44 protein-coding genes and 1 pseudogene (1 of these 45 running past the window's edge) are annotated in these 41,128 nt (G+C 40.8%); 33 read left to right on the top strand and 12 right to left on the bottom strand.

The annotated features are described in order from the left end of the window. A protein-coding gene (locus QMA08_RS18500; RefSeq protein ID WP_290175196.1) for an acetyltransferase crosses the window boundary here: on the top strand, positions 1-411 show its end. The gene continues 510 nt to the left of window position 1, outside the view; only the last 411 of its 921 coding nucleotides appear in the window; its start codon lies off the left edge, out of view; its stop codon occupies positions 409-411. Beyond that, on the top strand, positions 408-1,667 hold the full coding sequence (locus QMA08_RS18505; protein WP_039490513.1) for a mechanosensitive ion channel domain-containing protein: 1,260 nt from the start codon (positions 408-410) through the stop codon (positions 1,665-1,667). Before QMA08_RS18500 ends, QMA08_RS18505 begins: the two co-directional genes overlap by 4 nt. Here QMA08_RS18505 and chrA read toward each other — a convergent pair. Beyond that, positions 1,624-2,778: a chromate efflux transporter gene (gene chrA, locus QMA08_RS18510; protein WP_290175207.1), complete on the bottom strand. Its 1,155-nt coding sequence runs from the start codon at positions 2,776-2,778 to the stop codon at positions 1,624-1,626. The two genes, QMA08_RS18505 and chrA, sit on opposite strands and share 44 nt — an antisense overlap. 190 nt (positions 2,779-2,968) lie before the next feature. On the opposite strand from chrA, the gene QMA08_RS18515 reads away from it, so the two are divergent. Beyond that, positions 2,969-3,601 (top strand): OmpA family protein, encoded by a 633-nt coding sequence (locus tag QMA08_RS18515; RefSeq protein WP_002959537.1) that lies wholly within the window; start codon positions 2,969-2,971, stop codon positions 3,599-3,601. On the opposite strand, the gene QMA08_RS18520 is transcribed toward QMA08_RS18515, so the two are convergent. Then, entirely contained in the window at positions 3,602-5,380 is a 1,779-nt protein-coding gene (locus tag QMA08_RS18520) for an ABC transporter transmembrane domain-containing protein (RefSeq protein WP_290175197.1), read from the bottom strand. An 89-nt stretch (positions 5,381-5,469) separates the two neighbouring features. Here QMA08_RS18520 and QMA08_RS18525 point away from each other — a divergent pair, with 89 nt between their 5' ends. The 7 genes from QMA08_RS18525 (at position 5,470) to QMA08_RS18555 (ending at position 15,137) form a co-directional block, all read left to right on the top strand. After that, positions 5,470-5,868, top strand: a complete 399-nt coding sequence (locus QMA08_RS18525) for a DUF3224 domain-containing protein (protein ID WP_290175198.1) — start codon at positions 5,470-5,472, stop codon at positions 5,866-5,868. A 17-nt stretch (positions 5,869-5,885) separates the two neighbouring features. Continuing rightward, positions 5,886-6,068, top strand: coding sequence for a hypothetical protein (locus QMA08_RS18530; protein ID WP_149603326.1), 183 nt, complete (start codon positions 5,886-5,888; stop codon positions 6,066-6,068). Next, the gene (locus tag QMA08_RS18535) at positions 6,069-6,686 is read left to right on the top strand and encodes a LysE family translocator (protein ID WP_024604487.1); all 618 of its coding nucleotides are present in this window, start codon (positions 6,069-6,071) and stop codon (positions 6,684-6,686) included. Positions 6,687-6,852: 166 nt separating this feature from the next. After that, complete coding sequence (locus QMA08_RS18540) at positions 6,853-9,726, top strand: TonB-dependent receptor (RefSeq protein ID WP_290175199.1); 2,874 nt, start codon at positions 6,853-6,855, stop codon at positions 9,724-9,726. Between the two features lie 22 nt (positions 9,727-9,748). Then, on the top strand, positions 9,749-14,050 hold the full coding sequence (locus QMA08_RS18545) for an alpha-1,6-glucosidase domain-containing protein (protein WP_290175200.1): 4,302 nt from the start codon (positions 9,749-9,751) through the stop codon (positions 14,048-14,050). Positions 14,051-14,226: 176 nt separating this feature from the next. After that, on the top strand, positions 14,227-14,772 hold the full coding sequence (locus tag QMA08_RS18550; protein WP_154904064.1) for a PH domain-containing protein: 546 nt from the start codon (positions 14,227-14,229) through the stop codon (positions 14,770-14,772). A gap of 11 nt (positions 14,773-14,783) precedes the next feature. Further along, positions 14,784-15,137, top strand: coding sequence for a DUF1801 domain-containing protein (locus QMA08_RS18555; protein WP_290175208.1), 354 nt, complete (start codon positions 14,784-14,786; stop codon positions 15,135-15,137). A 15-nt stretch (positions 15,138-15,152) separates the two neighbouring features. Here QMA08_RS18555 and QMA08_RS18560 read toward each other — a convergent pair whose 3' ends face one another. Further along, a complete protein-coding gene (locus tag QMA08_RS18560; RefSeq protein ID WP_002959525.1) occupies positions 15,153-15,497 on the bottom strand; it encodes a rhodanese-like domain-containing protein in 345 nt (114 codons plus the stop codon). Between the two features lie 285 nt (positions 15,498-15,782). Here QMA08_RS18560 and QMA08_RS18565 point away from each other — a divergent pair, with 285 nt between their 5' ends. Beyond that, the gene (locus tag QMA08_RS18565) at positions 15,783-16,091 is read left to right on the top strand and encodes a metalloregulator ArsR/SmtB family transcription factor (protein ID WP_010554926.1); all 309 of its coding nucleotides are present in this window, start codon (positions 15,783-15,785) and stop codon (positions 16,089-16,091) included. Here QMA08_RS18565 and QMA08_RS18570 read toward each other — a convergent pair. Beyond that, positions 16,084-16,762: pseudogene (locus QMA08_RS18570) on the bottom strand (nitroreductase family protein). The gene QMA08_RS18565 and the pseudogene QMA08_RS18570 overlap by 8 nt on opposite strands. A 187-nt stretch (positions 16,763-16,949) precedes the next feature. On the opposite strand from QMA08_RS18570, the gene QMA08_RS18575 reads away from it, so the two are divergent. The 4 genes from QMA08_RS18575 to QMA08_RS18590 all read left to right on the top strand — a co-directional run bounded on the left by QMA08_RS18575 (position 16,950) and on the right by QMA08_RS18590 (position 22,240). Beyond that, entirely contained in the window at positions 16,950-17,831 is an 882-nt protein-coding gene (locus QMA08_RS18575) for an ABC transporter ATP-binding protein (RefSeq protein ID WP_290175201.1), read from the top strand. 9 nt (positions 17,832-17,840) lie between these two features. Further along, positions 17,841-21,419 carry a M1 family aminopeptidase gene (locus QMA08_RS18580; RefSeq protein ID WP_290175202.1) on the top strand — a complete coding sequence of 1,193 codons (3,579 nt, stop codon included), beginning with the start codon at positions 17,841-17,843 and terminating at the stop codon, positions 21,417-21,419. Between the two features lie 183 nt (positions 21,420-21,602). Next, positions 21,603-21,914: a Bor family protein gene (locus tag QMA08_RS18585; RefSeq protein ID WP_002959514.1), complete on the top strand. Its 312-nt coding sequence runs from the start codon at positions 21,603-21,605 to the stop codon at positions 21,912-21,914. Further along, a complete protein-coding gene (locus QMA08_RS18590) occupies positions 21,911-22,240 on the top strand; it encodes a hypothetical protein (protein ID WP_290175203.1) in 330 nt (109 codons plus the stop codon). Before QMA08_RS18585 ends, QMA08_RS18590 begins: the two co-directional genes overlap by 4 nt. 13 nt (positions 22,241-22,253) lie before the next feature. Here QMA08_RS18590 and QMA08_RS18595 read toward each other — a convergent pair whose 3' ends face one another. From QMA08_RS18595 to QMA08_RS18630, 8 genes are all read right to left on the bottom strand, one after another. Then, positions 22,254-23,492 (bottom strand): ABC transporter permease, encoded by a 1,239-nt coding sequence (locus QMA08_RS18595; RefSeq protein WP_039490486.1) that lies wholly within the window; start codon positions 23,490-23,492, stop codon positions 22,254-22,256. After that, positions 23,485-24,192, bottom strand: coding sequence for an ABC transporter ATP-binding protein (locus tag QMA08_RS18600; protein WP_024594267.1), 708 nt, complete (start codon positions 24,190-24,192; stop codon positions 23,485-23,487). Before QMA08_RS18600 ends, QMA08_RS18595 begins: the two co-directional genes overlap by 8 nt. Next, positions 24,192-25,358 (bottom strand): efflux RND transporter periplasmic adaptor subunit, encoded by a 1,167-nt coding sequence (locus QMA08_RS18605; RefSeq protein ID WP_290175204.1) that lies wholly within the window; start codon positions 25,356-25,358, stop codon positions 24,192-24,194. The genes QMA08_RS18600 and QMA08_RS18605 overlap by 1 nt, the downstream gene beginning before the upstream one ends. Positions 25,359-25,413: 55 nt before the next feature. Next, positions 25,414-26,127 (bottom strand): YIP1 family protein, encoded by a 714-nt coding sequence (locus QMA08_RS18610; protein WP_290175205.1) that lies wholly within the window; start codon positions 26,125-26,127, stop codon positions 25,414-25,416. 192 nt (positions 26,128-26,319) lie between these two features. Beyond that, positions 26,320-27,006 carry a TorF family putative porin gene (locus tag QMA08_RS18615; protein WP_024591363.1) on the bottom strand — a complete coding sequence of 229 codons (687 nt, stop codon included), beginning with the start codon at positions 27,004-27,006 and terminating at the stop codon, positions 26,320-26,322. 277 nt (positions 27,007-27,283) lie between these two features. Then, positions 27,284-28,447: a hypothetical protein gene (locus QMA08_RS18620; protein WP_024606326.1), complete on the bottom strand. Its 1,164-nt coding sequence runs from the start codon at positions 28,445-28,447 to the stop codon at positions 27,284-27,286. 155 nt (positions 28,448-28,602) lie between these two features. Further along, entirely contained in the window at positions 28,603-28,803 is a 201-nt protein-coding gene (locus tag QMA08_RS18625; RefSeq protein WP_002959505.1) for a helix-turn-helix transcriptional regulator, read from the bottom strand. An 8-nt stretch (positions 28,804-28,811) separates the two neighbouring features. Further along, complete coding sequence (locus QMA08_RS18630) at positions 28,812-29,231, bottom strand: hypothetical protein (RefSeq protein ID WP_002959502.1); 420 nt, start codon at positions 29,229-29,231, stop codon at positions 28,812-28,814. 232 nt (positions 29,232-29,463) lie between these two features. Between QMA08_RS18630 and QMA08_RS18635 the strand changes: the two genes are divergently transcribed. The 18 genes from QMA08_RS18635 to rplQ all read left to right on the top strand — a co-directional run bounded on the left by QMA08_RS18635 (position 29,464) and on the right by rplQ (position 40,183). Next, positions 29,464-31,434 carry an AsmA family protein gene (locus tag QMA08_RS18635; RefSeq protein ID WP_290175206.1) on the top strand — a complete coding sequence of 657 codons (1,971 nt, stop codon included), beginning with the start codon at positions 29,464-29,466 and terminating at the stop codon, positions 31,432-31,434. Positions 31,435-31,706: 272 nt separating this feature from the next. Further along, the gene (gene rplN / locus QMA08_RS18640) at positions 31,707-32,075 is read left to right on the top strand and encodes a 50S ribosomal protein L14 (RefSeq protein ID WP_002959498.1); all 369 of its coding nucleotides are present in this window, start codon (positions 31,707-31,709) and stop codon (positions 32,073-32,075) included. A gap of 10 nt (positions 32,076-32,085) precedes the next feature. Further along, complete coding sequence (rplX, locus tag QMA08_RS18645) at positions 32,086-32,400, top strand: 50S ribosomal protein L24 (protein ID WP_002959496.1); 315 nt, start codon at positions 32,086-32,088, stop codon at positions 32,398-32,400. A 16-nt stretch (positions 32,401-32,416) separates the two neighbouring features. After that, entirely contained in the window at positions 32,417-32,956 is a 540-nt protein-coding gene (rplE, locus tag QMA08_RS18650; RefSeq protein WP_010554915.1) for a 50S ribosomal protein L5, read from the top strand. A gap of 10 nt (positions 32,957-32,966) precedes the next feature. Next, on the top strand, positions 32,967-33,272 hold the full coding sequence (gene rpsN / locus QMA08_RS18655; protein ID WP_006794245.1) for a 30S ribosomal protein S14: 306 nt from the start codon (positions 32,967-32,969) through the stop codon (positions 33,270-33,272). 21 nt (positions 33,273-33,293) lie between these two features. Beyond that, positions 33,294-33,686, top strand: a complete 393-nt coding sequence (gene rpsH / locus QMA08_RS18660) for a 30S ribosomal protein S8 (RefSeq protein ID WP_002959491.1) — start codon at positions 33,294-33,296, stop codon at positions 33,684-33,686. A gap of 13 nt (positions 33,687-33,699) precedes the next feature. Then, the gene (gene rplF / locus QMA08_RS18665) at positions 33,700-34,233 is read left to right on the top strand and encodes a 50S ribosomal protein L6 (protein WP_002959488.1); all 534 of its coding nucleotides are present in this window, start codon (positions 33,700-33,702) and stop codon (positions 34,231-34,233) included. 9 nt (positions 34,234-34,242) lie between these two features. Beyond that, positions 34,243-34,593 carry a 50S ribosomal protein L18 gene (gene rplR / locus QMA08_RS18670; protein ID WP_002959486.1) on the top strand — a complete coding sequence of 117 codons (351 nt, stop codon included), beginning with the start codon at positions 34,243-34,245 and terminating at the stop codon, positions 34,591-34,593. 9 nt (positions 34,594-34,602) lie between these two features. After that, the gene (gene rpsE / locus QMA08_RS18675; protein ID WP_002959485.1) at positions 34,603-35,109 is read left to right on the top strand and encodes a 30S ribosomal protein S5; all 507 of its coding nucleotides are present in this window, start codon (positions 34,603-34,605) and stop codon (positions 35,107-35,109) included. A gap of 2 nt (positions 35,110-35,111) precedes the next feature. Further along, positions 35,112-35,294 carry a 50S ribosomal protein L30 gene (gene rpmD, locus QMA08_RS18680; protein WP_002959482.1) on the top strand — a complete coding sequence of 61 codons (183 nt, stop codon included), beginning with the start codon at positions 35,112-35,114 and terminating at the stop codon, positions 35,292-35,294. A gap of 4 nt (positions 35,295-35,298) precedes the next feature. Beyond that, complete coding sequence (gene rplO / locus QMA08_RS18685) at positions 35,299-35,733, top strand: 50S ribosomal protein L15 (protein WP_002959480.1); 435 nt, start codon at positions 35,299-35,301, stop codon at positions 35,731-35,733. 10 nt (positions 35,734-35,743) lie between these two features. Continuing rightward, entirely contained in the window at positions 35,744-37,072 is a 1,329-nt protein-coding gene (gene secY, locus QMA08_RS18690) for a preprotein translocase subunit SecY (protein WP_002959478.1), read from the top strand. A 22-nt stretch (positions 37,073-37,094) separates the two neighbouring features. Continuing rightward, complete coding sequence (gene rpmJ / locus QMA08_RS18695) at positions 37,095-37,208, top strand: 50S ribosomal protein L36 (RefSeq protein WP_002959476.1); 114 nt, start codon at positions 37,095-37,097, stop codon at positions 37,206-37,208. A 125-nt stretch (positions 37,209-37,333) separates the two neighbouring features. After that, positions 37,334-37,690: a 30S ribosomal protein S13 gene (rpsM, locus tag QMA08_RS18700; protein WP_002959473.1), complete on the top strand. Its 357-nt coding sequence runs from the start codon at positions 37,334-37,336 to the stop codon at positions 37,688-37,690. A gap of 12 nt (positions 37,691-37,702) precedes the next feature. Continuing rightward, a complete protein-coding gene (rpsK, locus tag QMA08_RS18705; RefSeq protein ID WP_002959471.1) occupies positions 37,703-38,089 on the top strand; it encodes a 30S ribosomal protein S11 in 387 nt (128 codons plus the stop codon). Positions 38,090-38,110: 21 nt separating this feature from the next. Further along, the gene (gene rpsD / locus QMA08_RS18710) at positions 38,111-38,731 is read left to right on the top strand and encodes a 30S ribosomal protein S4 (protein WP_002959461.1); all 621 of its coding nucleotides are present in this window, start codon (positions 38,111-38,113) and stop codon (positions 38,729-38,731) included. A 24-nt stretch (positions 38,732-38,755) separates the two neighbouring features. Further along, on the top strand, positions 38,756-39,742 hold the full coding sequence (gene rpoA / locus QMA08_RS18715) for a DNA-directed RNA polymerase subunit alpha (protein WP_002959452.1): 987 nt from the start codon (positions 38,756-38,758) through the stop codon (positions 39,740-39,742). Between the two features lie 39 nt (positions 39,743-39,781). Beyond that, positions 39,782-40,183, top strand: a complete 402-nt coding sequence (gene rplQ, locus QMA08_RS18720) for a 50S ribosomal protein L17 (RefSeq protein WP_002959450.1) — start codon at positions 39,782-39,784, stop codon at positions 40,181-40,183. The last annotated feature ends 945 nt before the right edge of the window (positions 40,184-41,128 follow it).

Genomic DNA, 41,128 nt, shown 5'->3' on the forward strand with positions numbered 1-41,128 from the left:
ATCGTTAATTTTGTTGAAGGCACACGCTTTACGCCAGCTAAGCATAATCTGCAGCAAAGTCCTTTTAAGCACTTATTAAAACCCAAAGCGGGTGGCATTGCTTTTGCGCTTGAAGTGCTAGCCAACCAATTTGATGCCATGCTAAATACAAGTTTAGTGTATAGCGGTAAAACAGATCACGTTTGTCGTAACTTACTCAAAGGCGAGCTAGATTCTATTTATGTTTCAATAGGCGTAACGCCCATTAATGACAATATGCAGGGCAGCTATCAAACCGATGACGTATTTAAAGCTAATTTTCAACATTATGTGAATGAGCTATGGGTTGCGAAAGATCAGCAGCTTGCCGATATTTATGCTCAACAAGATTTACCTGAACCACAAATCAGTAAGGAAATTGAAACACTATGACCAACACCCACCTACAGGAGTTAATCGCTCCTTGGTTTGAAAAAGTACCCGATGCGGATTTTCTTAGTTCTATTACCGCAGTTTCAATAGGGATTTTTTCTTTATTAATTGTTTACTTATTTACTCGTAGGTTAATGTTACCAGGCATTCAAAAAGTGGTAACTAAGCTTTCGCCTCAACGTATTGGTTCGTTGTCGCCTATGCTTAATAAGCTTAATAGACGTATTGCAGGTATGCTTTGCAGCGTATTATTTTTGGCGACCTTTGACAGTGTTTATCCGGTTAATGAGCTGACCGCTGAAATTTTGAAAACGGTTGGCCAAGCTATACTAATTATTCATGTAGGTTTTATTTTTAGCAGTATTGTAAGTATTGCGGGTTCTATTTATAACCAATTGGAGTTTGCACGCGAAGTCCCTATTCAGGGCTTAATTCAGGTTGTTAAGCTAATCACCTTTATTGTGTGTGCTATTTTAATTGTAAGTATTTTCCTTGAGAAGTCACCCACTTATATTCTCTCTGGCTTTGGTGCTATTGCTGCTGTTACGTTATTAGTATTTAAAGACACTATTTTAGGCTTTGTAGCTAGTATTCAAATCGCAGCAAATCGCCTAGTAACCTATGGTGATTGGATTCAAGTAGAAAACTACGGCGCCGATGGCGAAGTAATTGATTTGGGTTTAAACACTGTAAAGGTACGTAACTGGGATAACACCATAACAACTATTCCAACTTATATGCTAGTTGCGGGTTCGTTTAAAAACTGGCGTGGTATGCAAGAGTCGGGCGGTAGACGTATTAAACGTTCACTTAATATAGATATGCACAGTATTTGTTTAGTAAGTGATGAATTTAGAAAGCAAATAGATGCGGCTATTCCGCTTCATGACTATATCCGAGTGACGACATTACCCGCTCAAGTTTCTAATTTAGGGCTGTTTCGTCGTTATGCTGAGGGCTATTTAAAGCAGCACAGTAAAATTAATACGTCGCTTACGTTAATGGTACGAGAGCTACAACCAATGAACCACGGGTTACCGATTGAGTTTTATTGCTTTAGTGAAGACAAACGCTGGATTTCGTACGAGCATCTACAAGCCGAAATAATGGACCATTTACTTGCAGTATTGCCAGTGTTTGGGCTTAGGGCATATCAAAGTGTTAGTGGGCAATTAAGCCCTCCTAACGAGCAACAAACAGATAAGCCAACATTTAGAGTGATGGCAAATAGTGCTGCAAAAGACCCACAGCAATAAATAAAGCTAAGAGCCACCAAATAGGTGGCTTTTTAAATCGCAGCCATGCAAATGTAATTATTACTAACGCAACCTGCCAAAGGCTATGCACAGCCGATGTCCAAATTGGTGAATACAATGCGGCCGCTAAAAAACCGACTACCGCTGCATTAAGCGCCGCTATTGAACTTGCAAAACGTGGCTTACTTGCCAAATTAATCCAACTCTTCTGAAACGCCAGTATAAGTAAAAAACCAGGCATAAATATAAGCAGTGTAGCTATAAGGGCACCCACTAAAGGCTGCTCGGTAGTAAGTTGTGCGCCTAAGTAAGTAGCAATAGTAAACATTGGCCCTGGCACTGCCTGTGCACTCGCGTAAGCACTTAAAAACTGATCATCACTCAATGCTGGTACGCCAGCTTGAAGTACCGGCAGTACTACGTGTCCGCCGCCAAACACCATTGCACCCGCTTGGTAAAAAGGGGTAAACAAAGCAAACTCATGCCCTAGTGGAATAAAGCTAACCCCAAGTAAGAGCGCAAATAACCCCAGTGCAATCCAATTAATATTACTGTTTTTACTGCTAACATCGTCTGCTACTGTGCCAAGTTTTAATAAAGGCCATATAGCACCTACTGTTGCAGCAGTGATTAAAATCGCTATTTGAGTTCCCATCATTGGAAATAACACCAAGGCAAGTGTACTCATTACCGCAAGTAACTTAAGCGCAGCACTTGTACAAAAGCTTTTAGCCATACTAAGTGTTGCATCCGCGACTATAACAACGGCAAATAACTTTAAGCCTGCAATAATTGCAAAGTAAACAGCGTCAAACTGATGGGCACTAACCGCAAGCAGCACCATTATTAAAAACGAAGGCAAGGTAAAGCCTACAAAAGCAGCTATACCACCCAGTACTCCTGCACGCTCAACACCAATAGCAAAACTAACTTGGCTAGAGCCTGGCCCTGGTAATGCTTGGCTTAAACTAATAAGTTGTGCGTAACGGGTGTTAGTTAGCCAATTTAACGAGTCTACAAAGTGGCGCTTAAAATAGCCTAAATGCGCAGCGGGGCCACCAAAACTCATGCACCCTAGTAAAAAAAATTGTCTAAAAATAGCAATTAACATTGCGCCAATATCCTTTGTAAAATTCATTAAATTGTCACAGCGTAGTATGACATTTTTATTAAAACGACACATTAGTTTGAGGTCTGTTTAACAATCAAGCAAGATGCGCTGCTTTTAACACTCTCTTCATAGTTTGTTCATACATGTATTTGCATACTCTTGCTAAATTCTTAATGAATAGGGTATCACCATGACTTTAACTAAATCACTTTTAAGCGTAACCGTAGTAGCTGTATTACTTTCTGGTTGTGAAATGAATAACACCGGCAAAGGTGCGGCTATTGGCGCAGCAGCGGGTGGCGTATTAGGTAAAGCAACAAGTAACCATAAAGATAAGCGTATTTTTATAGGCGCTGCTATCGGCGCACTAGCTGGCGCTGCAGTGGGTAACTACATGGATAAGCAAGAAGAAGCATTTCGTGATGAACTTGCAGGCTCTGGTGTTGAAGTTGTACGTGAAGGCGATAACTTGCGTTTAGTTATGCCATCTAATATTACGTTTGCGACCGACCAATCTTATATTTCGTCTGGCTTTAACGATACCTTAGATGCTATTGCTAAAGTGATGAACAAATACGAAAAAACGTACCTAAGTATTGAAGGCCATACAGATAGCACAGGTAAAGACAGCTACAACATGAACCTATCGCGTGAACGTGCTCAAAGCGTTAAAAACTACTTAGTGAACCAGCAAATCATGGCTGAGCGTGTAAGTACTATGGGTTATGGCGAAACACGTCCAATTGCGACTAACGATAGTGCAAATGGCCGTGCTCAAAATCGCCGTGTAGAAATTCAAATAGTGCCAAACACAGAAGAATAATTAGTCTTTATTAAACTGTAATTCACACAGTTTTTGATACAACGGGTTACTTGCTACTAATTCTTGGTGGGTACCCGTTGCTATAATCTCTCCATTTTCCATGACTACAATCACATCGGCATGTTTAACCGTTGCCAGCCTATGGGCAATAATAAGCGTTGTTCTATTTTGCATTAAATGCTCAAGCGCAGCTTGCACGTGGTGCTCACTTTGAGCATCGAGTGCACTGGTTGCTTCATCTAAAAGCAGTATTTCAGGATCTTTTAAAATAGCGCGTGCCAGTACAATACGCTGCTTTTGCCCACCCGATAACCTCACACCTTGCTCACCTAAAAAACTGTTATAACCTTGCGGTAATTGTTTAATAAATTCATCAGCATGAGCATGTTTGGCAGCGGCATATACTTGCTCGTCACTTGCATTTGGGTTGCCGTAGCGAATGTTATGCATTACATCGGAGCTAAACAAGATAGGGTTTTGCGCGACCATACCCATTTTACCTCTGAGGGTATTAAGCGATAATTCTTTAATGTTTATATCTTTAAATTTAATGGCTCCGCTAGCCGGATCGTAAAAGCGCTGTAGTAATTCAAATAAGGTTGTTTTACCTGCGCCAGAAGGGCCAACAATAGCCACAGTATGGCCTTGAAGTATATTTAAACTTATTTTATTAAGTGCGCTTACGTCTGGGCGAGAAGGGTAATTAAAGCTTATATTCTCAAGCGTAATAGCAGGGCTGTTACTATTTTTTAGTAAGTTACTATCTTGTGGATTTAGTGGGTTTTCTATCTCACTTTTAACAGCAAGTAACTCAAGTAATCTTGCAGCTGCGCCTGCTGCGCGTTGTAGTTCGCCATATACTTCAGCAACGGTTGCCACCGACATTGCCACCATAATAGCGTAAAACACAAAGGCTCCTAGCTCACCGCCAGTCATGGTACCTGCTAATACGTCGCTGCCGCCGACCCACAGCATTGCGCTAATAGCGCTAAAAGTTAAAAATATTACCGCTGCAATTAAAAACGAGCGTTGTTTAATGCGGCTTTTAGCCACATTAAAGGCTTTTTCGGTTTCAAGTGCAAAAGCGTGCTGCTCTTGCTCTTCGTGGCTATAGCTTTGCACAACTTTAATATTTTGAATGATCTCGCCGGCATAGGTGCTTATATCGGCTATGGCATCTTGGCTGGAGCTTGCAAGTTTGCGCACCTTTTTACCAAATACCATCATAGGAACAAGTACCAACGGCACACAAGCAACAACCACTAAAGTAAGTTTTAAATTAGTAAACAACAGCATAGCAAGTCCACCAACCAGCATAAGTACACTGCGAAGCGCCATAGAAAATGATGAACCAATAATTGATTGCAGTAATGTTGTGTCGGTTGTTAAACGCGACATAAGCTCGCCACTGCGGTTTTCTTCAAAGTAGCTTGGGTGCAAAGTAACAATGCGATTAAACACGGCTTTGCGAATATCGTTACTGACTCGCTCGCCAATCCACGACATTAAATAAAAGCGGCTAAACGTGCCTACGGCCAATAAACTAATTAAACCAATAAGCACCAATACAGCTTGTTGTAGCTGATCTTTAGAGCCAGCTATAAAGCCATGATCTATGACAAACTTAACCCCTTGCCCTAATGATAAGTTAACACCAGCGGTTACTAAAAGGGCAGCAAGCGCCGCTACTACCATCCATTTGTAAGGTTTTATAAAAGCAAAAATAGGTAATAAACTACTAAAAGCGGCTTTTTCGTTCTTAGGACTTGTTTTTGACATAGTGGATTCTTTTTAAAGGTTAAGGTATAGATATGGCACTAAGATAATAAAAATCAATACTATTAAATATTAGCCAATAAGGAAACGTTATGACTACTGCAACCATAAGTGGAGAATTTAATGTAAATCTAGCCCCAATTGAAGGTTACGCAAGCGGCCAAAACGGCGTTAATTTAGGGCGTATGTCGATAGATAAAACATTTAAAGGTAGCTTAAATGCCACCAGCCAAGGCGAAATGCTAAGCGCCATGACCCCTACACAAGGCAGTGCCGGTTATGTTGCCATAGAGCAAGTGATAGGTGAGCTTGAAGGTAAGCAGGGCAGTTTTGTACTGCAACACTTTGGCACTATGGATAAAGGCCAAGACAGCCTAATTTTAAATGTAATTCCCGACTCAGGCACTAATGAGCTAGAAGGGTTAACGGGCAGTATGAAAATACGTATTGAGCAAGGGATTCACTACTACGATTTTGAATACACCTTATAAGATACACAAGGATTAAAATGCAAAAAGTAATCGAATTTAGAAAGACCCGTTTTTTGGGTGGGGTAGATATAGTCGCACTGAATGACCGCATACAGGAATTAAACCAAGATGGCTGGAAAGTAATAAACGCAGTGCCATTGACAGGTTTTTATGGCCAAGTGCACGGTTATACATTACTTATTGAAACTGACGAGCTTTAAATGACATTTACAGTATGGTTAAGCCTAGCGGCTATTTGCATGATGGGCGCAATGTCGCCAGGACCAAGTTTAGCGGTGGTTTTAAAGCACTCACTTAACGGCAGTATGAAAAACGGTATGCTTGCCGCGCTCAGTCATGGTACTGGCGTTGGCTTGTATGCTGGTGCATCGTTATTAGGGTTAGGCGCTTTAATGATGCAGTTTCCAACTGTTTATCAAATACTCGTTTACTTAGGTGCGGCCTATTTGGCGTATTTAGGTATAAAAATATTGCTAGCAAAACCCAGCAATAACGAACTTGAAGTACAAAAAAGTGAGGTAAGTGCAGCTAAAGCATTACAAGATGGTTTTGCCATTGCTTTTTTGAACCCCAAGCTCGCTATTTTCTTTTTAGCCTTGTTCTCACAGTTTATTGACCCTCAGCTACTTACTTTAAGTGTGGGCATAATTATGTGTTTAACCGTGTTTGTAATTGATACCGGTTGGTACTTGCTGGTGGCGTTACTGACTGAGGTTTCAAAAAACCGCTTTGGATTTACCAAGCAAAACCCGTGGCTTGATAAAATACTGGGAGTCGTATTTATCGCTCTTGCGATAAAAGTGGTGCTTAGCCTTTAAATAGCGTTCCAAATGTAGATGTATGTACGCGCATACACCTGCAGCCTAACTCTCATGCCCTGCATACGTATTCATCACATTAATTTTACCTTTTAGTTACAATTTGTTGGTTGTGTTTTGAACAACACAGCAACACCTGACAACAATAACTCAAAGGTTCACACACATGGACAAGTTTAAACTAAGTGCACTTATGCTGGCTTTATTTGCCGCAAATAGTGCATTGGCTGCAAACGAAGGCTCAATAAATCAATCACCCAGCACACAAGCTGAAGATTTAGAAATTATTGAAGTGCGAGGCTTTAGTCGCAGTTTAATCCAATCTTTAAATCAAAAGCGTTTTAGCGATACGGTGTCAGAACAAATTTCTGCCGATGATTTAGGGGCATTGCCTGATATTTCAATGGCCGATGCGCTTACACGATTACCAGGCATTTCAGCAGTAAGAACAGGCGGACAAGCGGCACAAATTAATATACGTGGGCTTTCGGGCGGGTTTGTATTTTCAACACTTAATGGCCGCGAGCAAGTATCTACAAGTGGCAGCCGCAGTATTGAGTTTGACCAATATCCGTCAGAATTAATTAGCTCTGCGGCGGTATACAAATCGCCAAAGGCATCGCTTATTGAAGGTGGCGTGGCCGGTACGGTAGAGCTTGAAACCGCCAGCCCACTCAATAACGACCAAACACATAAATTTGTAGCTAATGTGCGCGGTATGTATAACGACCGCGCCTCAGAGGTATCGGATGCCACTGAATTTGGCGATCGAATTAGTTTTTCGTATCAAGGCAAATACCTAGACGACACATTAGGCGTGGCGCTGGGCTATGCGCGTTTGTTTCAGCCAAGTGTAGCAACGCAGTTTATTGGCCTTGCTTACAACGACACAAAAGATGTAGATGGCGCAGCTAACGACACCAATGGCCCTTTAGCTAACCCAGAAAACGAATACATTAGCGAAGGCTTTGAGCTACAGCATTTAGGCGGCGAAGAAACCCGTAATGGTTACTTAGCAGCCATAGAGTGGGCACCGGTAGATAACTTAAAATTAAAAGGTGATGCGTTTTTATCGCGCTTTGATAAAGAGTCGTTTGCTCGCGGCTTGAGGGTTAAATTAGGCGGGCCAACAGCTGCATATGCTAACGCTCAGCTTGATGGTAATGCCGTAATAGGCGCAGCGGTTAACCGTACTTCGCAAAGCTATACCCGCGTTGAAATAGTTAACGACGACAACCAAGACTTTGACGAAGTAGATAGTTTTGGCGTTAATGCCGATTGGCAGGTAACCGATAGATTAAGCGTAAATGCCGATGTGTCGCTTTCTCGCGCAAAAAGTAATTTTAGAAATGGCTTACTGTGGAGCTTAGTAGCAGAAGATACCAATGCAGAAACGCCAGTATTTGATAACAACGTAGCAATTAACTATCAATTAAACGGCTTAAATTTACCTGACGTTGGGTTTAATCAGGCGGCCGCCTTTAGCGATATAGACCGTGTAATGGTCAGCAAATATGGTATTTACCCAGATCAAACAGAAGATGAAGTAACGGCATTTAAGCTCGATTTTAAATACGAGCTAGAAAGCGACATATTTAGCTCAGTAGAGTTTGGTGCGCGCTACTCAGATAGAGAGTACAGCCGAAAACGATCGGTATTTGAGTACGGTAACGACGGGGCGTTTTCAGCAACGCAACCGCCTTTGCGTTTAACCGACGATATGGCCTCTGTGGTTGACTGGCAGGGCGAGTTTAGTTATTTCCCATCGTATTTAGCCATTGATTTAGACAAAGCACTTAACGCATGGTTTCCAGATGGCACGCCAGAGCCTGTTCAAACATGGGGCAACGCTGATGGCGTAGACGACGCGCAAGGTTACACAACTAACTATTCGTGGACAGTGCTACAAAGCGGCTCGGTGTTTGAAGATGTGCTAGCTGCGTACGTTATGGTAAACATTAACACGCAAATTGCCGGGCTCGACCTATCGGGTAATGTGGGTGTGCGCCGCGTTGAAACCGATCAATCCGCAACGGTACTAGAGAACGTAGCAGGCGATGCGCGTTTAGGAGCGCAAAATATTGTTGATGAGAACGGCATTGTAAATAATTTATACGCACCTAATGTATTAGGCACTAAATACACCGACTACTTACCTTCATTAAATTTAAACCTGCAACTTAACGATAATTCACTTGTGCGCTTTGCAGCGGCTAAAGTAATGTCGCGTGCGCCAATTAACCGCTTAGCGGGCGATGCCAGTGCAAACGTAAGCGATGATGGTGTTATTAATGGCTCAAGTACTAATAACCCATTTTTAAAACCCTTTTATGCCGACCAATACGACTTATCTTACGAATATTATTTTGAAGAAGGCAACGGCACTATCGCTGCGGCGTTATTTTATAAAAATATAGACTCGTTTGTTGAAACCTTATCAATCGAAAACTTCGACTTTAAAGGCAATGGCTTTAACGTACCTGATTCTATAGAAGACCCCGTTAGTGGCGAGCAAGTTGCGACAACAAACGGTATTTACACCACGGCAGTTAATAACGGTGAAGGCGGCTATATCAGAGGGCTAGAGCTTGCTTATACGCAAGTGTTTACCTTTTTACCTGAGCCATTTAATGGCTTAGGCGCTAACGCAAGTTACTCATACACCGAAAGTGAAATTGAATCGATCACCAGTTTAGGGGGCGACACATTAGCGCAATCTTTACCTGGGCTATCTAATAACGTGTTTAATGCCACGGTTTTTTACTCAATGGATGATTTTGAAACCCGCCTCAATGTGCGCTACCGCGATGAGTTTGTATCAGAGCAGGTTGCCATTAACGAGCAAGTGGTTAATTTTGATGCTGAAACCGTAGTCGACTTTCAAACCTCTTATCGCTTTAGCGACTCGCTAACAATGCTTTTGCAAGTTAATAACTTAACCGATGAACCAACCCAAAGTTACTTTGGCTCAGAGCAACGAACAGGGACGACTCAGTACTTTGGTCGTCAGTTCTACCTTGGTTTTACATACAGTCATTAATTAGCAAACGGAGCGTTTAAAAATGAAAATTATAACTATGTCTAAATATTTGCTAATAACGTTAGCGTTAATGCTATTAGCAGCGTGTGGTAGAACAGGTGATGTTGAATCTGGTGAACCATTACTTACCTGTAATGTGCCACAAGTCCCTAATGAAGCGGGGTCACAATGTGTCGATCCCGAACCTATATCGTGCCCTGCACCTACAGTACCTGATGAAAATAACGAAAGCTGTGTGGTTGGCGCCGACCCAACCCAGCCAGACCCTGTGGTATTTGCAGGGGAAGGAGAGGCGGTTTTATTTTATAACCGCCTAGCCGATGATAACTATGAAGGCTACCGATTACATTCGTGGAATAACGAAGTATGCGATGCTTATGCACCACCATTTGATACCAGCGATTGGGCTAACGGCCATGAATACGATGGTATTGATCCAAACTACGGTGCGTACTGGATAATTAACCTTAAAGAGGGTTATAACGAATGTGCCAATTTTATTATTCATATTGGTACAGAAGGGTCAGGTAAGGCGTTTGGTGATGTGGATTTAACCATGCCGCTGATGCAAGACGATGAAACCTTTCAGCGTATGAACTTTACCATTCATGGCGAGCCTTCGGTGTTTGAATACCCTATATTAAGTTTAGGCGAACGCGCAGTTGCTATAACAGGTGCTTCAGCGCATTGGATTGATTTAAATACTATTTTGTATAAACCAAGTAACGAGTTTACAAGCCTAATTAAGTTACATTCATCAGCTACGGCTGAGCTTGAAGTGGATATTGATACTGGTTTAAACGGCGATACTGTTACGCTGCAATCAAGCAATTTAACTGATGAGCAAGCGGCAAAAGTACCGCATTTAACCACTTGGAACGCTTACGAAGGAAGTTGGGATACAAACACGGCTAAAGCGCTTATAAAATCGCAGCTTGTTATTGCCGGTTACGATAGTGAAGGTAAGCTGCTAGAAGCAAGCTTTGTGCAAACCGCTAAAGCACTTGATGCCCTTTACACACAAGGCGAAGATGACGCTAACGAAGCTGTACTGGGTGTAAATTATGGCAATAACGCGATTGATGTAACTGTGTGGGCACCCACCGCTAATAACATGATGCTAAACGTGTTTGATGATGCAAAAACACAAGTTCACTCTACGCCAATGACATTAAATACACAGACAGGTATTTGGCAAGCAAGTTTAGATATGCAATACGACCGCCACTACTACCGCTTTAATTTTGATGTTTACCACCCACTGACTCAGCAAATAGAGTCGCTTTGGAGCACAGACCCTTACTCACTAAATGTATCTACCAATGGTTTATACAGCCAGTTGATTAATTTAGCCGATGAAGACACTAAACCCGAAGGGTGGGATACACGCCTTATTCCTACGGTAGAAAATCCAGAAGATGCGATTATTTACGAGGGCCATGTACGTGATTTTAGCGCACGCGATAACAGCGTAACAGAGGCTAACCGTGGTAAGTACCTTGCGTTTACTGAGCTAAATAGTGCTCCTATGCAGCACTTACAAACTTTGGCTCAAAATGGCTTAACGCATTTTCATTTATTACCTATTACTGATATTGGCACCATAGATGAAGACATCAGTAAACGTGTAGATATTAGCGATACGCTAGGAGATTTATGTGAGCAAATTAATGATGAAGCCGATGCGTGTAAAACCCAAGATAAAAGCAGCACCATTATTGATTTAATGGGCGGTTATTTACCAGGCTCAGATGACGCACAAGCACTTGCTAATGCTATGCGCAGCTTAGATAGCTTTAACTGGGGTTACGATCCGCATTACTTTATTGCGCCTGAAGGCTCGTACGCCTCAAGCCCAGAGGGCATTGCCCGCGTTAAAGAAACCCGCGCTATGGTGCAATCACTGCAATCTATTGGTCTGCGCGTAGTGCTTGATGTGGTTTATAACCATACAACATCGTCGGGTATTTGGGACAAGTCGGTATTTGATAAGCTAGTACCGGGTTACTACCATCGCTATAACGAAGTAAGCGGTGAAATAGAGCGCTCAACGTGTTGTGAAAATACAGCTACAGAGCATGTAATGATGGATAAGTTTGTTAGTGATTCATTAGTTATTTTGGCGCGTGAATTTGGCTATGACAGCTTTAGATTTGATGTAATGGGGCACATGCCAAAATCGTCAATTCTTGCAGCACGTGATGCAGTGCAAGCTGTTGATGAAGATAACTACTTTTATGGCGAAGGTTGGGACTTTGGTGAGGTGGCAAATAACCGCTTATTTGTGCAAGCCAAACAAGCCGATATGGCCGGTAGCGAAGTAGGTACCTTTAACGACCGTATTCGTGAAGCCGTTCGCGGTGGTGCATTATTTAGTAATAGCTCAACAGATGGCAATTTAGCAGAGCAAGACACGTTACGTTTGTCGCTTGCGGGTAATTTACAAAACTACATTTTAAAAGACTTTAAAGGTAACTCAGCAAAGGGTAATAGCTTTACTTGGAATACTCAGCCAACGGCGTATGCACTAGACCCTGCCGATAGCATTCATTACGTATCTAAACACGATAACGAAACACTATGGGATCAGCTGCAATATAAACACAGCGCTAACATGAGTATTGAGCAGCGCGTTCGTGCTCATAATATGGCGTTAGCACTCCCTCTTATGAGCCAAGGTATTCCATTTATGCAAATGGGCGCCGACTTGCTACGTTCAAAATCGATGGATCGTAACAGCTACGACTCGGGCGACTGGTTTAACTTTGTTGATTTTACCCAAGATACCAATAACTGGAATATTGGCTTGCCACCCGCACAAGACAACGAAGTGAAATGGCAAGAAATTATGCCTATTTCTGCTAATACCCAAGCGGCTGCACAGCCACAAGATATTACCTTTGCACATGATGTATTTAATGAATTTTTACAAATACGTAGTAGCAGCCCACTATTTAGATTAACCACAGAGCAAGATGTTATTGAGCGAGTGGGTTTTCATAACGTAGGTAAAGCGCAGCAACATGGCTTAATTGTAATGAGCATTGATGATGGCGAAGGGCTAACAGACTTAGACCCTGCATTTGACGCGCTTGTTGTCGTGATTAACGCAACCGAGCAAACCCTTAGCCATACTATTGCCACCGCAGCGGATTTTGAATTACACAATGTATTAAAAAACAGTGTTGATGCAAGTATGGCTAGCGCCAATTTTGCCGCAGGCGATAACGAAGGCACATTTACTGTACCGCCTTACACATTAGCTGTTTTTACTAAAAACCAAGGTGAGAGCCAAGGTGCTGGTTTAAGTGCAAATGCAACCGTAGGGGCACCTGATGTAGTACCTTATGGTAGCACCGCTGTGTTTGTGCGCGGTAGTTTAAACGACTGGGGCACACGCGATGCATTTGAATATATTGGCGATGGTGAATACCGTATAGCAATTGCACTGAGCGCTGGCGATTACGAATTTAAAATTGCCTCTGAAGATTGGTCTACGGTTGATTTTGGTGCGCTTTCTGATGCTGATAAAGATGTAGTTGAAAACCAAAGCGAGCCATTAACGCGCTCAGGTGCAAACATGACATTTAGCGCTGCCATTGATGCAACCTATGTATTTTCGCTTGATGCTTCAAACCCTGAAAATCCAACGCTTACTTTATACAACGAAGAGCCATTTATAGGCACTGCTATTTATGTGCGCGGTACGCTTAATGACTGGGGAGTAACCGATGAGCTAAGTTATAAAGGTAAAGGTATTTACACCTTTACTAAAACACTGAGCGCTGCAAGTTATGAATTTAAAGTAGCGTCAGAAGATTGGAGCACGGTTGATTATGGCTCGGCTGAGGGAGATGCCAGTGTTATGGTTGGCACTGCAGAGCAGTTGTCGGTTGCGGGCGCGAATATGACCATAAACATTGCAGAAGAAGGTGAATACCAGTTTATATTTGACGCCAGTGATTTAAATAACGTATCGCTAAAAGTGCTCAACGCTGAAATGTTTGCACAAACGACAGTGTTTATTCGTGGTAGCTTAAATGACTGGAGTACTGATAACCCGCTGATGTACGAGGGTGATGCAATTTACTCTACATCAATAGAGTTAGAAGCAGGTGACTACGAATTTAAAGTAGCGTCTGAAGATTGGAGTACCGTTGATTACGGTGGAGCAGGCGATACGCCGGTAGTGGCAATTGATGAACTAACACCACTTGAAGCCGTAGGTGCCAATATAGCACTAAATATTACCGAACAAGGTACTTACACGTTTAATGTAATAGGCCCAGATAGAGAAAATGTAAGCATACTTATTAATAAGTAGTAGCAGTTTATTTTCCCAGACCTAAGCCGAGCATAGCCCTGTATGCTCGGCTTTTTTGTATGTACATAAGTGTGTGAAAGTATATTTGAATGCTAATTATAAATGTTTGGACTAAATTGCATTCAATATTAGATTGGCGTACTTTTATAAATCCCCAACCATACAAAAGAAAGCTAATGAGTAACTTAACCTTAAAAAGTGCTAATTTTGATCCTAAAGTAAAACAATACTGGATGGTTACTGCCTCGCTATTTGCAATGTTGGCTCTTGTTACTATACCGCTTATACCTATTATTTTACTTATTGTATGGCTGGTGGGCGGACGAATACTCGCAGCTATGTCAGCTGACTTATTACCACAAAAATTGGTAGTTAAACGTGGCATATTATTTAAAGAAGAAAAATCTATTCCGCTTGAAAAAATAACAGATGTAGGGTTAAGCCAAGGGCCGCTCATGCGAATCTTTGGATTATATCGTTTAAGCTTTGAAACAGCAGGGCAGTCAGGAAATGGTGCTTTAGTGTCTTTGCTTGGTGTAGTTAATGCGAGTGAGTTTAGAGAGGCGATACTTGAGCAAAAAGATGTATTGGCAAACCAAGGTAAAACGTCGCAGCAGGCAACAGAGCAAAGTGAGAAAGAGCTACTGAGAGCACTTACTTATAGTGTTAAAAATATTGAGCAGATGCTACTTGTTTTACTTGATGAAAGGCAGCAAAAGTAGCCTGCTTTAAAATTGTAAAGCTTATAAAATTACGAGAGTTAATTTATACCGTAGCACAAGAGCAAAACTTAGGAGCTGTTGAAGAGTCTTTAAAGTGGGGAGAGCCAAGTTATAACACAATAAATGGCAGCCCCATTCGCGTAGGCTTTAAGGGCTCCTCGTGTTATTTGTTTTTTCATTGCCAATCAAAGCTAGTAAGCACATTTAGAGAGTTGTATTGCCACACTCTCACTTTCGAAGGTAACCGGGCAATTGTATTAAATAGTGAAAAACCATTACCAGAGTACCCACTTAAAGTGTGTATTAAATTAGCACTGACTTATCACAAAGTTAAACGCCTACCTTTACTAGGCGCATCATTATAAGTATTCAGTTGATGTTTAAAACACACTACATATTTGGTTTGCGTCACAGGTAATTACGGTTACGTTTTCATAACCCACACGCGTTAACGCTTCTGCTCCCAACGTTGCGCGTGCACCACTTGCGCAGTGCACGTAAATAGGGCGAGCTGCGTCTTTTTCTATTTCCATCAGCTTCATCTCGAGTAATCCACGCGGAATATTTATAGCGCCAGTAGCTGCTTTTGTAGCGTGCTCTGCAGGTTCTCGTACATCAATAAGTAAACCTTTATTTTGTTCAAGTTCGAGTTTCGCTTGCGCTGCGTCAATACGGCGTTGGTTAGGTGTGATAATTTTTAGTAAGTCAGGGATTGATGTAAGCATTAGTTTGTAAATCCTCTTGTTCTAAAAAAGGTATTAATGTGCACCACTTGGTATAAGTAGGTTGAATTAAGTTAATACCTATAAATAACGTTAAAAACTGAAAGTTACTTTATACAAAGTAACTTAATAGCGGGGATACTGCCACAGCACTTCCGCCGATTAATAAAACGGCATCGTTAATTTTGTGATTGCCTTAATATTAGTAAGGTCTAATGTTAATTATATTAGAACCTACTAATGTAAAAGTCTATACTTAAAAAGGTATCAAAAAGAGAAACAATACAAATGAATATTGAGCAACTAGCTGTTAACGCAGAGCAAGCCGAACAGTTTTTAAAATTAATGGCTAACAAAAATCGCTTAATGATTTTATGTAGTTTATTACAAGGTGAGCAAAGTGTAGGTGAGCTAAATAAAAATGTACCTTTAGCACAGTCAGCGTTATCTCAGCATTTAGCAAGTTTACGCAAGGCAGATATGGTTGCTACTCGCAGAGAAGGGCACACTATTTATTACTCGTTGACCGACCCAAAAGTTGAGTCGATCATTGCTTTACTATATGAGTGGTTTTGCCGACAAGAAAATACTAAATAAACGTAGCTATTTCATCGAGTGATTTTTTATCCAGTGCATGAGCAGGTATTGTTGCATCATCACTTGGGTAGCCTGTAATAAGTAGCATGTATGGACGTTCGTTATCTTTATCGCGATTACATATGTCGGTTAAAAAACTCATTGGCTTTGGAGTATGAGTAAGGGTTGCCAAACCACTGCGGTGCAAAGCTTGAATTAAAAAGCCGGTAGCTAAGCCAACAGACTCATGCACATAATAATTCGTATTTTTATCATCGGTGCTTACGCCGCCCTTTTTTTGACTAAATACAGCTATAAGCCAAGGTGCATGCTCTAAATAAGGTTTATTGGCGTCGGTACCTAACGGTTTTAGCGCATCTAACCATTCTTCACCTGCTCTGCCTTCGTAAAAAGAACGCTCTAATTTTTCTGCGGCTTCTCTTATTTGTTTTTTTTACATCGCTACTGTTTATAGCCACAAAATGCCAAGGCTGATGATTCGCTCCACTTGGTGCTGTGCCAGCTGCTTTTATACATGCTTCAATAATATTTTTTGGTACTGGGCGATCGCTAAAGCTGCGAATGCTATGGCGGCGTTGGCTGGTTTGTAAAAACTCGTTAGCACGATTTAGCATTTCTTCATGTGGATATTCTATAAAGTCATTTAACGGCTGGCTTTGGTGATCTTGCATGGCTTTTCGTTTCTTATAAAAAGTATATGTGGTTTTTATACCGAGTGAATACAGTGCAGGCAAGTGTTATGAGTTTAAATTATGTTTATTTGTTGTTACAAATTTAACTAACAAGTAACTTATGTTCCTGTTTTTCTTGTGATATAAAACATTATAAAAATAATTACTCATATTCAAGGAAGTAAAAATGCTATCAATAACAGGGTTATCTAAAACCTACGATAATGGCGTACATGCACTACAAGGTGTTGATTTATCTATCGGAAAAGGGATGTTTGGATTACTTGGGCCAAATGGCGCAGGTAAATCGTCACTTATGCGTACCATTGCAACACTGCAGTCGGCTGATTCAGGTTCAATTACTTTTGATGGCATTGATGTATTTAAAGACCCACAGGCTTTGCGCCAACGTTTAGGTTACCTACCGCAAGATTTTGGTGTATACCCACGGGTAAGTGCCTACGACTTGCTAGACCATATGGCTGTTTTAAAGGGAATTCATAATAAAGCAGAGCGTAAAGAGTCGGTTGAAGGATTACTTGCGCACACTAATTTATATCAACATCGCTCAAAAGCGGTAAGTGGCTTTTCGGGCGGTATGCGCCAGCGTTTTGGTATTGCACAAGCCTTACTAGGTGACCCCGATTTACTAATAGTTGATGAGCCAACAGCGGGGCTAGATCCTGAAGAGCGTAATCGTTTTCATAACTTATTAGTAAGCTTAGGTGAGCAAAAAGTAGTTATATTATCGACCCACATTGTTGAAGATGTAGCAGAGCTTTGCCCAAACATGGCGGTGTTGGCTGGCGGTAAGATTTTACTAGAAGGTAACCCAATAGCGCTTACCGATAAGCTCCAAGGCCAAATTTGGCGCAAAGCCATGAGCCAAGAAGAGGCGCAAGAACTTGAGCCACAATTACCGGTTATTTCTAAGCGCTTATTTGCAGGGAAAACCATATTACATGTATTAGCCGAGCAAGCCCCACAAGGGTTTGAAGCAAGTAATGCAAATTTAGAAGATGTGTATTTTTCTACTCTGCTTAATCATCGTAATAGCCAAGTAGCATAAGGAGGCGTTATGTTTTTTAATATGCTCGCGTTTGAGCTGCGTTATTTCGCGCGTCAGCCTTCGTTCTATGTCACCTCGTTAATCTTTTTTTTGATGGCGTTTTTTATAAGCTCTAGCAGTAAATTTCCACTTGGTGGGGCGAATGTTCATATGAACTCGCCTTTCTCGATTATGCTTTTAACCGTTACATTTTGTACGTTTGCGATGTTTTTAGTGGTTAACTTTGTTGCCAGCTCTGCTATTCGCAACAGTGAAAGCAAAATGGATGAGCTGGTTTTTAGTAAGCCTGTTAATCCTGTGCCTTATCAAGCAGGGCGTTTTTTTGGTTCTTACTTAGTTGTACTTATTGTGTTTTTAAGCGTGCCATTGGGTGTGTTTTTAGGGTCGCAATTTGGTTTATTAGTTGGCTGGCTCGATGGCGAATTGATTGGTCCTAATAAGCTAATGTACTACGCTGCGCCTTATCTTTATTTAGCAGTGCCAAGTTTACTGGTGCTTTCGGCTATTTTTAATAGTGTAGCGGTCTATTTTAAAACCATGATGTCGGTGTATGTAGCAGCTGTTGTGATTTTTATAGCCTATCAAATTGCCGGCGTTTACTTTGATGATTTAGCATTTAGAAATATTGTTGTTTACGCCGACCCATTTGGCTCTGGTTCGTTAATTGATTTAACACGTTATTGGACTGTAAATGATAAAAACACAGAAGTGCTAACGCTCACAGGTGACCTTTTAGTTAACCGTATATTGTGGGTGGCAATCAGTGTTGCACTGTTTTTTGGCCTTGGAAAGCTAAGCAATCGCATAGTAACTAAAAAACAGAAGAAGCAATTTAAAGTCTCTGCTTTTGTACAAAATAAACAAGCTGCACTTATCAATAGTGCTAAAAATTATAAATCAGCGGGGGTTAGTACTAAATCTCAGCTAATAATGCGCAGTATATTCGAACTTAAACAAGTTATATTTAGTGCTCCTTTTATGATTTTAGCGGGTGTAAGCATTGTAACGCTTATGATCCCTCTGTTTGCGCCTATCGGTGCTTATGGCACTACTAACTGGCCTTTAACTCAGAATATGGTAAATGTTATTAGTGGTATTTCCGGTTTATTTTTGTTTGTTATTATCGCTTTTTATAGTGCTGAGCTTGTGTGGCGAGAGCGACAAAGTGGCATGGGCGATATTGTTGACAGCTTTCCTGTACATAACAGTGTTTTTTGGGTGTCAAAAATACTGGCTTTAATCGCCGCTATTTCTGGGTTGTTCCTCGTGGGCATGATACTCACAATTACAGTTCAGTTATTTAAAGGTCAATTTAATTTAGAGTTAGGACAGTATTTATTTAGGATTGTTTATTTATCGATTTTACCGTTAATTATGCTGACGGTACTCGCCTTCTTTTTACAAATTATTAGCCCGAATAAATATGTAGGAATGGGCTTGTTTATTTTGTATTACATAGTGCAAACAGTAATGGGTTCTTATGGGTTTGAGCACCATATGTATCACTTTTCGCAAAGCAGTAGCGTACCGTATTCTGATATAAATGGTTATGGGCACTTTTTACAAGGCGCGCATTGGTACACATTATATTGGGGTGCGTTAAGTCTTGTTTTAGCGATTGTTGGGTTTGCGTTATGGCATCGTGGTCCTTCACAAACGCTGCGCACACGCTTGTCTATGCTTCGTTATAATATGTCGTTAAAAGGGCAAGCGGTTGCGGTTATTAGTGCATTAGTGTTTGTTGGTGCAGGCTACAATATTTATAACAACACGCGAGTTTTGAATGAGTTTACTACGAGCGATGAGTTTCAAGACAAGCAAATAAGTTATGAGCAGCAGTTTGCACAATACAAAGACTTAGCACTACCTATGGTGACCGATGTTGACTTAACTGTTGATATTTATCCAAAAAAGCGTGCTTTAAGTGCTGTGGCAAAAATTAAATTTACCAATACATCTAAAGAGCCAATTACGCGAGTTTTGATTACCTCACCTCAACACGCTAAAAGTTGGGATGTAGCCATGGCTGGCGGAAAGATAGTTGAAAAATTACCAGCGTTTTATTCAGCATGGTTTGAGTTTGAGCAGCCGCTTATGCCAAACGAAGTAAGAGAAGGGCAACTGTCGGTTACTCGTGATCATACAGCCTTTACCGATAAAGACTCTGATACACAATTAGTTGCCAATGGCACTTTTATTAATAATTGGGAACTCCTTCCTAGCTTTGGTTATAACCGTGGTTTACAGGTAGCTGATAAATTTGAACGTCGTAAGCATGATTTACCAGAACTTGAACGTGCCCATAAGCTAGAGGACAGTCAGTACTATACACAAAGTGATTTAGGTGCAGCTAATGGGTTTATTAACTTTAAGGCGACGGTAACGACCGACGAGTCGCAATTTGCTATTACCCCAGGGTATTTACAAAGTGAAAGTGTAAAAGAGGGGCGCCGTACCTTTGTTTATGAAATGGATGCGCCCATTTTAAACTTTTACGCGGTGCTTTCGGCAGAACTTGAAAGTAAAAAGGTTGAGCATAATGGGGTAAATGTTGAGGTGTACTACCACAAAGATCATGCATGGAATGTTGACCGTATGATTGAGTCAGTTCAAGACTCGATAGATTACTACACGCAAGCCTTTGGCCCGTATCAGCATAGACAGCTTCGTATTATTGAGTTTCCTAAGTATCGCTCGTTTGCGCAAAGTTTTGCCAATACGGTACCTTACTCAGAAAGCATGGGCTTTATTACAGACCTAAGAGATGAGAGTAAAGTTGACTACCCTTACTATGTTACCGCACATGAAGTAGCGCACCAATGGTGGGGGCATCAAGTATCGGCGGCTAATGTAGAGGGGAGCGCGGTTATTTCTGAAACGCTTTCACAGTACAGTGCGCTTATGGTGCTTGAGAAACGCTTTGGCGCAGAGAAGCTACGTAAGTTTTTAAAATATGAGCTTGATAGGTACTTAATAGGGCGTACAGGGGAAGCCTTTGAAGAAATGCCGCTATATAAAACGCAGGGTCAGCTGTATCTTCACTATAATAAAGGATCAGTTGTGATGATGGCGATTTATGATCGTTTAGGTGAAAAACGTTTAAATAATGCACTCAAAGCATTTTTAAATGAATTTCAGTACCAGTCAACGCCATACCCAACTACGCTCGATTTACTTAGCTATTTAAAACAAGACGCAACGCAAGCAGAACAAAGTTTTATTGACGATCAGTTTAAATATATCACTTTGTATGAGCTTGAAATGAAAGAAGTGTCGGTTACTGATGATGTTGATGGCGAAGGTTTTTATACAGTAACACTGAGCGTTGAAGCAACTAAGCAGCATGCCGATGGGCAAGGTGAAGAAACTGAACAGCCGCTCGATGAGCTAATTGATATTGCATTATTTAGCGACGACCCTGAAAACTTACTCGCTGAAGACTTTGTTATTTACTCGAAAAAGCATCAAATAGTGTCTGGTAATAATACTATTGAGCTAAAAGTAAAAGAAAAACCATTATTTGCAGGGGTTGATCCTTACATTAAGCTGGTCGATAAAGACAGTAAAAACAACTTAGCTAAGTTTTAAAGTCTATTTATTTACTAAACACTTAAATTGACTACTTTAAAGGCCGCATTTATGCGGCCTTTATGTGTAATAAACTGTATAAAACTTCATAGCGTTTCTACATATTCCCCACAGCTTTTTACGCTAATATTTTATGTTCTCTTATAAAGTTACCTTACTGGTATTTAGTTTATAAGGAAGAGTATGAAACCATTAATTATAGGGGCGATAGCATTAAGCCTCAGTGCTTGTTCTGCGGTAACCATTCAGCCACAGGCAACAGCAAAAATAACGAGCCAAGCTAATTACGAAGATAGCCGCCCATTTTATTTATGGGGATTAGTGGGTGAGCAGCGGGTAGACGTAAAACAAATATGTTCAAATACACCGGTTATTCAAATGCAGTCACAACAAACGTTTAGTGATGGAGCGCTGAGTTTAATTACGCTTGGAATATACTCGCCCCATACCATTAAAGTGTGGTGCCAAGAGCAAGTACTAGGGGAGACATTATGAGCATCAAGCTATTTGCAGCCGGTTGCACACTGATTATTTTAACGGGGTGTACAAATATTTACTTTGATAACGGTATGCAGAGCAAAGTAAGCAATAAAACGCTAAAAAGCTCACAGTGGCATCATAATTTTGCACTTGCGTTGTACGAGGGATCAGAGCCGTTAGATTTAACAACACATTGCCCACAAGGGGAGTGGCAAAGCGTTCATACGTATAAATCGTTTACTAATGGTTTAGCTGAGGTGGTTGTGAATCAAATTGGTCCAGCTTGGTACCCTAAAACAGTAGAAGTACAATGTAATAAGGTACCATTTAAAGCTAAATAATTATTTAAAATAGTTATTCGTAACGCAGTGCATCTATAGGGTTTAGTCTTGCTGCTTTAATAGCAGGGGCTAAACCAAATATAATCCCAATCATTGATGTAAATCCGAACGATAGTATTACAGCCCATACTGGTATGTATGCATCAGGCATACTTGGGACTAAAAACGAAATAAGCCCTGCGGCGCCATATCCTATAATGAGTCCTATTAAACCACCAAAAAGTGAAAGCACAACGGCTTCAACTAAAAACTGCAGCATAATAAAACCAGGTGTTGCGCCTAGTGCTTTTAATGTACCAATAACGCGTGTGCGTTCAGTTACCGACACTAGCATTATGTTCATAACACCAATACCGCCAACAAGTAAGCTAATGCCAACAATACCAGCAGTAATAGCAGTAGCACTGCTGGTAAATTTATCTATTTGGGCACGAGATTTTTCAGCGGTTTCAAATTCAAAGTCGTTTTCATCTTTCTCTTTTAGTTTATGTAGTTGGCGCAATACACGAGTGATTTTTGCAAGCACTTGTTCTTCGTTAGTACCTTCATTTAACCTAAACATAATTTGCACATTAGTTTGTGTACTTCCGCCTTCTAAAGCACTCATGGTACTAATTGGAATATTAATGTAATCGTCTTGGTCAAAACCAAATAAGCTACCTTGTTTTTCAGCAACGCCAATAATTCTAAACCATTCACCACCTAGCTTTATATATTCACCTACTGGGTTTTCAGGAAGGTTTAGCTTTTCTATGATTGAAGGGCCGATAAATGCGACCCTTCTTCGTTTATCATCGTCCTCAGCACGAATAAAACGACCAAGTTCAGGATAAGTACGATACGCTTTTTGATAGTCTTGCTCGGTACCGATAACACGCGATGAATGGCTTTTATTTCCATACTCAGCTCCCCCCGAAAAGCGCCAGGTAAACATTAGGGCAGTTAGCGTTTCAGCTTCTTTTATACGCGACTTTAAAGCTAAAAAATCGTCGTAGGTAAGCTTGGCATTTTTACCAACCATTTCGAGTTCAATACTAGTGTAAGGTTTTATTGTTGTTACATCTGGCGACATATCAGCAAGTTGATCGTTTATTTGCTTTGTAAAACCTTGCATTACTGCAACGACAGTAACTACGGCAGCAACACCAATAATAATGCCCAAACAGGTCAGTGCGCTGCGCATTGCATTAGCTTTAATAGCTGAAAAAGCGGCTTTAGTGCCTTCCATTATGGCAAGAGCTGATTTAAACATGCTGCTTGATTCCTTCATCTTTAGTTACATCACTTACCACTTTACCGTCCACTAAACGAATCACGCGTTGGCAATGATCGGCAATTTCTTGCTCATGTGTTACTAAAATAATAGTATGACCTTCGTTATGCAGCTCATCAAACAAATCCATAATTTCGCGGGTCGTTTTACTATCAAGATTACCTGTGGGTTCATCTCCTAATAATATATGTGGTTTTGTGACTAAAGCGCGGGCAATGGCAACCCGTTGACGTTGCCCACCAGATAGTTGGCTAGATAAGTGATTAACTTTATCACCGAGGCCTACCCGTTTTAGTGCTTCTAGGGCTTGTTGCTTGCGCTGTTTGCTAGGGATAAAGCGATACACTAAAGGCTGCATTACATTTTCTAGTGCGGTTGCACGTGGTATTAAGTTAAAGCTTTGAAATATAAACCCGACACTTTCATTACGCTGATGAGCAAGCTCTGTCTCGGTCATACTTTTTACTAGTTTATCTTTTAAGTAGTATTCGCCACTGCTGGGTGTATCTAAACAACCTAGTAAGTTCATCAAGGTCGACTTGCCTGAACCAGAAGGTCCTATAATCGCCACGTATTCGTTTTGCATTATATGTACGTTTACATCATCAAGTGCCTTAAATACCTCTGAGCCCATTTTGTATTGTTTATTAATATGCTCTAGCTTGATTACCGCAGACATTAGGCTTCTTCCTTGTCTGCATCTGATTTAAGTTTTACCACATCACCTTCAGTCAGAAGACTTACTGGGCGCGCAGGGCCAATAACTATTTTGTCGCCCTCATTTAAGCCGTCAGTAATGGCTTGCTCTATATCAGATGATATTCCAACAGTTACGGCAATTTTGCTAACTGTGTTGTCACTATTTAGTCGCCATACAAATGTTTTATCGTCCTCTTTTTGGATTGCTTCTATTGGAAGTTTTAAACCGTTTTCGGCAATGCTTGTTGCGATCTCTGCTCTACAACTCATTCCTGCATATAGCTGGCGCTCAGTAGTGTCGAGTAATACTTTTACTTTAAATGATAAACCTTGAGAGCCTGCTTGGTTTTTAGCTGAAGTACCAATATTGATTACTGTGCCGCTAAATGGTTTATTAGGGTATGCGGCAGCATAAATATTCGCTTTTTGGTTAAGCTTAATGCTCGCAATGTCGGTTTCATCCACACGTAGCTCGGCTAAGATAGCGCTAGGATCGGCTACTAGCATTAAATCAGAGCCAATAATATTAGTCGTACCGGCTATAACGGTTTCACCTTCTTTAATATTTACAGATGCAAGCAAGCCGCTCATTGGAGCTCTAAATACACTTTTACTTAAGCGATCTTGCGCAATTTGTAGTGACGCTTGTGCTTGGTTGTACGACTCTATTCGTGATTCAATATCGATTTTAGCTAGATCGCGTGCGCTTTCAATATTCTCGTAGCTCTCTTGATTACCTAAACCGACATCATATAAGTCTTTTTGTCTTTTAAGTTGGCGCTCTAGGTTAGCAAGGCGTGTTTTATTGTGTTTAATTTCAATTTCTGTGGCGCGAAGGATTGCTTTACTACGGGTGACTTCTGATTCAAAAGCAGTTGTATCAAGGCGCATTAACATATCGCCTTGTTTAACTCCTTGGCCTTCTTGAACAAATATTTTATCTACTCGGCCTGTCACTTCAGAGCGTAATTGCACATGTGTATTAAAAACTAAATTACCTGAAGCCATTATTGAGTCAGCAATGTCGCCAAGCTCTACTTGAGCAATATTTACTTCGGCTTGTTTTTTATCGCCAGAAATTTGCTTTGACACAATTAGGGCTATAAATGCGCCTACAGCGAGTGTGATGATTATTGCTTTTTTCATTTTATCTATCCGTGAATTAAGTAATGTGGAGCTAGTATCTACCTCCACTTAAGAGTTAACTTGCTGCAATGATTGCCCAAATACCAAAAATAATAATTGAAGGAAGAGCAGAGAATAGGAGTGCTTTGTTAGTTGAAAAATTATTCCAGCATTTTAAGCCGATCATTCCCAACGCAATGCTCCAAAAGCTAAATAAGTTTATTGATTCTAATAAGCTATAAAAAGGATGGCTAACTTCAAGTCCTATTATTAATTGGTTAATAGATGCGTAGCTAAATACGGCTTGTTGAGATATTTGATCTGTACTTGCACTTAGTACAAGAGCAATTGTGCCTAGGCTTGAAATAACAACTGGCATTATTGTCCAGGTAGCGAATCCATACCAAGCTCCGTAGCTATGTTCTGATTCAGGATCTTGTTTAGCCACAAGCATATAATAAAGTGCCATTAATGCATTCATGATAGCCAGCGCAATTACGCCGCCAAACAAACCAAACCATATTTGGCCTTCTGCATTTTGCTCTATACTTTGGCGAATCATTTTTTGCTCGCCAATCGTCGCATCAATAGTTGATGCTGCTACTTGCTCATTAATCAAAAACTGCATATCAACAGTGGAATAAAAAATATAAATACTCGCCATTGAAACTAAAGACATGACTATAAAAGCAAGCCATGACCAACCTTTGGCGTGTTCAACACCATTGAAAGCTTTACTAGGACTTATATAAATATCGAGTAGGGCGCTAAACGCGTTAGGTGATTTCATTATTATTCCTTTATACCTATTTTATGGCTAGGCAGTTATAAATGCCCAGTGACTAGGTAATAGAATAAAGGAAAATGTATGTATTGTTTTCATTCAATTGTAACGGTTTGTTAACAGATGTAAGGGGTCTTGTTCAAAAACGAGAAAAGGGCCAAAAGGCCCTTCGTGTCGCAGCAAGTAACACATTCTTTCTTATAAATTAAAGTCTACAGAATAAGCAACGTAAGCTTTAATATCTGAGTCATCCATATCTGTATCAGATAAACCAAAAGTGAACCCATCTTTCGAAATTGATACACCATAATCTAAGATATTATCATCGCCAATAAAGTCACCAGAGTAGTGGCCTAAGTGAAGTGCCATTTCAGTGCCGTTACTGCCAACAGCAAAACCGTAGTCAGCTGTCAGGTAAAGTGAATCACCAAAGTCTGTACCATCACCACTTGCAGCTGATGTTGCAAGTACTGAAGCACCAAATGTAAAGCCTTCAACGCTGATGCTACCGTAAATTTCAGAGAAATCTGCGTCAGCTTCAGAAGCGGCATCTGGGTAAGCGTAATAAATATAGCCAACATCGTAGCTAACGCTTTCGTTAATGTCGCCACCAAAGCCTGCATATAAATCAAGCTCATAGGTCATTTCATCTGCCCACGATGCGTTTGAAGCCCAAGTACCTGCATAAAAGCCCGATTCATTGGCGTAATCAATACCGCCTGAAATAGCTGCATCGCCCCCAGTTTGCTCTTGACCACGCCATAAGTAGTTTGATGTTGCCGCTGCATTAGCAGTTACTTCAGCATGTACGGCTGTTGACGTTAAAGATGTTGCGCCCATTAATGCTATAGCACTTATAGCGATGGTTTTTTTTAGTTTTAGCATGTCCATTTCCCGTTATATGATTTTTGCTCGCCAAGGTTTTTATTATGTATTCGGAACCTTTAGGCTGACGGCTTTTTATTGTTTAACTAACGGGATAATTGCACTGTATGTGCCAGCTTCATTATTTTTTATTAAAAATTATTTTTTATATATTAAAAACATGAGCTTGCATTTTATAGATTGAGAAGAGATATGGCATGTAGGAAGATGTTGCGCACACTGCTGGTGCATAAATTAACCTAGCCGCACCATATAAGTACGGCTAAATTAGAAGTTTTTAGCCAAATATAGTGCGCATAAGGCTAATTGTTTCGTTTACACTACGACCTTTTTGAACTTCACTCACAATTGAATCGCGCTTACTGCGAATGTGCTCAGGAATATCGTCAGCAGCAAGTGCGCGGTCTACTAAAATTTCTGCAGACTCTTTACCTCTACGCTGAGTTTTACCTGTCGTAGTTGTAGTTCGTTTAGGCTTACTTAACAGTTTGATGTAGTTAGAGTTATCTGGTGTTTTAGCATCAGCATAGTGAAAGAAACATGGGATTAGTGCTTTAATAGCAACTAATTGTTCTTCTAACTCATTACTAGGTTTAGCCATTTTGTACCATGACATAGCTTGAATACCTTTTACAATATCTTGCCAGTAACGCTCAAAATCACTATTTTTAAGTTTAGAAACACCAAGGGCACCGCATAATGCATCTAACCGATTGTTTGTGATCGGAGTAAATATATCAGGGCGACGCATTGCAAGCAGTCGTGTTGCAGGCGCAAGTGTTGGTTTTTCATTATTGTCGGTGAATATTTTTGAATAAGCAGCAACAAATTGTTGATATTCGTATTGAGTAATGTCACCTTCAAGTGGAATGTTTACTAGTGCATCGTCAAAGGCACCTGGTAAATCGCCAAGCATTTGATGAAAGCTCTTCGCACTTTTTGTTGATGCAAACCATTCAACGTCAAAGTTGTATGTGCTTGGATCAAGTGATGCCATGTGCTTACCGCTAAACGCAAGTAAATCTTCAGGAATCATATCTTTAAGAGATTGTTCACGAATGCTCTTAATGTAGTCTACTAAGCGAAGCTGTTCATCAAGAGCAATAACGTCTTTGTGTTGTTCTACAAATACACTTACTACAGGCCACGGAGCAATACGTAAAGTTTTAACCTGTAAAAAGCTGATAGCTGAAATAAGCTGATCGTGTAGCTTCTTAAGTACTGGTAATTGCTGCGGCTCTAGTAAATCGTAGTTCATACGATCTCTGCTTGCACTTAGCAATTCGTAACACCAAGGTAAAAAATCATCAGGGTGGTTTTCTACTTTCACGGCCATAAGGTTAAGGCTTAATTCTGAAGATTGCTTCAGAATGTTCTGATAGATTTGATTTTCTTGTTCGCCTAGCGTCATTTTTGACGGTGAAATTAGCAGTTTTTTCATGCCTTGTAGAATCTCCGGTTTAGATATATATTTTTTTGCTGGTCTATTTTAGCGCAATTACGCTAATAACAACAGCGCTGTCCTCCATACGTTGTAATTGAAGTAGCTAAATCGGCGTTTTTGCTAATAGAATGAGGCCAACGTTTTAACATGTATCAATCATTTTTATCTAGTACAAAGAGACTTTCAACTGAGGTATTAAAATGCTTTGCTATTTTTAGAGCAATTATTACCGAAGGGGTAAATCGTGCCGTTTCTACTGTACTAATAGTCTTACGTGAAACCGCAATTAGATCAGCCAAGTCTTGTTGAGAAAGGCCTGCTTCTTTGCGGTATTTTGCAATTTTATTTTGCACTTTTGCTCCTAATCTTTGCTTTGCCAAAGAATTGATACGCCGTATATTAAACTCATTACAGCAAGGTAAAATGTAGCCATCATGCTGTGAGATACTTCTAAAGCAAGAGTATCGGAGAGTAAGTACACGCCACCCATACTAAAAAGTAAGCCAAGCACGACATGTTTATAGGCAATAGTGTCGATGGTATTTAAATACTCATCTTTATATGTAAGGTGGTATTTCATTCTCCATGTAAACCCGCCTCTGATCACAAACATAAAGAATGAACCTAAAAAAGCAGCAGTTCCTAAAAACAATAGTGGGGCTGATGTTTGATTAAGCATTGGGTAAACACTAATGATTAATAAAGTGACCCCCATGAATAATGAAAACCATGCATTTTGGCCCATAAATTTTTCTTCACTTTTAATATCGTAATTAGACATAGCTCATTTCCTTTTAAAATTTTTACAATATGTAACCTGTAGGTATCAATGTAACCTTAAGGTTTCATTGGGTCAATATTTATTTGTAACCTAAAGGTATCAAAATGTTTCAGGGGCGATTCAGGATGGGAATGTAATATCTAATAAAAAGCTTTTTTATCAGAACGACAATGATTTTAAGGCTAACACTCGCTATGATAAGAACATTATTTGCACGTTTGAAAGGACGATCATGAAAACCTTACTTAAAATTGTAGGTGTAATACTTTTACTATGTATAGCACTAATTGTTGCCGCACCGTTTTTAATCCCTACTGATACTATTTTTAACAAAGTGTCGCAGCAGGTAGAACAAACAACTGGGCGCACTCTTACCATTAAAGGTGATAAAACACTTAGCGTATTCCCTGCATTAAAGTTAGAACTTAACGACGTGCATTTTGCAAATATGGAATCAGGTTCGCGCGCCGATATGGCGAGTATGAAACAGCTTGCTGTACACATACCTTGGTTTTCATTATTTGGTGGTGAGTTTAAATTAGATAAGTTTGTTATAAACGAACCAAATATCCTATTAGAAACCGACAAAAATGGTAAAGCCAATTGGCAGTTGTTTGATGCAGTTTCAGAGCAACCAAAAGAGCAGAGCCAATCAGGTGAAGCGATAAAGCTTCCAGATAACTTTGATATTGAGTTGGGTGAGGTTGCTATTTATGGCGGCACATTTACTTATCTAGATGGTCAAACAGGTGCCAAACAACAAATTAGCGATTTAGAACTTGCTATTTTACTTCCTTCACTTCGTAAAACATTAGAAGTAAAAGGGGGTATTACTTATATGCAAGAGCGTTTTGATCTTGATATAAAATTAGATACTCCTGCTAAAGCAATTGAAGGTGCTACTTTTAATGTTAAACAAACCTTAGATTCTCGTTTAGTTGATTTAACGTTCGAAGGGAGCATAGCTAAGCAAGGCCAAGATATTAAAGGTCAGTTAGCACTAAGCGGTGAGTCTGTTAAAAGTATTGCGAAATGGCAAGGTGTAGAGCTAGACGCTAAAGACAATGCTTTTAACGGATTTAGTGTAAACGGTAAAATGCACCTACTAGGTGAGAAATTTAATTTAGAAGATTTAGTTGCGACGTTAGACGCATTAGAAATAAAAGGTAAGAGCGAGCTTAACCTAGGTAAGCGTTTAGCAGTAAATGCTGATATTGATTTAGGTATGCTTGACTTAAACCCTTATCTACCTGAAGCAGTGGCAAAACAAGAAGAGCCAGAAGAGCAAGAAGATAAACCTGCAGAGCCAATAGTATGGGATGACACTAAAATTGATTTAAGTGCATTAAATTCACTAGATGCAAATGTAGTGATTCGTTCAAGTGGATTAAAAGCCAATGATATTAAATTAGGCGCAAATCAATTTACTGTTGCTTTAAAAGATAGCGTTGCAAAACTAAGCCTAGATAGCTTTTCTGCTTATGAAGGGTCAGGTAAAGGCGTTATCAATGTAAACGCACAGCAAGTACCTTATAAAATATCAACTAACTTTGACTTAGCTGAAATAGATGCACAGCCTTTATTAACGGATGCGGCAGGTTTTGACAAGCTAATGGGTAAGGGGTCTTTAAATTGGAACCTAAACACAACTGGCCAAAGTCAAAAGTCGTTTATTGGTGCGCTTAATGGAAAGCTTGGATTTGAGTTTGCTGATGGAGCTGTAAAAGGTGCGAATATAGCTGAGATGGTTCGTAAAGGTAAGGAACTCATTTCAGGTAACTTTGGTGCTGCATCTGAAGGGCTTGATACCGGATTTGAAGAATCTGAGCAAACCGATTTTTCAGCATTAACTGGAAGTTTTAACTTTACTAATGGCGTTGGCAAAAATACCGACCTATCACTTATCAGCCCACTTATTAGAATATCAGGTGAAGGCGACGTTGATTTACCGCAAACAACGGTCAACTATCGTTTGGTTACAGGTATAGTTGGATCTATCGAAGGTCAGGGAACTACCGATGACAGCACTGGCTTTAAAATACCACTACGTATAAAAGGGCCTTTCCACGATGTAGGTATAAAGTTAGATGTTGGTGATGCGCTCAAAGATGAAGCTAAGCAGAAGGTCGATGAGGCAAAAGAAAAAGCCAAAGACAAAGCAAAAGATAAAATTAAAGATAAATTAAAAGGTTTATTTGGTTAATTTATTACACTTTAAACAAACAAGGCACATTACAGGTGCCTTGTTTGTTTTGTAACCACCTGTAAAATAGCTACATAGCCGTAATTACTCAGCTTTAATTTCCCAACACTCCAAATTAATTAAAAAATAACCTATCGCTACCCCCTCAATGCTGGTACAATTGCCCGCCCTTAAGAGACAACTCGTTTGTTTTTGAGTGGGATTTAATCGAAATGTCTTGATTTTAAACAAATTTAAGACACGTTGTAATTACTACACCGGAGGTCATTAACATGATCCAAATGCAAACTCAGCTGGAAGTTGCTGATAACAGCGGCGCTCGCAAAGTGCAGTGTATAAAAGTCCTTGGTGGTTCTCACCGTCGCTACGCAGCGATTGGCGACATCATTAAAGTTTCTGTAAAAGAAGCTATTCCTCGCGGTAAAGTGAAGAAAGGTGATGTTAAAAACGCGGTAGTTGTGCGTACCAGAAAAGGTGTTCGCCGTCCAGATGGTTCTCTGATCCGTTTTGACAGCAACGCTGCTGTTATCTTAAATGATAACTTGCAGCCAATTGGTACACGTATTTTCGGCCCTGTGACTCGCGAACTTCGTAATGATAAGTTCATGAAAATCGTTTCACTAGCCCCAGAAGTACTGTAAGGAGCCAATCATGGCAGCAAAAATACGTCGTGATGACGAAGTAATCGTACTAGCAGGTAAAGACAAAGGTAAGCGCGGAAAAGTGCTTTCAGTTGTTACTGAATCTGGTCGAATCTTTGTCGAAGGCATAAACTTGATCAAGAAACACCAAAAGCCGGTTCCACAATTGAACCAAGCTGGCGGCATTGTTGAGAAAGAAGCATCTATGGATGCATCAAACGTTGCGATCTTCAACTCGGAAACGAGTAAAGCTGATCGTGTAGGTTTCAAGATTGAAGATGGTAAGAAATTACGTATCTTTAAATCTACTGGTAAAACTATCTAATAGTTGGAGTAGAATGATGGCGAAACTGCATGAAGTATATAAAGACAAAGTAGTTGCTGAACTTCAAGAGAAGTTTGGTTTCAGCTCTGTCATGCAAGTCCCTCAGATCGAAAAGATCACATTGAATATGGGCGTGGGCGAAGCCCTAGCTGACAAGAAGATTTTAGATAACGCAGTAGCGGATCTAGCAGCAATCTCTGGTCAGAAACCTTTAATCACTAAAGCACGCAAATCTGTTGCTGGCTTTAAAGTGCGTGAAGGCTACCCGATTGGTTGTAAAGTAACCCTACGCGGCGAGCGTATGTGGGACTTTTTTGAGCGTTTGGTATCAATCGCTATCCCACGTATTCGTGACTTCCGTGGCGTAAGTGCAAAGTCTTTTGATGGACGTGGCAACTACAGCATGGGCGTACGTGAACAAATCATCTTCCCAGAAATCGATTACGATAAAGTAGACCGTGTACGCGGTATGGATATTACTATCACTACTTCTGCGAAATCTGATGAGGAAGGCCGTGCGTTGTTAGAAGCGTTTAACTTCCCATTTAAGAAATAAGGGTAGGGTTATGGCAAAGAATTCTATGAAAGCGCGCGAAGCAAAGCGCACAAAACTAGTTGCTCAGTACGCTGAAAAGCGCGCTGCACTAAAAGCTATCATCAGTGATGTTAACACATCTGAAGATGATCGTTGGGACGCGGTACTTAAGCTACAAGCTTTACCACGTGATTCTAGCCCTGCACGTCAACGTAATCGTTGTAACATTACGGGCCGCCCACATGGTTTCCTTCGCAAATTCGGCATGAGCCGTATTAAAGTTCGCGAAGCAGCTATGCGCGGTGAAATTCCTGGCCTTAAAAAGGCTAGCTGGTAATAGAATCATGGGAGTAAGACTATGAGCTTGCAAGATCCTATCGCGGATTTGTTCACACGAATTCGTAACGGTCAATCAGCGAAGAAAGTATCTGTAACGATGCCAACTTCAAAGCTGAAAGTAGCATTAGCTAAAGTACTAAAAGACGAAGGTTATATCGTAGATTTCGCTGTTAACGGCGAAACTAAACCTGAGCTTTCTATCGAGTTGAAGTACTTCGAAGGCAAAGCTGTAATTGAAAATATCCAGCGTGTAAGTCGCCCTGGTTTACGTATCTATAAGAAACGTGACCAATTACCTAAGGTAATGGGTGGTCTTGGTATCGCTATCGTATCAACTTCTAAAGGCCTAATGACAGACCGCGCAGCACGTAGTGCTGGTGTTGGTGGTGAAATCATTGGTTTTGTAGCTTAATCGGAGGGGAACTATGTCTCGCATAGCAAAGGCACCAATTACTGTTCCTGCCGGTGTAGAAGTTACATTAAAAGGCCAGGAAATCACAGTTAAAGGCAAAAACGGTGAACTTACTCGTACAATCAACAACGCTGTTGAAGTACAAGTAAATGACAACGTTATTACTACTTTACCTCGTGATGGCGTAGCTAATGCATGGGCTCAAGCAGGTACTGCTCGCGCTCTAATCAACAACATGGTTGTTGGTACGCATGAAGGTTACGAGAAGAAACTTCAGTTAGTAGGCGTGGGTTACCGTGCTGCAGCGAAGGGTAAAACATTAGATTTAACTCTTGGCTTCTCACACCCAGTTAATTTCGCAGTTCCTGAAGGAATTACGATTGAAACTCCAAGCCAAACAGAAGTTCTAGTTAAGGGCGTAGACAAGCAGTTAGTTGGTCAAACAGCTGCTAACATTCGTGCATACCGTAAACCTGAGCCTTATAAAGGTAAGGGTGTTCGTTATTCAGATGAGAATGTACGCCGTAAAGAGGCTAAGAAGAAGTAAGGTAAGACGATGGATAAAAAAACAGCTCGTCTACGTCGTGCTAAACGCACTCGTAGAAATTATATTGAACAAGGCACAACGCGTCTTGTTATCCACCGCACGCCACGTCACATATACGCTCAAGTTGTAAATGCTGAGGGTAATGTACTGGCTGCTGCTTCTACTGTTGAAAAGGCTATTAGCGAAACAGTTAAAGGCACCGGTAACGTTGAAGCTGCGCAAGCAGTTGGCAAAGCGGTTGCTGAACGTGCGGCTGACAAAGGCATCGAAAAGATTGCTTTTGATCGCAGTGGCTTTAAATATCACGGCCGTGTGAAGGCGCTAGCTGATGCTGCGCGTGAAGCCGGTTTGCAATTCTAGGAGTAGACTATGGCTAACGTAGAAGCAAAGCAACAACAGCCTGATCTAGCTGAAAAGCTAATCGCGGTGAACCGTGTGTCTAAAGTAGTTAAAGGTGGTCGTATCTTTAGCTTTACTGCACTAACTGTAGTTGGTGACGGCGCAGGTAAAGTAGGTTTTGGTTATGGTAAAGCACGTGAAGTTCCAGCTGCTATTCAAAAAGCAATGGAAAAAGCACGTCGCAACATGATCAATGTAGACCTAAATGGCAATACATTACAGCATCCTGTTAAGGGACGTCATGCTGGCTCACTAGTGTTCATGAAACCAGCCTCTGAAGGTACTGGTATCATCGCAGGTGGTGCTATGCGTGCAGTACTAGAAGTGACTGGTGTTCAGAACGTACTTTCTAAATGTTACGGTTCTACTAACCCAATCAACGTAGTACGTGCAACGATTTCGGCTCTTGAGAATATGAATTCTCCACAGTCAATCGCTGCAAAACGTGGCCTTCGCGTAGACGAAATACTGGGGTAACCATGGCAAATCAAACTGTAAAAGTAACACAAGTAAAAAGCTCTATCGGTCGTTTACCGAAACATAAAGCTACATTACGCGGTCTTGGTTTACGTCGTATCAACCACACTGTTGAGTTAGAAGACACAGCATGTGTACGTGGTATGATAAACAAGGTTTCTTACATGGTTAAGGTAGAGGGTTAATTCGATGCATTTGAATACACTTTCACCTGCTGCAGGTTCAAAAACTGCTCCAAAACGTGTTGGTCGTGGTATCGGTTCTGGTCTAGGTAAGACTGGTGGTCGTGGTCACAAAGGTCAAAAATCACGTTCTGGCGGCAAAGTACGCGTTGGTTTTGAAGGCGGTCAAATGCCTATGCAACGTCGTCTACCTAAATTTGGTTTTACTTCTCGCAAATCTTTAGTATCTGCAGAAATAAACCTTTTTGAAATCGCTAAAGTTGAAGGCGATGTGGTAGACCTAAGCGCGTTACAAGCAGCTGGTCTAGTTAAAAAGAACGTTCTTTTCGTTAAAGTTGTTAAATCTGGCGAAGTTTCACGCGCTGTTACCGTTAAAGGCCTTAAAGCCTCTAAAGGTGCTCGCGAAGCTATTGAAGCTGCCGGAGGCAAGGTAGAAGACTAAGGAAGTACTAATGGCTAAACCAGGTCAAGATACAAAAAGTGCACAAGGTGGACTTTCGGAATTGAAGCGCCGATTACTCTTCGTATTGGGTGCTATCATAATTTACCGTCTAGGTTCATTTGTGCCGATCCCTGGGATTGACGCCGCTGTACTTGCCGATTTCTTCGAGCAACAAAAGGGCACCATTGTTGAAATGTTCAACATGTTCAGTGGTGGTGCACTTGAGCGAGCTTCAGTGTTAGCACTGGGTATTATGCCGTATATCTCGGCTTCGATTATTACGCAACTATTAACGCATATGTATCCTCCGTTTATAGAGCTTAAGAAAGAAGGTGAGCAAGGGCGTAAAAAAATTAGCCAGTACACACGCTATGGCACGCTTGTGCTAGCTACTATTCAATCAATCGGTATTGCTACTAGCTTACCGGGCATGATGGAGGGGTTAGTTGTTAACCCTGGTATGGGTTTCTATTTCACCGCTGTGGTGAGTTTAGTTACTGGTACTATGTTCCTTATGTGGTTGGGTGAACAAATAACAGAGCGCGGTATCGGTAACGGTATCTCTGTTCTAATATTTGTTGGTATTGTAGCTAACTTGCCGTCTGCTATTGGTTCGACAGTCGAAATGGCGCGCCAAGGTGATTTGAATGTTTTTGTACTGTTGATGGTTGCGGTAATCGTATTCGCTGTTACTTATCTTGTAGTGTTTTTCGAACGTGGACAACGTCGTATTGTTGTTAACTACGCTAAACGCCAACAAGGTCGTCAAGTATTTGCTGCCCAAAGCACGCATTTACCACTAAAAGTAAATATGGCGGGTGTTATTCCACCAATCTTCGCTAGCAGTATAATTCTGTTCCCTGGTACAATTGCTAGCTGGTTCGGCCAAGGTGAAGGTCCAGTCGCTGATGTATTACAAGCTGTTGCTACTACGTTGACTCCAGGTCAACCGTTGTACTCGCTTGTTTTAGCTGCGGCTATTATCTTCTTCTGCTTTTTCTACACAGCGTTGGTTTTTAACCCACGTGAAACAGCAGATAACCTTAAGAAATCTGGCGCATTTATCCCAGGTATTCGTCCAGGTGAGCAGACATCTAAATACATTGATAAAGTGATGACACGCCTGACATTGGCAGGTGCTTTGTATATAACCTTTATCTGTCTGGTGCCTGAATTCATGACGATGGCGTGGCAAACGCCATTCTACTTCGGCGGTACATCAGTTTTGATTATCGTTGTAGTAATCATGGACTTTATGGCACAAGTACAGACTCACCTGATGTCTCATCAGTATGATTCTGTGCTGAAAAAAGCGAACCTTAAAGGCTACGGTCGATAAGGTCAGTTTACGGAGTTGAGCAATGAAAGTACGTGCTTCCGTTAAGAAAATATGCCGTAACTGTAAAGTTATTAAACGTGCTGGTGTAGTACGCGTAATTTGCAGTGAGCCTAAGCATAAGCAAAGGCAAGGCTAAGTAAACAGTCGTGCAGGCTGAGTTTTCTCGGCCTGTGTTTTTAGTAGTGATTTGGTCTTCGTTTGAGTATCCTTACGGGCTTTTCAAACTTTTGATTACCAAATTCGAATATAGGAGATGTGTTAGTGGCCCGTATTGCTGGCATTAACGTCCCTGATCATAAACATGCAGTTATTGGTTTAACAGCTATTTATGGCATAGGTAAGACTCGCTCTAAGGCTATCTTAGAAGCGACTGGTATCGCCGAAACCACAAAAATCGGTGAACTTTCAGACGAAATTCTTGACGTACTGCGTGATGCAGTTGGCAAGTACACTGTTGAAGGTGATCTTCGTCGTGAAGTTACTTTAAATATCAAGCGCCTAATGGACCTTGGTTGTTATCGTGGCCTACGTCACCGTCGCTCTTTACCACTACGTGGTCAAAGAACTAAGACTAACGCGCGCACCCGTAAGGGTCCTCGTAAGCCTATTAAGCGATAAGGGGATAGTATTATGGCTAAGACACCAATTCGTCGTAAAAAGGTTAAAAAACAAGTTGCTGATGGTATGGCTCATGTTCATGCGTCTTTCAACAACACTATTGTAACGATTACCGACCGTCAAGGTAATGCACTATCATGGGCTACTGCCGGTGGTTCAGGTTTCCGTGGTTCACGTAAATCTACACCATTTGCTGCTCAAGTTGCTGCAGAGCGTGCAGGTACTGCTGCTCAAGAATACGGTTTAAAAAATCTAGAAGTTTTCATTAAAGGTCCAGGTCCAGGTCGTGAATCTGCTGTACGTGCTTTGAATGCTGCTGGTTACCGTATTACCAACATTACTGACGTGACGCCAATACCACATAATGGTTGTCGTCCACCGAAGAAACGTCGCGTTTAACAATAGGTTAGGAGAAATAACATGGCAAGATATTTGGGCCCTAAGCTCAAGCTGAGTCGTCGTGAAGGTACTGACCTGTTCCTTAAGAGCGGCGTAAGAGCTATCGACTCTAAGTGTAAACTTGAGACTGCACCTGGTCAGCACGGCGCTCGTAAAGGTCGCTTATCTGATTACGGTTTACAATTACGTGAAAAGCAAAAAGTACGTCGTATCTACGGTGTATTAGAAAAGCAATTCCGTAACTACTACAAAGAAGCTGCTCGCCTTAAAGGCAACACAGGTGAAAACTTGTTACAGCTTTTAGAGCAACGTTTAGACAATGTTGTATATCGCATGGGTTTTGCTAGCACACGTGCAGAAGCACGTCAGTTAGTAAGCCATAAAGCGATTTTAGTTAATGGTCGTGTTGTGAACATTCCTTCATACGTAATTACTCCAGAAGATACTGTTGTAATCCGTGAGAAGTCTAAGACGCAAGCACGTATCATCGCTGCTCTAGAGTTGGCTGAGCAACGTGAAAAGCCGACTTGGGTTGAAGTTGACGGTAAGAAATTGGAAGGCAGCTTTAAGCGTCTACCTGAGCGTTCAGACCTGTCTGCGGACATTAATGAACAACTAATCGTCGAACTTTACTCTAAGTAAAGTTAAGAGTTAAGAGAGGATAAAATGCAGGGTTCTGTTACAGAATTTCTAAAACCAAGGTTAGTCGACATCGACGCTATCAACCCAACGCGTTCTAAAATAGTTTTAGAACCATTAGAGCGTGGCTTTGGCCATACTCTGGGTAATGCTTTACGCCGTATATTACTTTCATCTATGCCTGGATGTGCAGTAACTGAAGTTGAAATCGACGGTGTATTACATGAGTACAGCGCGAAAGAAGGCGTTCAAGAAGACATCATTGAAATACTATTAAACCTTAAAGGTTTAGCAGTAACGTTAGAAGGCAAAGATGAAGTTTTTCTGACCCTGACTAAATCTGGTGTAGGCCCTGTTACTGCGGCTGATATTCAGCACGATGGCGATGTAACAATTGCTAATCCAGATCACGTTATTTGTAATTTAACTACAAATAACAGCGAGATCAGCATGCGTATTCGTGTTGAACGTGGTCGTGGTTATGTGCCGGCATCTAGTCGTTTATCCTCTGATGACGATGAGCGTCCAATTGGTAGATTGTTGCTTGATGCATCATTTAGCCCAGTTGAACGTATTGCGTACTCGGTTGAATCAGCTCGAGTTGAGCAACGTACAGATTTAGACAAGTTAATCATTGATATGGAAACAAACGGCACTTTAGATCCAGAAGAAGCGATCCGCCGTGCGTCTACTATCTTAGCTGAGCAATTAGATGCATTCGTAGATTTACGTGATGTAACTGAGCCAGAAGAGAAAGAAGAGAAGCCAGAATTCGATCCTATTCTACTTCGTCCAGTTGATGATCTTGAATTAACAGTACGCTCAGCAAATTGTTTGAAAGCCGAGCAAATTCAATATATCGGTGATTTAGTTCAGCGCACTGAAGTTGAGCTTCTTAAAACGCCTAATTTAGGTAAGAAGTCTCTAACTGAAATTAAAGACGTGCTAGCTTCACGTGGACTTTCTCTGGGCATGCGCCTAGAAAATTGGCCACCTGCAAGCTTAGCTGAATAATCTAAATCACTATATTAGTTTAGTTAGAAGGATAGGGTCATGCGCCATCGTAAGAGTGGTCGTCAATTAAACCGTAACAGTAGCCATCGTAAAGCGATGTTTAGCAATATGGCAGGTTCTTTGGTGAAACATGAAATCATCAAAACTACTTTGCCAAAAGCGAAAGAGTTACGTCGTGTAATTGAACCTTTAATCACACTGGCTAAGACTGACAGTGTAGCAAATCGCCGTTTAGCGTTTGCTCGCACGCGTGATAATGAAGTTGTTGGTAAATTATTCAGTGAAATCGGTCCACGTAACGCGGATCGTCCAGGTGGTTACACTCGTATTCTTAAGTGTGGCTTCCGTACTGGTGATAATGCACCAATGGCTTATATTGAACTAGTTGGTCGCCCAGCGACTAGCGAAGCAGTTCAAGAAGACGCACAGTCTGCAGAGTAAGTCTTAAAGAAACCTAAAAGCCGAGCTTATGCTCGGCTTTTTCTTGCCTAAAATTTGTCAAACTATATGAACCAGTAATTACCTTCTATTATGTGCATCGACTCTTAGATTCTTAATCGATAGGTTGTTTTTACAGTTATTTTAATAGCTCTGCCTAGTTACCCTTTACTTAACATCGAACCAAAATAGCCTATCCGGTTTTAGTTAAATAGCATTTTTACTTTATATAGTGATTTACAGTTATTAATAATAGCACTTCGAATTTAAATACCATTAAGCAATCCCTAACGAAGTTTTTATTGATTTGAGCTGATCAGAAGATATAAGGGTCGCTCTCTTATCTATATACCGGTACTAAGAACCTCATAGTAAAGCTAACCATTGGGGCCTTAGTAAGCTCACTTCTCAAATAAAAATATAGCCCAATGAATTTAAATCTCAGCTTTTGACTATTTCAAATGATTTTAGTAACACGACTCTTAACTTATTGGTTGGCTTTTTCAGCATTGATGATCCAAATATGTCTCTACTGATCACTAGTTACCATAACTTTGACTTTAAATAGCTCTATAAACCTCTCAATACAGGTGGTTTAGTTGTGTTTTTGAGCGTTTAGCTCAAATACTCAGCGAACAGCACATTATTTCAAGTTTTCTTCAAAAAAGGGTTGATCTGTTTTTGGATCTCCCTATAATGCGACCCCACTGAGACGGGAAACAGCAACGCATAGCGAGGCACGAACAACTCAGGGTGTTAAGTAAAACTTAGAGTGAATCTTTTTAGAAAGTTTAAATTTAAGTATTGACAAAAAAATAGGAAAGCGTAATATGCGCAGCCCTAGCGAGATAAAGTTCAACTTTATAATCGCAACGTTCTTTAACAATATAAAGCAATCATCTGTGTGGGCACTCGTACAGATTGAGTTCTAACAGCCAAGCTACTTAG

This window comes from Pseudoalteromonas sp. APC 3355, assembly GCF_030407615.1.
GTDB lineage: Bacteria > Pseudomonadota > Gammaproteobacteria > Enterobacterales > Alteromonadaceae > Pseudoalteromonas > Pseudoalteromonas distincta.

What these genes read in the sequence shown, in the direction of transcription:
- QMA08_RS18505 (WP_039490513.1), top strand. Translation starts at nt 408, where the DNA reads ATGACCAACACCCACCTACAGGAGTTAATCGCTCCTTGGTTTGAAAAA.
- chrA (WP_290175207.1), bottom strand. Translation starts at nt 2,778, where the DNA reads ATGTTAATTGCTATTTTTAGACAATTTTTTTTACTAGGGTGCATGAGT.
- QMA08_RS18515 (WP_002959537.1), top strand. Translation starts at nt 2,969, where the DNA reads ATGACTTTAACTAAATCACTTTTAAGCGTAACCGTAGTAGCTGTATTA.
- QMA08_RS18520 (WP_290175197.1), bottom strand. Translation starts at nt 5,380, where the DNA reads ATGTCAAAAACAAGTCCTAAGAACGAAAAAGCCGCTTTTAGTAGTTTA.
- QMA08_RS18525 (WP_290175198.1), top strand. Translation starts at nt 5,470, where the DNA reads ATGACTACTGCAACCATAAGTGGAGAATTTAATGTAAATCTAGCCCCA.
- QMA08_RS18530 (WP_149603326.1), top strand. Translation starts at nt 5,886, where the DNA reads ATGCAAAAAGTAATCGAATTTAGAAAGACCCGTTTTTTGGGTGGGGTA.
- QMA08_RS18535 (WP_024604487.1), top strand. Translation starts at nt 6,069, where the DNA reads ATGACATTTACAGTATGGTTAAGCCTAGCGGCTATTTGCATGATGGGC.
- QMA08_RS18540 (WP_290175199.1), top strand. Translation starts at nt 6,853, where the DNA reads ATGGACAAGTTTAAACTAAGTGCACTTATGCTGGCTTTATTTGCCGCA.
- QMA08_RS18545 (WP_290175200.1), top strand. Translation starts at nt 9,749, where the DNA reads ATGAAAATTATAACTATGTCTAAATATTTGCTAATAACGTTAGCGTTA.
- QMA08_RS18550 (WP_154904064.1), top strand. Translation starts at nt 14,227, where the DNA reads ATGAGTAACTTAACCTTAAAAAGTGCTAATTTTGATCCTAAAGTAAAA.
- QMA08_RS18560 (WP_002959525.1), bottom strand. Translation starts at nt 15,497, where the DNA reads ATGCTTACATCAATCCCTGACTTACTAAAAATTATCACACCTAACCAA.
- QMA08_RS18565 (WP_010554926.1), top strand. Translation starts at nt 15,783, where the DNA reads ATGAATATTGAGCAACTAGCTGTTAACGCAGAGCAAGCCGAACAGTTT.
- QMA08_RS18575 (WP_290175201.1), top strand. Translation starts at nt 16,950, where the DNA reads ATGCTATCAATAACAGGGTTATCTAAAACCTACGATAATGGCGTACAT.
- QMA08_RS18580 (WP_290175202.1), top strand. Translation starts at nt 17,841, where the DNA reads ATGTTTTTTAATATGCTCGCGTTTGAGCTGCGTTATTTCGCGCGTCAG.
- QMA08_RS18585 (WP_002959514.1), top strand. Translation starts at nt 21,603, where the DNA reads ATGAAACCATTAATTATAGGGGCGATAGCATTAAGCCTCAGTGCTTGT.
- QMA08_RS18590 (WP_290175203.1), top strand. Translation starts at nt 21,911, where the DNA reads ATGAGCATCAAGCTATTTGCAGCCGGTTGCACACTGATTATTTTAACG.
- QMA08_RS18595 (WP_039490486.1), bottom strand. Translation starts at nt 23,492, where the DNA reads ATGTTTAAATCAGCTCTTGCCATAATGGAAGGCACTAAAGCCGCTTTT.
- QMA08_RS18600 (WP_024594267.1), bottom strand. Translation starts at nt 24,192, where the DNA reads ATGTCTGCGGTAATCAAGCTAGAGCATATTAATAAACAATACAAAATG.
- QMA08_RS18605 (WP_290175204.1), bottom strand. Translation starts at nt 25,358, where the DNA reads ATGAAAAAAGCAATAATCATCACACTCGCTGTAGGCGCATTTATAGCC.
- QMA08_RS18610 (WP_290175205.1), bottom strand. Translation starts at nt 26,127, where the DNA reads ATGAAATCACCTAACGCGTTTAGCGCCCTACTCGATATTTATATAAGT.
- QMA08_RS18615 (WP_024591363.1), bottom strand. Translation starts at nt 27,006, where the DNA reads ATGCTAAAACTAAAAAAAACCATCGCTATAAGTGCTATAGCATTAATG.
- QMA08_RS18620 (WP_024606326.1), bottom strand. Translation starts at nt 28,447, where the DNA reads ATGAAAAAACTGCTAATTTCACCGTCAAAAATGACGCTAGGCGAACAA.
- QMA08_RS18630 (WP_002959502.1), bottom strand. Translation starts at nt 29,231, where the DNA reads ATGTCTAATTACGATATTAAAAGTGAAGAAAAATTTATGGGCCAAAAT.
- QMA08_RS18635 (WP_290175206.1), top strand. Translation starts at nt 29,464, where the DNA reads ATGAAAACCTTACTTAAAATTGTAGGTGTAATACTTTTACTATGTATA.
- rplN (WP_002959498.1), top strand. Translation starts at nt 31,707, where the DNA reads ATGATCCAAATGCAAACTCAGCTGGAAGTTGCTGATAACAGCGGCGCT.
- rplX (WP_002959496.1), top strand. Translation starts at nt 32,086, where the DNA reads ATGGCAGCAAAAATACGTCGTGATGACGAAGTAATCGTACTAGCAGGT.
- rplE (WP_010554915.1), top strand. Translation starts at nt 32,417, where the DNA reads ATGGCGAAACTGCATGAAGTATATAAAGACAAAGTAGTTGCTGAACTT.
- rpsN (WP_006794245.1), top strand. Translation starts at nt 32,967, where the DNA reads ATGGCAAAGAATTCTATGAAAGCGCGCGAAGCAAAGCGCACAAAACTA.
- rpsH (WP_002959491.1), top strand. Translation starts at nt 33,294, where the DNA reads ATGAGCTTGCAAGATCCTATCGCGGATTTGTTCACACGAATTCGTAAC.
- rplF (WP_002959488.1), top strand. Translation starts at nt 33,700, where the DNA reads ATGTCTCGCATAGCAAAGGCACCAATTACTGTTCCTGCCGGTGTAGAA.
- rplR (WP_002959486.1), top strand. Translation starts at nt 34,243, where the DNA reads ATGGATAAAAAAACAGCTCGTCTACGTCGTGCTAAACGCACTCGTAGA.
- rpsE (WP_002959485.1), top strand. Translation starts at nt 34,603, where the DNA reads ATGGCTAACGTAGAAGCAAAGCAACAACAGCCTGATCTAGCTGAAAAG.
- rpmD (WP_002959482.1), top strand. Translation starts at nt 35,112, where the DNA reads ATGGCAAATCAAACTGTAAAAGTAACACAAGTAAAAAGCTCTATCGGT.
- rplO (WP_002959480.1), top strand. Translation starts at nt 35,299, where the DNA reads ATGCATTTGAATACACTTTCACCTGCTGCAGGTTCAAAAACTGCTCCA.
- secY (WP_002959478.1), top strand. Translation starts at nt 35,744, where the DNA reads ATGGCTAAACCAGGTCAAGATACAAAAAGTGCACAAGGTGGACTTTCG.
- rpmJ (WP_002959476.1), top strand. Translation starts at nt 37,095, where the DNA reads ATGAAAGTACGTGCTTCCGTTAAGAAAATATGCCGTAACTGTAAAGTT.
- rpsK (WP_002959471.1), top strand. Translation starts at nt 37,703, where the DNA reads ATGGCTAAGACACCAATTCGTCGTAAAAAGGTTAAAAAACAAGTTGCT.
- rpsD (WP_002959461.1), top strand. Translation starts at nt 38,111, where the DNA reads ATGGCAAGATATTTGGGCCCTAAGCTCAAGCTGAGTCGTCGTGAAGGT.
- rpoA (WP_002959452.1), top strand. Translation starts at nt 38,756, where the DNA reads ATGCAGGGTTCTGTTACAGAATTTCTAAAACCAAGGTTAGTCGACATC.
- rplQ (WP_002959450.1), top strand. Translation starts at nt 39,782, where the DNA reads ATGCGCCATCGTAAGAGTGGTCGTCAATTAAACCGTAACAGTAGCCAT.